We start from the raw sequence: 57671 nt of genomic DNA on the forward strand, positions 1-57671 counted from the left end.
AAAAGCATATCCTAAAGGCGCTAATTCACTACGTCTTGCAGAGAAGAAGACTGCCAAGAAACTTGTACCAATAGAAACGGTACTCATGATTAAATTATCAGTATTAAAGAATGCTAAAATAGGATAGAAAATAAAAGATACGATAATGGCCGTGATTGTCGTCCAAAAGATTTCTTTTCCACTAATTTTATTTACTTTTACCTCTACAGCACCTTTCTCAAACGGATTTCGTATCCAAGAAATAAAAGCAAATAACTCCATCGGTAATGTCATTCCTAAATATGTAATCATTTCACCGTAATATTGAGTTGTCCAAGAAACGTACCCATAAATGATACTAAAAATGACCATTAATAGTTTCCCGTATGGATTACCTTTTGCACCGAGAATAATACTCGTCGCACCAATTAATGAAGCAATTGTTGCTACAGGGGATTGCATATCAAATACAATAGCCGAAAGAACAATAGCAAAAATTGAGACCGACCATAATCCAAGCTCCCATGGTGTAAAATAATGAATAAATTTTTGCATATGTCCACTGACCTTCCTTCTATTTAATTATATATGTTGTATGCATAGCCGGAATAGTTTAACACAAATGATTCATCGGGTTAAACCATATTCGTTAATTTTTTCGAGAAATTTTGCCATTTTATGATTACTTTAATGAATTAACTGTATCCCATTCCAAACATTCTGTAAAATAATTCCAATGGTGACTAATTGATAAATGATTTTCGCATGATGAATGCTCATCTGTTTTTTTAATAAACTTCCAACAAATCCTCCTAAAATGGCTGCTGGTATAATGAATAAAATAAATGAGAAATCTACTGTTAACCATGCCCCACTAATAATAGCAACTAAGACTTTAATTGCTTGCGAAAACAAAATAGTCATTAATGAATATATTCCTGCTTCCTTAGTGTTTAAACCAAAGACTAACATAAAGACAAAAACATTAATTGGACCTCCACCAATACTTAATAAAGCACTTAAGCCACCAAGAATAAAGGTTAAACCAAATAATATAATAGGCTGAGGTCTCCAGTTAAGTGTTAGGTGTCGGAAATATTCAGTATAAACGACAGCCGTACTTAGTAAAATAATCATCGTAATAATTTGGATGAGGTTAACAACTTGTTCATTAGCAAAATAAGTCAACAATGAATCAAAAAGATGATTACCAAAAAATCCTCCTATTATTCCCCCAGTCCCTAAAGATAAGAAATGAGTCGTAGTTAAAAATACCGATTCTTTTTGGTTTAATTGTTTATAGAGAGAAACCATTGACATCGTAAATAAGGCGCTTGCTGGATACAACCCAATAGTAGATAGAGAATGAACATTTAGTGCATCTAATGCGGGTTTGATAATAACTCCTCCACCAATTCCGCATAGAAAGCCAATACATGTCGCTAAAAAAAATAATGATAAAATATATCAATTGTAGCAAACTGTCAACTTCCTTCTATATATTGTTAGTTACTTCTTATTATACGAATTTTTAATTGGAAGCGCTATAAATATCTCGATAAGCAAACAAAAAAGGAAAGTTCGATTTGAACTTTCCTTTTTAAACGATTTATATAATGCTAAAAACAGCATGAATCCCATAATGATCACTAACAATTGGCGGATGGTTAGGACTAAATACGACTTCATGGCTATCGAAATGAATAGTTTCATTACCAAAAATAAAGTCGATTCGCTTACCTTCTGCTTGGCCAATCCAACCGTCAATTTCTCCCCCCATAGTGATGTCACCACTCGTTTGTTTTGCACTATGCCAGGAATCATGTAAGGTTGGCATTGTTTTTTGAATATAATCGTAGCCCATGTCTTTTTCATTCGCCGGGTTGTTAAAATCACCTGCAATTAGACTTGGCTTATCTGTTTTTAAATAAGGCATGACTTGTTGCCATTCATGAGCAAAAGCAAGGTCTTCCTTATCATCGTACCACCATGAAAAGTGAGTCGAAATAAGAATCAAGTGATCAAATTCAGCTAACAAGGCATGACGCGTCCGATAATTATTGAAATCTTGTATTTCAGAAAGTGCAAGATCATGTGGCTGAAATGGCTTTTTAGCTAAGATTCCGACGCCTTCATCATATTGATCAAAGGCAATATTAATTGGTACCCAAGACCAATAATAAGTTGAGCCAGCTGCTAGCAATTTTTCAGCAATTATTTTGATGAAATTATCTTTTTTAACAGGAACATTAAATTGTTTCTCGACTTCCAGATAACCAGGAAGTTCCGTGGCTACTTCAGCATCATGTCGTTGATTGGCCTCTTGAAAGCAAATATAGTCGCTATCCCAATTGAGGATAGCGGCTACGATAGATTCCATTTTTTCTTCTTGGTTTTCTTCTTGCCAAGAATGTGTATTCAATGTTAAGAGTTGCATATTAACCCTCGAATTCTCCTAATTTTTGTCCTTTTGAGACTTTTCCGGTTGTTTCAAGAGCAATGGCATCTTTATTGTCATTGTTCGTTAAAGCAACAACAATTGTTGCTTCTTTACCAGCTGCATTAACAGCATCGATATCCATAACAGCTAGTGGTGATCCACCATCAACGATATCCCCTTGTTTTACGGATACTTCAAATGGTTTACCTTCTAGTTCAACGGTGTCTAATCCCATATGAACTAAAATATCACTACCGTTGTCGGTTTTGATACCAATCGCATGTTTTGTATGGAAAACTTGAATGACTTCACCTTTAACTGGTGCTACAATTTCACCTGAAGTTGGTTCAACAGCAAAGCCATCACCCATCATTTTTTGAGAGAAAACATCATCGGCAACATTTTCAATTGACATCGCTGTTCCTTCAGCAGGACTATAAAATTCTTCAATGGCTGTTGTTTCTGATGCGGAAGTTGTTTCAACAGAGGCCGTATCATTATCTAAATCTAATGGTGGAATTGCTTGGCCAGAGTCAAGGACATCATTAATATCATTCATTAAGATATCAGCTTTTGGACCATAAACAGCCTGTACCCCACTATTTTTAACCAGTAAGTTTTTAGCGCCAGCTTTTTGCCAGTCTTCTTTACCGTGAACTAATGATGAATCTTTAACATCAACACGTAAACGCGTCATACAAGCATCAACCGATTCGATGTTGTCTTTACCACCTAATAAATGAATGATATTTGTTACTTGTTTATCAGCATCAACGGTTTCGCCTGAGTGCTTATCATCTTTTGTTTGCATATTAAAGTCTTCATAGTTACCTTTACGTCCAGGTGTTCCGTAATCGAAACGACGAATCATAAAGTTAGCAATGAAATAAGTCACGATTCCGAAAGCAATAGTTACTAGAACAAAGTTAATTAAATCTTGTCCTAATCCAGCACTTAATGATAACGGAATACGAGATAAGAATTCAATGGCTCCGAATGAGTGAACACGAATTGGAATTAAATCGACAATAGCAAATGCCAATCCTTGGATAACAGCATAAACTAAGTAAAGTGGCATTGCGACAAACATGAACATAAATTCAATTGGTTCTGAAACCCCAGTTAAAATAACTGCTGCCCCTGTTGATAGGAACATTGATTTATACGCGTGTTTTTTATCTTCGTCTACATTACGGTACATTGCATAAGCAATACCAATTAAAATACCTGTCGTACCAATCATTTGTCCTACTTTGAAACGAGCAGGTGTTACCGTAGAAATTAATTCATTATAAGCTGACATATTGCCTGAGCCACGGAAGCTTGCTAAGTCTTGAACCCAAGCTAACCATAATGGGTCTTGTCCATAAACAGTTGTTCCCATGTCGGCACCTGTTTGGATGACATAAGTGGCTCCCATAGAAGTATAGTTAACAGGAATAGTTAGCATATGGTGTAATCCGAATGGAAGCAATAGACGTTCTAAGAATCCATATAAGAATGGTGCTAAGAAAGGTGCTTGGTCTTGAGAGTTTGCTAACCAAATACCAAATGAGTTAATTCCTCCTTGGATAAATGGCCAAACAATTGATAAGATTCCGGCAGCGATAATTGACCATAAAATAACCACAAATGGCACAAATCGTTTTCCGTTGAAGAATGCCAATACTTCAGGCAATTTCCGGTAATTATAATATTTGTTATAAGCTAATGCTCCAAGGAAACCAGCAATAATACCAACGAATACCCCCATATTAAGAGCAGGTGCTTCTAATACAGAAACAAAGTAAGTTGATACGTTTAATTCTTGTCCGAATAAACTAGTAACCGTAGCAGCTTCATCAGCTAACATATCAGCGCTAACACCGAAAAATGCTCCAGTTAGACGGTTAATTAAAATAAATGCAATTAAAGCGGCAAAAGCCCCACCAGCACGTTCTTTTGCCCATGAACCACCAATGGCAACAGCAAATAAGATATGTAAGTTACCAATAATTGCCCAACCAATTTGAGAAATGATATCCCCAATTTGCGCTAGAAGCGCTGCATCAGGTGCAATTAATGGAATGGCAGATCCTAAACTAATCATAATACCCGCGGCCGGCATAACCGCAATAACACTCATTAAGGCTTTACCGAATTTTTGCCAAAATTCGAAGCTAAAAATTTTCTTCATCATAATCCTCCACCTATTAATCTAAGTGCCAAATTTGTTCGTTATATTCTTTGATTACACGATCTGAGCTGAAGAAACCAGCATTTGCGATATTCATCAATGCTTTTTGGCGCCAAGCTTTTTGATTCGTGTAGTCTGCATACATTTTTTCTTTGACATCGATAAAGGCTTCTAAGTCAATTAAGGCCATGAAGTAGTCTTTATTGATGATGTCATTATAAAGACGACGTAATTTTTCTTCATCACCGATAGCTAACATTTCATCGCTAACAATAAAGTCAACTAATGGTTTAATAGTGTCATGTTCATAATATTCAGCTGCATTATATCCATCGGTATCGTATAATTTAACGATTTCTTGAGCTTCACGACCAAAACTATAAACATTATCTAAACCAGCATGTTCAGCGATTTCAATATTCGCACCATCCCAAGTCATTAATGTAACCGCACCATTCACCATAAATTTCATATTACCGGTTCCTGAAGCTTCTTTAGATGCTAATGAAATTTGCTCAGAAATATCAGCAGCCGTAAATAGATAAGTACCAGCTGTTACATTGTAATTTTCTACGAATACAACTTGTAAGTACGGGCTAACTTCTGGGTCATTCGCAATTAATTCGCTTAAGTTTAAAATTAAATGAATAATATCTTGAGCAATTGTGTAAGCGGGAGCGGCTTTTCCACCAAAAATTATTGTAATTGGTGTTTCTGGTTTTTGGCCGCCTTTAATTGCAAAGTATTTATAGATAATATATAGAGCTAGCATTTGTTGACGTTTATATTCATGAATTCGTTTCACTTGAACATCAACAATACTATTGGTGTTAATTGTCACATCTTGATTAGCTTGTAAGAATTGATTTAAAGCCTCTTTATTCACTTGTTTAACATCTGCTAATTTAGCTAAGAAAGCATCATCATCTTTAAACTGTTCTAATGCACTTAAATCACTATCTTTGCGCCAATCTTTTCCAATCGTTTCATCAAGGAGTGTTGATAGGCCTGGGTTAGCCATCATTAACCAACGACGGAATGTGATACCATTTGTTAATCCATGGAATTGGTCTGGATATAATTCATAGAAGTCTTTTAATGTTGACTCTTTCAAAATATCTGTATGTAATTGTGATACCCCATTAGTAGAGAAACCATAATTAATGGCTAATGATGCCATATGCACCGTATCATTATCATCAATAATTTGAATAGAAGCTGGTTGTGGATGTTCAGCTTTAAATCGTTCATCTAATTGACGGATAATGGCTGCAACATCTGAAGTTACTGCTTCGATATATGACATAGGCCATGTTTCCAATGCTTCAGCTAAAATTGTATGGTTGGTAAATGCCACGACATTTTGAGTAATTTCAACTGCTTCATCGAACGAAATCTCATGCTCTGTTGTTAATAAGCGAACTAACTCAGGAATAATTAATGTTGGATGTGTATCATTAATTTGAACGACTGCGTAATCAGCTAAGTCATGAACATTACTTCCGCGTTCAATCGCTTCTTGAATTAATAATTGTGCCGCATTTGATACCATGAAATATTGTTGGAAAACGCGTAATTTTTCCCCTTCAGCATCTGAATCATCAGGATATAAGAATAGGGTTAAGTTTTCAGCAATTTTTTCTTTATCAAAAGAAATGGTTCCTGGTTCAATAATTTCTGGGTCAACAGAATCTAAGTCAAATAAACGTAGGCGATTACGACCAGATTGTTGATAACCTAAAACCTCAATATCGTATAACGTAGAGGTTAAGGTAAAGTCAGTAAATGGTACTTCAAATTGAAGAGATGATTTCGTTAAGAAATTCGTTCCTGGTAACCATTCATCTGGTTTATAAAATTGTGAATTATGTTTAAAATATTGTTGGAATAAACCAAAATGATAATTTAAACCAACACCATCTCCAGGTAATCCTAAAGAAGCAATTGAGTCAATAAAGCAAGCAGCTAAACGCCCAAGTCCTCCGTTACCTAATGATGGTTCATTTTCTTCAGCTTCAATTTCTTCTAAAGTAAAATCAGCATCTTCTAATTCGGCTTTCACTTCATCAAAAATTCCTAGGTTAAGTAAATTATTTGATAAAAGCTTTCCAATTAAAAATTCTGCTGAAACGTAATAAACTTTTTTCTTACCTTCAAAAAGTGGTAAATCTTTTGCGCGCTCTTGAATTAATTGAACTAATAACTGATAGACTTCTTGATTTGATAATTCATCAAGCGAACGATTAAAGTGTTGCTGGGCTAATGGTTGTAAGATTGTCATATGTCCTCCTTTTAATTCATTTTATTATTCATTCGATAATAAGTTTCGGTTAGATAAAGCAATTCATTCTTTATAAAAGGTGTGATAGCATCTGTACGCATTCGCCATTTCCAATTATTTCCAATCGTAGATGGAATATTCATGCGAGCGCGATTGTCTAGATGTAACAAGTCTTGCATTTGATAAATCGCTAAATGACTAACGGATTCAGCAATTCCACGATTCATCGCGTATGAAATACTTTCGCCAGGATGACGATGTAAATAGTTGTCCGCTTGTTTTTGCTGATTACTGTCGGCACTATCCATATACCATCCTTCAGCTGTTTCGTTATCATGCGTACCAACATAGGCAATCGTATTTTCAGTATAATAATGTGGTAAATCCGTATTTTCCGGATCATTTGAGAAACCAAACTGTAAAATTTTCATTCCTGGGAAGCCGGTTTTCTCTCTCAATTCGATAACTTCATCAGTCATAAAGCCTAAATCTTCTGCAATGATATTAACGTCTCCTAAAGCTTTATGGATGGCTTCAAATAAAGCATAATCTGGACCTTTTTCCCAACGACCATATGCAGCGGTTGGCGAACCAAATGGAATTGCCCAATAAGATTCAAAGCCGCGGAAATGATCGATTCGAACCACATCATATAAGTTTAAACTTGCTTTAATTCGCTTAATCCACCAGCTATAGTTATTCTCTGCCATATACTCCCAATCATAAATAGGATTGCCCCAATATTGACCCTCTGAGGTAAAGGCATCTGGTGGACATCCAGAGACATCAATCGGATTGAGATTTTCATCTACTTTAAACATTTCTGGTGTTCGCCACATTTCGACACTATCTGCTGAAACATAAATAGGCATATCACCAATAATTTGAATATGATGATCATTCGCATATTGTTTCAACCGTAACCATTGCTTATAAAATAAAAATTGCGTGATACGATGATAATCAGCTAGGAATGGATGATCAGCTAAATAAGCATTAACAATGTCTGTATTATAAAACTTGTACTCATCTGGCCATTCGTACCACGCTTTTAAAGCAAAGTTCTCTTTTATACTCATGTATTCGACAAATGGTTGTAACCATTCATTCTCTGTCGTTAAAAAATCTTGGTAATCTTTCGATTGTTTTTTACCTTGGTCAATGAACGCTTTGACCGCTTTTTCTAAAACAGGTCGCCTTTCGCGGAATACTTTCGCGTAGTCGATTGTATCTAAATTATTCCCTTCCGCTAAACTCTCAACATCGTCTTCTACTAATAATCCATCAGCAATCAATTGGTCTAAATCGATTAAATGAGTATTACCAGCAAATGCTGAGAAAGATTGGTAAGGTGAATCTCCATAACTTGTCGTCGTTAATGGTAAAATTTGCCAATAAGTTTGCTTCGTTTCCGTTAAGAAATCAACAAATTTGTAAGCGATTTCACCAAATGAACCAATCCCATAGCGATTAGGAAGTGATGTGATGTGCATTAATACACCACTTGCTCTCTCCATTTGTGAAAAACCTCCTTTATTCTTTGGTAACGCTATTATACATAACGCAAGTACTTTCCGCAATTGGTTTGCTTATATTTCTTTCTTTTTTATCAAAAAAACCCAGATTTACTATCTGGGTAGCAGGAGTTTGTTCAGTTATTTCACAATATTTATACTTTATTGATTATTTTCTTGACGTGAATATGAAATTAAATCATCAAAGGCATGTTTAATTTCAATTTGATCCATATCTTTTCCAATCAAGACTAGCTGAGTTCCTTCTTTCTCTAAACCACCTGTGGGCTCAATTTGATAGTGCTCTCCTACTCCTTGGAGAATAAAAGGATTCTCCGTATCATTTAAATGGAAGAAACCTTTATATCGATAAAGCGATTGCATATTATTCATTAGTAACCACTGTAAGAAAATTAAGAAATAACGACGGCTTAACGGAACATCTGTTGCTAAATATTGAGTGCTAATTCCATGATGATTATGATGGTGGTGGTCATGATGATGATGTTCGCTTGTTAATTCTTCAATTTCTTCATCTGTTAATGGTTTAATTTTGTCTGTTTGACGATATAAGTGTTGATCAAAAAAGTCTTTAGGTTGAATCCGATCATCTAGATTAAAATAGGTAAATTCTGCAAACGGATTGATCGTTTTAATCGATTGAATTAAGTCGTTTTCTTTGCCACTGTTACTTTTCGACAAATAAATTCGGTTAGCAAAAACAATTTGCTGTTCGACTTCAGCATATTGTTGACTAATTGATGGATAATTCACACTATCAATAACACTATAAATGGCATCAACATAGTAGAAACCATAAGGACCAGCCATAGCATTGATAGATTGAACGATTGGTCTAGGATCAGCAATTCCGGTTGTTTCTATAATAATATGTTTTAAATTCCAGACTTCTTCTTTTTGAAGCTTACGGATTTTTTGTAGAATAGCTAATAAATCAGAGCGAAGATTGCAACAAATGCATCCTTGGTTTAATTCGTAAACTTCTTCAACTGATTCTATTAATAGTTCATGATCAACACTAATATCACCAATTTCATTTTCAATAACGATAACTTCTTCTTTATTAATAGAGTCGTCACTTAAAACGGAATTAATAAGCGTTGTTTTACCAGCTCCTAAAAACCCACTAACGATTGTAATTGGAATTCGCATAAATGATAATATCCTTTCATTAAATCGTAATGATTTTGAATTGCTCGTTTAGTATAACGATATTATCTTTATCGGTCAATACTAAAAGAAAAAAAGGTTGGGCATTTACCCAACCTTCATTAATTAATTTTCTTCTTTGTTGATTACTTGACGGCCTTTGTAAGTTCCGTCAGCAGCAACGTGATGACGACGACGGTATTCACCAGTTTCTGGATCTTTATAAATAGGTGCGTTACCTAATTTATAATGTGTCATACGTTTTCTTTTTCTTGATTTAGATGTTTTTCTTTTTGGTACTGCCATCTTTGAATTTCCTCCTTAAATTATCGCGTTTATCACGATTTGTCCATTATCTAATATAACTTTTGGTTATTCGTTTGTCAACAATAATTTGATTATCAGTAATGGATTCATCGCACGCATCTCAGGTTACTAATGTAATACTAATAGCATAAGATAAATTTAGTAAATTCGCAATTCTCACTCGTCATTATGGCATAAGTTATTAATTTTTGAAATTAATTGTAAATTGAAACATCAGCAACAAAAGCAGGCATAGAATCTTATCATCTATCGTCCGCTTTTATCGTCAATTAGATTAAGAGATGTAACCTTCTATTTGCAAATAAAAAGCATCTGAAGTGTCTTCAGATGCTTAGATAGTATTATTAAAAATTATCATGATGACGCATAAATTCCTGTTCTTCATTAGTTGAAGGCCGATTTAAGGCGTCATTGCGGAAAGGGTAGCGTCCAAATTGTTTTAATTGTTGGTAATGTGCTTCTTCAATTGACATAATATCTGGTAGATGCTTTTGATAAATCGGAATCGTCCATTGCTCGTGAACTGTTAATGATTCACTATGCATAAAAGGTAAACAAGTAAATTGTTTCTCTTCTTTAGTTAATTGATTAAATTGCGGATTATTATATAATTCCTGAGCAAGAACTAAAGCTAATGCATCTTGTTGAAATGCCTTTGCTTGATTTCGATACATATTTCGTGAAAATTGATCAAGAACAATAATCTCTGCTAAGCGCCCTGTTGTGCTTTGACGCCATGACCAAAGTTCGCCGTTCTTTGCTGCTTGCCATAATGGTTCAAAACGATCTTTAATTTTTGTATCTAATGACGGATTTTTAGTGAAGTGGTCTTGTGCTTCAAGCTCATTAAACCAAAAATCATAAACGTCTGTAACTGAAGGTAAGTTCATCATTATCATCCCTCTTATCATTGGCAATATTTTATTTATTATAAATACTCTTGTTGAAATTTATCTAATAACTCGCGAGCTTCATCACTCGTTTCAGCTTGCATTAAAGCTTGACGCAATTGAGACGCATGTTTGATATTGCGAATATAAATTTTAAATGATCGACGCAAACTTTTGAATGGCCGTTGAATATCGGCTTCGTATTGATCAAATAAATCGAGATGTAATCTGAATAGGTCAAGTAATTCTTCGGGGCCATGCTCTCTTGGCTCTTTTTCAAAAGCGAATGGGTTATGAAAAATTCCGCGTCCAATCATAATACCATCTACGCCATATTTATCTGCTAATTCAAGGCCGACTTGACGGTTGGGAATATCACCATTAATGGTTAATAACGTATTTGGAGCGATATCATCACGCATCTTAACAATCTCAGGAATCAAATCCCAATGCGCATCATAATTACTCATTTCTTTGCGTGTTCTTAAATGAATCGATAAATTTTCAATATTTTGTTCCAAAACGAGTGGGAGCCATGTCTTCATATCTTCTAATTTATTAAAGCCAAGACGCGTTTTGACACTAACTGGTAACGGAGCTTCTTTGGTTGCTTGGATAAGTTTTACTGCTGTATCACGATGATTAATCAAACCTGACCCACGACCGTGACGAACAACATTTTGAACGGGGCATCCCATATTTAAATCCATGCCACTAAAGCCTCGATCCGCCATATCCATTGCCATATTTTTAAAATGTTCAGGTTGGTCTCCCCAAATATGTGCAACAAGTGGTTTTTCATCTTCTGTAAAAGCTAATCTACCACGTACACTGATTTGGCCATCGGGATGATTATAACTTTCAGCATTTGTAAATTCTGTAAAAAAAACGTCAGGTGCAGCGGCTGCTTTTACGACATGTCGGAAAGCAACATCCGTAACATCTTCCATAGGTGCTAAAACAAAAAAAGGTTTCGGTAATTCTCGCCAAAAACTGTGTTCCATGTTGGCACGCCTCCTTATTGCATCATTAACCTGTCTATCCTATCAAAATTTTATATTTCCTGCAATATTTACCATCAAAAAAGGCAGAGAACGCTCTCTGCCCAATTAATTATTTGCTTTTTGAATGAAACTTTTTAAGTCGCAATGCATTTAAGACGACAGATACTGAACTAAGACTCATGGCAGCGGCAGCAAACATTGGATTCATTAAAGGTCCGCCAAATAAATATAAAATTCCCATTGCAACCGGAATTCCTATTGTATTATAAGCAAATGCCCAGAATAGATTTTCGCGAATATTTTTTAGTGTCGCACGACTTAAAGCAATCGCATGGGAAACATCCTCTAAATCATCATTCATTAAGACAATATTTGCGGATTCAATTGCAACATCGGTTCCTGAACCTATTGCCATTCCAATGTCAGCTGTGGCTAAGGCTGGCGCATCATTAATACCATCCCCTACCATGGCAACAGTGAGTCCTTCTTCGCGAATGGCCTGTACTTCCGTCGCCTTATCTTCTGGAAGAACTTCACTACGTACATGATCAATACCCACTTGCTTAGCAATTGCTTGAGCAGTCTGAGTATTATCTCCTGTTATCATTGTTACTGGAATTTTTTGTTGATGTAATTGTTCAATAGCCTGTTTACTTGATGGTTTAATAGGATCAGCTACTGCGATAATCCCTAGAATTATTTCTTCATTCGCTAAATACATTGGTGTTTTCCCCTCATTAGCTAGTGAAGCCACTGTTTCTTCCCAGTCATTAATTTGAAGATGTTGACTGGTCATTAAATACTCATTACCAAAATAATACATATTGTCATCAATTTTTGCCATAATCCCTTTTCCAGTAATCGCTTCAAAATAATCGAGCGCTTTTTGTTGAATATGATGTGCTTCTCCGTATGTTGTAATAGCATTCGCTAAAGGATGTTCAGAGCCTTGTTCGGCAGAAACCGCTATTTCAATGAGTTCATCTTTGGAAATAGAAGGACTAGCAATCACATTAGTGACACTTGGTTCTCCTTGGGTAATTGTTCCCGTCTTATCTAAGATGACATGATCGATTTTTCCTGTTATTTCTAGAGCTTCGGCACTTTTAATCAGTATGCCATTTTCAGCACCTTTTCCAGTACCTACCATAATTGCCATTGGCGTAGCTAATCCTAAAGCACATGGACAGGCAATAACTAAAACCGCAATCGCTATTGTTAGTGAAAAGGCTATTGATTGATTACCAATAAAATACCATGCGAGAGAAGATAAAATTGATAACACAATAACAGTTGGTACAAAAATCCCTGAAATTTTATCAGCAAGCTTAGCAATAGGTGCCTTAGAACCTTGCGCTTCTTCAACTAAATGAACAATTTGTGCTAAAGCTGTATCATCTCCTACTTTAGTCGCTTGATAGTCAAATGTACCATTCTGATTGATGCTGGCTCCTACCACATTATCACCGACTGATTTTTTAACGGGTAAACTTTCACCAGTCAGCATTGATTCATCGACACTTGAAGTTCCGGATACAATACGACCATCAACCGGTATTTTTTCACCGGGTTTTACTCGTATCGTCTCACCGACGGATACACTTGACACTTCACGTTCTTCAACCCCATGATCAGTTACCACTAATGCGGTATCAGGTGCTAAATCAAGCAATTTTTTAATAGCTTCTGATGATCGACCTTTTGAGATAGCTTCGAAATAATTTCCTAAGGTTATTAAGGTTAAAATGACACCAGCTGATTCAAAATATAGTTGATGAAGAAAATGAAGATCACCCTGATATAAATTCCATAAACTAAAAATGCTCCAGCCATAAGCTGCACTTGATCCTAAGGCAACTAATGTATCCATATTAGGATGTCCTTTAAATAATGTTTTAAAACCGACACTGAAGTAATCATGATTAATTATCATGATGGGTGTGGTCAATAATAACTGAATTAGAGCAAAAACAGCTGGATGCGTATTTGGATGAATAATTGATGGAATTGGTAAATGAATCATTGGTCCCATAGCAATATATAATAACGGAATGGCAAAGATAGCTGACCAAATCACACGTTTTTTATATTGGTTTATTTCTTTTTGTTTGTAATCAGATTGGTCGTTAGTTAATTGCGGATTCGTTTCTTTTTCTTTTGCCTCATAGCCACTATCGGCTACAATATCTTTAATCGTCTTATTGGTGACTAGCTCCGGTTGGTACGTCACTTTCATATTTTCGGAAGCTAAATTCACCACGACTGATTGTACGCCAGTAAGTTTGGTAACTGCTTGTTCGATAGTTTGGGCACATGAGGCACAATGCATACCGTAAATATTAAACCATTGGGTCATTGTGGGTATGACCAATTCATATCCCGCTTGTTCGACAGCTTGGCTAACCATTTCGTCTGTAACGGAATCATCTTTGTATTCTACCGTTAATTTTTCATTAGCAAGATTAACCGCTGCTCCTTCAACACCAGCAAGCTTATTCACTTCTTTTTCTATAGATTGGGCACATGAGGCGCAATGCATGCCCATCACATCGAATGATTTAGTCATTATTTAACGTCTCCTTTCTAATGATGTCGACATGTACATTGACCAGGTAAACACTGACAAGTAATTTCTTCGGGTGCTTCATCTATATCTTTTTTCAATTGGTCAATTAAGAATCGAAGATCTAATTTTGATAATTTAGCGTGTTTGATCATCGATTGTACAAGATAGGCTTCATCTTTATCACACACTCTTGATAATAATTCTTCGATATTGTCATCGATAATATTTTTTTCAAGATAATTGGCGTGATATAAATAACCTCTGCCGTTTTTTTCTGTCATTAAAAATTGTTTATCCACTAAACGTTTAAGTAATGTTTTAACAGTGGAAGGTTTCCAAGTCAACTTTTCATCTAGAATGGTAATAATCGTTTTACTATCAACAGGCTGATTAGCCCAGACAACACGCATGACTTCCCATTCTGCTTCAGAAATATGCTCTTTTGGTGATTTTCTCATACGTAGCATCTCCTTCGTCTACAAATGTAATTATATCTAATTAAAGTTTACATTTGTAGTTTAAAATTGTCAAGAAAAAAGAAGGATTTTTCATCCTTCTTTTTCACTGTTTATAAATATTCAATCACGTAGCCATTTGGTGTCCAATTAACTTGCCAGTTGCTGGCTTGTTTATCTTGTAGGGTTCGTTTGGCTTGGTCTATCGCTTGATTTAAATCACTAAAATATTGATGAGACGGAACATTTTCGTTTGGTTTGTTTATAGTGTCTGATTGTAAGCTTTTTCTAATTTCAGCTACTGATTTAGGAATATAGCAAACTTTATAGCCTTGTTCGGTCCAATCAACCCGCCAATTTTTATATTGAGTGGCATCAAAGTTACGTTTGGCTTCAGAAATGGCTTGGTATAAATCATTAAAATAATTGACATTAAAAACCTCAGGACGTTCTGGCTCATCAATTGATGTATTGTTATTATCATTTCCTAGGTTATTGTTAGAAGCTTTAGGAAGATATGTGATGAAATACCCATTTTTTGTCCAATCTACTTGCCAATTATCATAGCTTTTAGCATCGAAAGTTTGTTTAGCTACCTCGATTGCCTCATCTAAAGTGTCATAGTAAACACTATCTTCTGTAGATTGTGATTCCGTTTTGTTCCAAGCTTCAACTGCTGGTTGGTGGTTTTCAGTTGCCACTTTTGGAATAAATTCAGTCACATAGCCTTTTTCTGTCCAGTCAACTTTCCAGTTAGCATATTTTTTTGAATCGAATTCTGTTTTGGCTGCATTAATGGCTTCATCTAGTGTCGCATAGTAAGTTTGATTATCTTCAGGTTGAGACTGTTCAGAAGGTGAATCAGCCGCTTCGCTAGTTGTTTCCTCTTTAGGCACTAAGGTAACGATATAACCTTTTTCTGTCCAATCTACTTTCCAAGTTTCATGGATATTATAATCATAAGATGCTTTGGCTACTTTAATAGCCTCATCAAGTGTTGGATAGTAAGTGATATTATCTTGATTAGTGGCATCAGTTTCAGTTTTTGGCAATGGATTTTCAGCTTTTGGCTCAGTTTCGTAACCGATAATCAATTCATCGCCAATTTGTAAATCATCGGATGTTAAGCTATTTAATGTTTTTAATTGATCAAGTGTTAATCCATGATTAATCGCTAACCGGTATAGATTATCACCAGTTTTAACGGTATAAATAATCGGTTGACGTGTCTCGGTATCAGTAGTTGACACTTCAGTTGCATTAACTTGAGGTGCAACAGTTGCTAGAGCAGCTGTAGATAATAATCCTGTCATTAAACTTAAGTAAACGAATTGATGATTTTTTTGGACAGTCATCTAAACCCCTCCATTTTTGAAAGCCTTATCTTTACTTTTATTGTACTATGGTCACTAAATATTACAATTACTTTGCATTAACCTTTAACATTTCTTAAATATTTCTTTAATGTTACAGAAACATTTCATTTAGCTGTTATAAAACAACTTTTCTTTAAACGGATGAATTTGTTCGTGTATAATGACAGTAAACACTATAAAAGGGAATGACGACAGAATGAGTCAAAAACCGACTTTATTAATTACCGAAAGCACGGTCAAAGATTTAATGACGATGGCCGATTATATTCGCTTGACAGATAATGTTTACAAAGGACTAAATGATGGCACCGTTATTAATCCAACTAAACTGACTTTAGATCTTGGCGAAACAGGAAACTATCCTAATTATGAAGGTTTCGCTAATGCTATGCCTGCCTATATTGGATGGCAAGATATGGCTGGTTTAAAATGGGTAAGTGGATTTGCTGGTAAACGTAAAGAAGCAGGCTTACCATTTATTAATGGTTTGATTACCCTTCTTGATGCTCAAATGGGTGATTTTTTAGCTGTAATGGATGGCACTGAAATTACGAATATGCGGACAGGTTCACAAACTGCAACTGCTCTTTCATACTTGGTAAAAGATTCTGCTATTACTGTTGGGATTTATGGTGCAGGTATGCAAGCACATAAAAATACTGAAGCAATCAATGAAATTTTTGATATTGAAAAATTAGTGATTTGGAATCGAACCAGAGAACATGCTGAGAAGTTCAAAGCCGAAATGGAATCAGAAATTAAAGGTGAAATTATTGTTGCTGACGATCAAAGTGAACCCGCTAGTTGTGATGTGGTGATTACTGTGACATCTGCTAATGAGCCTTTGATTGAAACAGAATGGATTAAACCAGGAACCATTATTTTCCCATTAGGTTCATTCCAAGAAATTCCTGATGAAGTCGCTTTAAAAGCAGATAAAATTATTGTTGATCACCCTGGCCAAGCTTTACACCGTGGTGCTTTAAAACATTTAAACGCTGAAGGCAAAATGAATGAAGAAGATATTTTTGCTACTCTTGGTGAATTAGCCAATGAGAAGAAATCAATTGGTGATATTTCTGACGAAATCACCTTATGTATTCCAATTGGTATCGGTGCTGTTGATATTGCCGTTGCTAATGAAGTATACCAACGAGCATTAGAAAAAGGATTAGGCGAAAGTTTTGATTTTAAAGCTTAATGCAATGAAAAAGACCTAAGAGTATCTCATTATCTCTTAGGTCCTTTTTATTATTGAAAACTTTCTTGTCGCCATTTTTTGACACTATCAATTTCTCGATTAGATAGATAATTGTTATCTTCGGCAACTTCTAGTAACTCACTGAAGTTTGTTAAAATATGTAATGAAGTCTTAGCTGCTTCAAAGTTAGACCGCGCTTTTTGCAATTCATAGGTAAAAATAGCGACAACCCCTACCACAGAAGCAACTTCTTCAACCACTTCAGCAGCTTTCAAAACGCTACCACCAGTGGAAATTAAATCATCAATTAAAACAACATTATCAGTTGATTCTAATTTTCCTTCAATCTGTGTTTTTCGACCGTGATCTTTCGCTTTACCACGCACATAAATCATTGGTAAATCCAGGATATCAGCAACTAGTGCAGCATGTGGTATACCTGCTGTTGCAGTTCCAGCAATGACTGTTGTATTGGGATAGTATTTTTTGATTTTCATTGCTAAGGCTTGGGCAACATATTTACGTTCATTAGGATAACTTAATAATTGACGATTATCACAATAAATAGGACTTTTTATACCACTTGCCCACGTAAATGGATCATCTGGACTTAAAATTACTGCTTTTTTATCAATTAAAATTTTTGCTACTTTATTTGAAATTGTTAATTCATTTGTATCTGAAAATGTTTGTGTCATGATTACTCTCCTTGCCATTGTTTTAGAAATTCTTGATAAGCTGCAACGGGATTATTTGCTTGCGTAATTGGTCGACCAACTACAATATAATCAGCACCATTTAGTCGTGCTTGTTCGGGAGTTGCTACTCTGGTTTGATCGCCTGATTGTTCTAATGTCATTCGAATGCCAGGCGTTAACGATAATAATTGGTGATTTGTTGCCTGTTTAATAGCTGGCGTTTCAAGTGCAGAGGATACGACACCATCTAATCCACTTTTTTGAGCCAATTGGGCCAAATGAATCACTGAATCTTCAATGCTTCCTTTGATTTGCATTTGTTGATTCAACATCTCTTGATCTGATGATGTTAATTGTGTAATTCCTAATACTTTAGGAGAATAAGGCCCAGCTGCTACCCCTTCCATGGCAGCTTCTAACATTTTTTGACCACCTAAAGTGTGAACCGTTACTAATTCTACCGGTAATTTACTTAATTGTTGAGTGGCCAACTTCACCGTATTCGGAATATCATGACATTTTAAATCTAAAAAAATCTTATGCCCCATATCGTGCAATTGGTTGACGATATCAGGTCCTGACATATAAAATTGAGACATTCCAATTTTAAAGGCTGCTGGCTGATTTTTGAATTTATCTATGAAATACCATAAATCAGTCTCGTTGTGAAAATCTAAAGCAATAAATAATTCGTTCATTTTTCTTCCTTTCCTGAACTTGGGGATAACCAATTCATCAAAAGTTATATTATTCTTAATTAAAATAATATAACTTTCTTGCCTCTCGGGACAGAATTAAAGGATAATATAGGTTTACAAACATCCTAATATTAGGGTAAAATACTTTTTTTGTCAACTCATAGCTTATCTTATTAAAATAAAGGAGTCACTTTTATGGGGTTAATGTCTTTTCATCGATCAAATATAACCGTCAAACAGTCTGCAGAAGAAATCGAGGCTTTCGATACTATCTATCAAGACTATCCTAATCGTCCCTTTCTATCTCCACATCGTGATTTAAAAAAGTGGTTAGATACAGTTGAGACCGACCGTCAGTATATTGTCCCTAAAAAAATGATGGAAACATTTAATGATGGGTTATTTCCTGGAGATATTATTTTATTATGGCGGGTTGGATTTAATACTCTACATACGGATTCAATTCTTCCTCAATATTTTGAATATCATTATGGAATCGATGGTTATGAACGATTGAACGTGTTGGAGAAACGAACATTTATCCGTCGATTAAACCCAGATGAAAATTTATCTTGGCATACTTTACCACAGCTCAAATCAATATTAAAAAAACATCAGATTAAAGGTTATTCTAAATTAAATAAACAAGAGATGATAGCTAAAATTATCAAATTGATTCCTAAAAAAGATTATGCTCAAGAATTAAGTATTTGCGGTTACAAATTAACTGCAAAAGGTGAAGAAGCTCTAAAAGAGCATAACGATATCGTTGAAAAACACCCCAAAAAAGGATAGAAAATAACCCACGTTACTTATAACGTGGGTTATTTATTACGTATGAGTTAAGGACCAGAAAGTTAAGTCAGCTGGTCTTTGACTTTTGAATTGAATACTATCTTCGCCTTTTTCTGGGTATAGTCTAGACGACATGACCGCTTCCCATCATTAATAAATATTTCTAGTGAAGAATAATCAGAAAAAATTTGTAATTGAGATAAATCGGATATCGCAACATATCTTTCTTTTCGTCCATACCCACTTTTTCCATGGGATAATTTTAAAAATTCTCCATCATAGCTAATGACCGTGTCCTCTCGTAAATGAAGTGTCATTGACGATAGCGATTGATAAGACTCCCTGTTTTCTTAATTGTCCGACAGCGTAATCTGTTTCGTCTACGCCTATATAAGTGATTTTTTGATGTCCCTTTTCTGCGATTGCCTCAGTAAGTTGGGCTCCCGACTGATAGTCATCAAATGCGACATAAGACAGTTCCTGATAAGGTTGCCCCATGATAATTTGAGGGATATCCAGTTTTAGTTGCTTTTGAAGTAAAGTATCTGCTTGATTTTGGGTTAAATTAACAATCCCATCTACTCGTTGGCTAGCTAGTGTATCTAAAGCTTGTAACTCGCGTTTAACATCTTGATTGGTATTAATAATTAATAATTGCTGGTGATATTGCGTGGCGATTTTGTCGATGCCTTTTAACATTTGTCCGACAGCTGGAGATTCAAATCGCGGAATAATCACACCAATAAGATGGCTAGAGGTCGCTTTTAAACTTCTTGCCATCATATTGGGTTGATACCCTGTTTGTTTAATAGCGGCTTCTATCTTATTTCTTGCTTGCTCACTCACTTGACCATTATTAAAATACCTTGAAACTGTACTTTTAGAAACGCCTGCTTGGTTCGCTACTTCAATTAAAGTTGCCATTAGTTTTCACATCCATTAAATAATAACTTTAATTTAACAAAAAAAGCAGCATTGGCAAAGAGCCAAAACTGCTTTCACTATTATTTTTTCTCGCGAACTAAGATATTAAGTAAGATAGCACCAACAACGCCCCCAATAATCCAAGCAAGAGCATACATCATTGGATGAGAGACTCCACCAGCGAGCATTGCGAAAACACCCCCATGTGGAACATAACTTACGGAGCCAAATAACATCGAAAGTGCTCCAGCTACACCTGATCCGATAGCTAATGAAGGAATAACTTTTAACGGATTCGTTGCTGCAAATGGAATGGCTCCTTCTGTAATAAAGGCTGCTCCCATAACATAGTTAATAAGTGCACTATTACGTTGAGCTTTTGGCCATAAGTTTTTATTGATAGTTGCTGATAAGGCAATAGCAAGTGGTGGAACCATCCCACCAATCATAACAGCTGCCATAACATTAGAACCATCTCCAGCAGCTTGAGTGACTAAGGCTGTACCAGTGACATAAGCGGCCTTATTAATTGGACCACCCATATCAATTGACATCATAGCAGCGGCAACAAATCCTAAGACGATATTCCATTCAGTTGGAATGCCAGCTAAAAATTCTGTTAGAGCAACAGTGACTGAACCTAATGGCTTGTTAATAACAAGCATCATTACTAGTCCCATAATTAACACACCGAGAACAGGATAAATAAAAATTGGTTTCATACCCTCTAGTGATTTTGGCAACCAAGCAAATGCGCGTTTCAATAACCAAACAATACCACCGGCAAGGAATCCAGCGACTAATGCGCCTAAGAATCCTGAAGCTGTGGCATCAGCAAATATCCCTTCTTGACTAAAAGCGGATAGTTTCGTTGGATCAGCAAATACGCCTCCCATCATACCAATGACTAGCCCAGGAGTATCAGCAATTGAACGACCGATAAATCCTGCCAAAACAGGTAACATCATAGCGAACGATAAATCCCCTAACGTTTTAATCATATGAGCAGCTTCACTATATGTTGGGTCAGTAGGATCGGCTGAATTGATTCCCCAGAAGAATGAAACAGCAATTAATAATCCTCCAGCAACAACGAACGGCAACATATGTGAAACACCATTCATTAAATGTTTATAGATTTGACGCCCTAGTGATTCATTTTCATTATCGTCATCATTCACTTCTTCATGTTGTTCTGCATGGAACGTTTTTGTTTGTCCATTAATTGCTTTTTCTATCAATTGGTCGGCTTTATTAATACCATCAGCTACTGGCACAATAATAATTTGCTTACCGTCAAAACGAGTCATCTCTACTTTACGATCAGCTGCAACAATGACAGCATCTGCTTTTTCAATATCAGTTTTACTTAGCCGATTACCAACTCCCGTTTGTCCATTAGTTTCGACTTTAATAGTGACATGCTGGTTTTCAGCTGCTTGTTTTAATTTTTCTTCTGCCATATAGGTATGTGCGATACCAGTTGGACAAGCTGTAACTGCCACTAAATAAGGTTGGTCATCTTCTTCTGTTGAAGTTATTACTGCTTCCTCTTCATTTGATTCAGCTTCTGGCTCATCATGGGATTGGATGAGGGCTAAAACTTCTTCTGTTGATTTAGCAGTGAGTAGTTGTGCTTTTACTTCCGGATTCATTAATACTGATGACAATTTCGCCAGTGCCGTTAAATGTTCGTTAGATCCACCTTCAGGGGCAGCAATCATAAAAATAAGTTTAGCTGGTTGACCATCAAAGGAATCCCATTCAATCCCCTCTTGGCTTCGACCAAAAATAATTGCTGGTTCCTTAATAGATGCCTCTTGGGCGTGTGGAATCGCAATTTCATCTCCGACACCAGTTGTTGATTGCGATTCTCTATTCTCTAGAGCATCATTAAAGGCCTGAACATTAGTTACTCCGCCATATTCTTTAAATTGATTAGCTAAATAAGTTAATGTTTCAGATTTCTCATGAGTTGGTAAATCGAGAATCATTAATTCATGGTGAAATAATTCTGATAGTTGCATAATTAGTCTCCTTTTTTAGTAATTTTAATTTGGTCAATTAATGAATTAATAAGCGAACGACTTGCAATACCCGTACTAAAAGCTGTCGCACTACCACATGCTGCAGCTAATTGTAAACTCGTTTGGTAATCTTCGGTTTCAATATATTTAGCCATAAATCCTGCCAACATTGAATCGCCTGCACCAGTTGGATTAATAACTTCTCCCTCTGGAACTGATGCTTTATACACCTCATTATTGACGGTTAATAATAATGATCCTTCACCACCCATTGATACGAGAACATTACGAGCGCCCATTTGTTGAAGCTCCTTAGCATAATGAATAACATCATGGTCTGTTTTAATTTCAACACCAAAAATATCGCTTAGTTCATCTTTATTAGGTTTAACCATGAATGGCTGATGAGTTAAACAAGAGGTTAATAAATCGGTATTAGAGTCAATAATTAGTTTGGCTCCATTACGATTTGCAAGTTTAGATACTGCAATATAATCATCTGCAGACATTCCATTACCCTTATTTCCTGCTAAGAAAATCGTATCGGCATCCGTTAAATGAGTATTTAAATACGTTAATAATGACTGCATATTATCTGGAGTAATTGCTGGTCCAGAACCATTGACTTCTGTCATTTCATTATCATTAATTTTTGCATTAATTCGGGTAATTCCATCTACCGAAATAAAATGAGTGGGTATTTGTCGGTTTTCTAAGACATTAATAATATATTGTCCAGTAAAACCACCAACAAAACCAGTTGCTGTGCTCTTAATTCCAAGTTTATGTAGTAATACGGAAATGTTTATTCCTTTTCCACCTGCAACAACTTGTTCAGATTGTGAACGATTTAATTCTCCAGGTTGTAGTTGATTGTCTAATTGATAAACCAAATCAATGGCTGGATTAAACGTTATTGTATATATCACTTAATTCACCACTTTCATTTGAGCTCCAAATTGGGCATAATTATTTTTTTGATCAGTAATGATTGTTCCACTATCAATTTGATCAATTTGTGCAAAAGTGACTTGATCAAATTTTGTATGATCAGCAAGTATATAGACATTCACACCTTGCTGAATGGCTGTTTTTTTAATAGCGGCTTCTTCTACATCAGGAGTTGTTAACCCAAATGTGGCGTCAATTCCGTTAATTCCAAGAAAAACATGTTTAAATTGATATTGACGTAATTGTTCCAAGACACATGCTCCAATAATAGCATCTGTTTGATGTTTAATTCGGCCACCTAAAATAATCGTTTCAATTTTTCGATGATCCAATAATGTCGCTAATGAAAGGCTGTTAGTTACCACCAATATATCCGTTGGTAAATAGGCAATCATTTCTCGTGTTGTCGTTCCTGCATCTAGAAAAATAGTATCTCCAGATTGAACAATCTGACTGGCAAATTGCCCAATTCTCTTTTTGGCGTCAGTATTTTGGGTCAATTTGTCACCGATGATTGCTTCAACGGCATAAGTTGGCTTATTAATTGCTCCTCCATGAACACGAGTCAAGACACCACGATCTTCTAAATGTTTTAAATCTCGGCGGATTGTCGCTTCTGAACTATTCAACTCATCAACTAAATCTTTAACAGAAATGGAGTCTTTCTGATCTAATAGGGAGCGAATCGCTGCCCGTCTCTCCTCCGTAAGCACTTCCATCACCTCTTACACGATTCTATCATGATTTCATGATTAAAACAATCATAAATAATTAAATTCAATCATTTTTGCATAGAAAAAGACCACTACCATTCAAATACAGAATAGTAATGGTCTTTTAGTTCTATGTATTAAGGTTTAAAATTGACGAATCAATTCTTTTACTACTAAACGGAATTTTTGATTGGCTTTTTTAGTCACTTCAACAACTTCTTCATGGTTTAAGGATTCTTGCATCCCTGCTGCCATATTAGTAATACATGATAATCCGGCAACTTCCATACCACAATGTTTTGCGACAATGGTTTCTGGTGCTGTTGACATTCCTGCAGCGTCTCCCCCAATAGTTCGAGCAAAGCGAATTTCTGCAGGTGTTTCATAGGTTGGACCACTAAACCAAGTATAAACTCCTTCTTGTAATGGAATACCTTGTGACTGACTAATGTCATGTAAAATATTTTGCGCACGTTTACTATACGCATCACTCATATCAACAAATCGTGGACCATGTTCATCAATATTCGGTCCCATTAAAGGATTGGCACCTGATAAATTAATATGATCAGTTATTATCATCAAGTCTCCCACATTAAAGTCTGGATTAATTCCGCCAGCAGCGTTCGTAACGATTAATTTTTCTACCCCTAATTCTTTAAATACACGAACAGGATAAGTAACCGTTTGTAAATCATAGCCTTCATAATAATGGAACCGTCCTTGCAAAGCGATAACTTGTCGGTTGGCTAACTTCCCATATACTAACTGACCAGCATGCCCTGCAACAGTTGAAACAGGAAAATCAGGAATGTCTTGATAAGGAACCGCAATCGGATTTTCAAATTCTTCTACTAAGTCCCCTAATCCGGATCCTAAAATAAGTCCTATTTCAGGTTTAATAATGCCTTGCTCATTTAAATAATTAACAGTTTCTTGATTCATGACTTTTCTCTCCTTATATTGTATTAATTTAAATATAGCTTAAATAATCAGCAAAATAAACCGATAATTAAAAAGGCAGACTTTCATTCAATCATCGTCTGCCTTTCAATTTTTATCGTTGCCAAATTTGTTCAATTAATTGAGCCGTTTCTTCAATCGAGCGATTTTCGACATTAATGACCGTTGCTCCGAGTCTAGCATATAACTCCTCAGCATATGATAATTCTTCGCATATCCGTTCATAATCACTATATTGAGAAGTAGTGTCTAGACCCATCATTCGTAAACGTTCCTGACGAATATTAAAAATATAATCTGGACTGGCAGTCAAGCCAAAAATACGGTGTCGCTCAACTTGGAATAATTGTTCAGGTAAAGCAACATCAGGTATCAATGGTAAATTAGCAACCTTATAAGCTTTATTAGCTAAATACATACTTAAAGGTGTTTTAGAAGTTCGCGAAACGCCAAGGATTACGATATCTGCTTTAGTGAAGCCAGCCGCTGATTTCCCATCATCATATTTAACTGCAAATTCAATAGCCGCTACTCGTTCAAAATATTCTTTATCTAATTCGTGCATTGCGCCACTTTGGTAAACAGGCTCATAGCCCGTTTTTTGACTAATAAGTTGTAGCATATTTGACATATAGTCTATATAAGGAATTTGGTATTTTTGGCTATAGTCATTAACTAATTGATTCAAATCACTATTAACGATGGTTGTTACAACAATAGCTTGTTCCTTTTTGGCATCAGATAGGATGCCTCTTATTTCATCAGCAGAATCAATAAATGGGTACCGCTTGATTTCAGGATGTTCAATCATCGGAAATTGCGCTAAGGTTGCTTGTACGACTCGCTGCCCAGTCTCACCAACGGCATCTGATAAAATAAAAATTTTTAATGCTGTCAAAACGTTTGCCCCTCCTTTTACGATTGTTCTTTTAATGTGTCGATAAAGAATTCAAGTAAATTCGTTTTAGAAATTTTACCAATGACTTCTAAACTATTTTTATCTTTCATCACTGGAAGAGAATCGACTTGATGTAATTGAAGCAATTGTGCCGCTTCAAAAGCACTCGTCTCCCTTACCGTTCGATAAACATTAGGCATGCGTGTCATAATAATAGCAACGGGTGATTCCCCTTGATTTCCAATTACCGCACTTCTTAATAAATCTTTTCTAGATATAATCCCAATGAGTTCTTGTGTTTCCTTATCGACCACATATAAAGATCCAGAATCATACATAAAAAGATGGGTAATGGCATCTTTAATTTTTAAGTCTTGGTGAACAACCACTGGAGGAATCATTACTTCGCCAACAGTTGTTTCAAATAGCGTTTGATTGGTAAACGGCTCAGCTTCCAACCCTGAATAATAATAGCCCACTTTTGGCTTGGCTTCTAAAATTCCTGTCATGGTCAAAACAGCTAAGTCACTACGTAAGGTGGATTTGGTTAAAGCTAATTTTTCAGCAATGTGTTGTCCGCTAATTGGTTCATTATTTTTTACAATCTGAATAATTTGCTCTTGGCGTTCGCTCAGTTCCATATTTCCACCTCCTATATTTAAGTTGTTTGTTGAATAGTACTTTGAGCAGCTGCTAATTGAGCCACTGGTACACGGAATGGTGAACATGAGACGTAATCTAATCCAACTTCAGTAAAGAAAGCAATAGAATCTGGGTCTCCGCCTAATTCACCACACACCCCAATTTTAATATTAGGATTTGTTTGACGAGCTTTTTTAACAGCAATTTTAACTAACTCTCCCACACCATCTCGGTCAATCGTTTGGAAAGGATCAAAAGGTAAGATATTTTGACTTAAATAATGATTAATAAATTTTCCAGCATCGTCTCGTGAAAAACCATAAACCATTTGTGTTAAATCATTTGTTCCGAAACTAAAGAAATCAGCCTGTTCGCTTAATTCATCAGCAATAAAACAAGCTCTAGGTACTTCTAACATCGTACCAACACTATACGCAATATAAGTTTTATTTTCAATTAAAATATTTTCTATATGTGCCATGATGTCTTCTTTAATTCGCGTAAGTTCTTCTTTCATACCCACTAAAGGAATCATTATCTCTGGTTTCACACGAACACCTGATTGTTTCATCTTAATCGCGGCACGAATAATAGCTTCCACTTGCATTTTATATAAATCAGGATATGAAATGGCTAAACGACAGCCACGATGTCCTAACATTGGATTAACTTCGGTGAGTTCTTCAATTCGTGCTTGTAGTTGGTTAATTGTTAAATTCATTTGGTTAGCAACCATCTGCATATCACGATTACCAGCAGGAAGAAATTCATGGAATGGCGGATCTAATAAACGAATGACCACCGGATGACTTTGCATTTCTTGATAGATGGCTTTAAAGTCTTCAATTTGGTACCGTAAAATCTTATCCAAGGCAGCTTTTTGATCATAAGCATGCTGAGACAAAATAAATCGACGCATTTCTCTCAAACGTTCAGGAGCAAAAAACATATGCTCGGTCCGAACTAATCCAATCCCATCAGGATTAAAGTTTAATCCCATACGAATATCATTAATCGTTTCAGCATTCATTCGCACATCTAAACGAGAAATTTCTTTTGCCCAAGCCATTAATTTTTGGAAAGCGTCATCTGAAGTTGAAGGTACTGTTGGAATTTTACCTCGATAGATAACCCCTTTTGTTCCATCAACAGACACTTCATCCCCTTCAATTAACACTTCGTCAAAAATAGTCACCTGTTTATTTTTTTCATCAATGTCAAGCTCCTGACAACCAACGACACAGCAACATCCCATTCCACGCGCAACGACGGCCGCATGAGACGTCATACCACCACGACTTGTGACGATAGCTTCACTAACCACCATCCCGTTGATATCTTCTGGAGAGGTTTCTTGACGGAATAGAATCACTTTTTCACCAGCTTCAGCACGTTCCTTAGCCATTTCAGCATCGAAATAAATTCGACCGCTAGCAGCACCTGGACTAGCAGGTAATCCGACATTCGTAAGAATTTCGGCACTATCTATAGCCTCTTGATCGAATGATGGATGCAATAATTTATCAACTGACTTTGGCTCGATTTGCATGACAGCTTCTTCTTTAGAGATAATACCTTCTTCAACTAAATCGACAGCAATTTGAAAAGCTGCTTTAGCTGTTCGTTTTCCATTACGCGTTTGTAGAAAGAATAGTTTCTCATTTTCGATAGTAAATTCAATATCTTGCATATCTTTATAATGCTTTTCAAGTTTTTCAGCTAGAGAAACAAATTGTTGATAGATTTCTGGCATTGCTTGAGCTAAGTCACTAACGGGTTTTGGTGTTCGAATGCCAGCCACAACATCTTCCCCTTGGGCATTTATTAGATATTCACCAAAAATACCTGGTTTTCCCGTAGCCGGATGACGAGTAAAGGCGACACCTGTTCCTGATTGATTTCCACTATTTCCATAGACCATTTCTTGAATGTTTACGGCTGTTCCTAAGTCATTAGGGATATTATTCAACTGGCGGTAAACTTTGGCACGCTCATTATTCCAAGAACTAAACACCGCTTCAATAGCTCCATATAACTGTTCTTTTGGGTTTTGGGGAAAATCACGTTCTGTTTGTTGGTGATAAAGATCCTTATAAATCGCAATGACCAGCTGCCAATCGGATGCTTTCATGTCTGTGTCATTTTGAATACCTTGTTGCTTTTTGACTTGGCTTAATTCATCTTCAAATAAATAACTTGGAATCCCATTAACAACATTCCCATACATTTGGATGAGCCGACGATAACAGTCATAGGCAAAAGTTGGATTATTCGTTTCGGTAGCTAAACTCTCTACCGTCTTGTCATTTAAACCAAGATTTAAAATCGTATCCATCATTCCAGGCATGGATTGTTTTGCCCCACTACGAACAGAGACTAATAATAAGTGATGTGGTGAATTGAATGACTTTCCGGTTTCATTCTCTAATTGCTCAATATGTTGATCGATTTCAGCTTGTAATTCAGCGTCCCATTTTTTATGGTTAGTTAAGTAAGCCATACATGCTTCAGTTGTAATGGTAAATCCCGCTGGAATTGGCAAACCAAGTCGCGTCATTTCAGCTAAATTTGCTCCTTTGCCTCCTAGTAATTCCCGCATATCTTGATTACCTTCATGAAAACTATACACTTGTTTTCCCATGTTGCGTCTACTCCTTTTATGACGTCTTTTTTCGAACTATCGACATTATATAATGCGTATTATTATAAATCAATAGCGTGCATTATATTAATAAATCCTTAACTTTTTCTAACCTAGAAGTGACGATACGAAAAAAATTCGCTATACTTAAGAAAAAACGAGGTGTGCACGATGCGAAAAATTTATTATAACCATGATGGTGGTGTTGACGACTTAGTTGGACTATTTTTACTTTTGCAAGATCCAAACATTGAACTTGTTGGGGTCGGCGTCGTCAATGGTGATTGCTATGTTGAACCTGCACTATCTGCTAGTTTAAAAATCATTGAACAATTTGGCCATCATCAAATGATTCCTGTGGCTGAATCAACATCTAGACCAAGAAATCCATTCCCACAAGCTTGGCGAGAACATGCCTTTACGATTGACGCACTTCCCATTTTAAATAATCATTATACCCATCAATCATCGATGATTGAACTTCCAGCACATGAACATCTAACTCATCTGTTGAAAGATTCTGATGAGCCAATTGATTTAGTTTTTGTTGGACCGTTGACCGACCTTGCGTCCGTTTTAAAGACGAATCCATCGTTACAAGATAAGGTAAACCACCTGTATTGGATGGGTGGAACTTTTTTAGCTGAGGGGAATGTCCAAGAACCTCATCATGATGGAACAGCAGAATGGAATGCTTTTTGGGATCCAGAGGCAGTTGCTATTGTTTGGCAAAGTAATATTGATATTACGATGGTTGGATTAGAGAGCACGAATAAAGTCCCATTAACGAACACCATTAGATTTGATTGGGCACAAGACCGAGAGTTCCCTGGTATAGACTTTCTTGGTCAAGCATATTCACTCGTTCCACCTATGGCCTTTATTCAAACCAATTCCACCTATTTCTTATGGGATGTTTTAACCGTTGCTTATGCTTTAAATTCCAACTTAGCGATGCATCAAACAGTGAACGGAAAAGTGGTGACTCATGGCGTTTCACAAGGTCGTACTTATCAAGATATAAGCGGACGCCCTATCCAATTAGTTTACGATGTTCATCACGACGACTTTTTTGAATTCATCACTTCTCTAGCCAAAAATGTCAAAAGGAGTTCTTACGATAATGACTGATTCCCAAGCCGTCACAACTTTTTTAGCAGATTTCAATCATTTACATCGTTTACTAAAAAAACTTTTAAATGATCAGGATGTTGCCTTCGCGAGTGCCGTACAACAATTAGCGAAAAAGCATCCTATTATCTCTGCTCATCAGTTGGACCTGGATGCGATTCGTTCCTTACGAAATCTTATTGTCCATGAAAAAATAGCGTCACATGAAGAAGTTGCCATTCCTAGTTCGTCAACAATAGCATTATTAAAATCGATTATCGAAAAACTGAACGGGCCACAAACAGCTGATTATTTTACTAAATCAGTGACTTATTTTAATCACGATTTGTCATTGCAAGAAGCATTAAATCGAATTGCTAGTGAACGCTATTCCCAATATCCAGTGTTCCGTCATCAGCAATTAATAGGAATATTATCTGCACAAACGATTACCCATTGGTTAGCTCAAGTCGACTTAGAAACAGTAAATCTTGAAAACATTTCATGTGAAGAGATACTAAAACATAATAAATCCAAACCGTTAACAAAACAAAATATCATTTCCCCAGATTTTCCAATTTTTAAAATTGATGATCGCTTACTTGAATTATTACAGCACAACGACTTACCTGTATTATTAATGAGTAATCAACCAAATGATATTCAACCAGATAATTTAATGGGAATCATTACCCCATGGGATTTACCAACGATTTTCCAACATCAATAAAAAAGTCCACCCTTTCTTTTCTGATAAGGGTGGACTTTTTATTAGATATTAAATTGACTATTATATAATTTAGCATAATCTCCTTGACGAGCAAGTAATTCTTGGTGAGTCCCTTGTTCTTTTACTGCTCCATCAGCCATATAGAGAATCATATCCGCTGATTGTATCGTTGCTAGTCGATGAGCAACGATAAATGATGTTCGATTTTCCATCAATTGGTCGAAATTCTCTTGGATTGCTGCTTCTGTTTTTACATCAATTGCACTGGTTGCTTCATCGAGAATAAGCATCTCAGGATGAGTTAACATAATACGAGCAATACATATTAGCTGTTTCTGACCATTGGATAAATTAGCCCCATCTTCATCTAACCAAGTATCATATTGGTCATCCATTTGTTGAATCATTGGATCTAATTGAGCTTGCTTAGCAACTGCCACAACTTCTTCACGAGTGGCTTTTGGGTTACCATAGGCGATGTTGTCATGAACGGTGCCAGCAAAAATCCATGGGTCTTGTAACACCATTCCAAAGGCTTGCCGAGTTGTTGATAGACTTAGCTGTTGGCTAGGAAGGTGATCATAGAAAATTTCCCCTCGATCAACTGAATAAAATCGCATTAATAAATTAATCAGTGTTGACTTTCCTGCGCCAGTGGGACCGACAATAGCAACTGTTTCTCCCGCAGAAACTTCTAAATTAAATTCACGAATTAACGGCTTATTAGGTTGATAAGAAAAGGCAACATTATCAAAAACAATCTCTCCATTAAAAGTTATTGACGAATTTGTTGCTTCCTCTTTCTCGCTTATTTCAGCTGATAAAAAGTGTTCAATTCGCTGTGAAGCAGCTAGAGCTGTTTGTAATTCATTAATAATTGACGAAATATCATCAAATGGTTTAGAAAATTGTTTGGCATAGTTTAAAACACTCGTAAAGATTCCGACCGACAAGTGACCATTCATCACTTCAAAAGCTCCAAATAAGCCAATCCCCGCATAAATTAAAGCATTAATGATACGAGAAGTAGGATTTATGAGGGCACCATAAAATTGTGACACCACGCCACTTTTATGTAGCTCTTGATTCATTTGATCTAACTGTGCTTGGGTATCGCTTTGATAATTAAATCCGCGTACTTCAGACTGCATAATAGTCATTTCCTCCACGTAGGCATTTAAATCACCACGGAGATTCATTTGCTTTTGAAAATATTTATATGTCCGATTAGCTATAATGGATGAAACTAAGACAGAAATAGGTGTAAAAATAAGAATGATTAACGCAACTTTAATATTTAATAATAACATCATTACCAAAATTCCGACCACTAATGAAATAGCAGTAAACAGGTTTTTAAAACTTTGAATAAATCCCGTCCCAATTAAATCCACATCGTTAACTAAACGACTCACTAAGTCCCCATGTGAATGGCTATCTAAATAACTTAAAGGTAGTTGATGAATCTTTTGAAACATTTCTTGACGAAGATCATACATTAACTGATATGCAATGTTATTGGCTAAACGCTCTAATAAATATTGGGCTAACATATACATTATGGCTAGGATAATTAGCCATATAATCGTTTGAATTAACTGTGTCCATTGAATCGCTTGAGGATCAAAAAGTTGGTCCGTTGCAATCCCAATAACTAAAGGAATAAAGATTTGGCAAACAACGGCGAATAATGAACTTACTAACAATGCCAACAGCAATAGTGATTTACTTTTTAAATAGCGCCATAGAAAGGTTAAAGTTTGCTTATTCATTATTACCCTCCTTATTCTGTAACGCATAGATTTCTTGGTAAACTGTGCTAGAATCAAGCAAATCTTGATGTTGACCTAGACCAACTTGCTTTCCATGATCAAGAACTAAAATACGATCAGCATTTCGAATACTATTTACTCTTTGAGTAATTAATATCATCGTTATTGGCATTTCCTTTAATTCCTGCAGCAGTTGTTTTTCAGTCGCAAAATCCAAAGCACTTGTCGCATCATCTAAGATAAGAACATCAGGTTCAGCAATTAATGCTCGAGCGATTGTTAAGCGTTGCTTTTGACCTCCTGAAAAATTTCGTCCTAGCGCTAAAACCGGTTGATCTAAGCCACGTTCATCTTGAACAATGAAATCTTTTGCCTGCGCTACTTCTAAACAATGCCAAATAAAGTCGTCAGAGCAATTTTCATTTCCCATTACTAAATTTTCTCTTAGTGTTCCTTGAAATAACCGATTTTCTTGAGGAACAAATGCTAATTTATCACGTAACGTTTCTCTATCATAGCTAGTGATTGAGGAATCATTGATAGATAACATGCCTTCTGTTGGAGAAACAAAACCCATCAATAATTGAACCAATGTCGATTTCCCTGCACCTGTTCCCCCGATAATGGCAAAAAAATCGTATGGGTTAATCGTAAAATTTAAATCAGATAACGCTAAGTACTGACCATAAGCAAATCCTAAATCTTTCGCTTCTATGGTTATTGGAGACGACAATGACTCTATCCGTTTTTCGGTCAAATGGGTGGGTTGAATCGCCAGAATTTCGTCTAAACGACCAATTGCCGTAATTCCTTTTGTAAAAGCCATCAGTATATTAACTAGTACATTTAATGCTAACAGGATAATATTCATATAATTAACTAAAGCAACCACATCTCCTTGTAATAAATAGCCACTACTAATTTGTTGCGCGCCTAGATATAGGATTAAACTGATACTCAAATTAATTAATAATAATGAAATGGGATTAGCGATTGACTGAAGACTTCCCATTTTAATTTGTTGATAAAATGTTTGTTGGTTATGACTAGTAAATGCTTTTATCTCTGCTTGTTGATTGGAAAAGGCTCGAATATCGCGAACACCATTTAAATTTTCCCGACTTTTTTGGGCAATCCGCTCTGTATTCGTTTGAACGGATTTATTTTGCTGATTCGTTTTTAACGTAACGAAAACCAATAAACCGCCAATCACTAACCCCGTAATAATAAAAATGGGAGCCATTTTAGGACTCACATTGAAAGCCATGACAATCGATCCGATTAATAAGATAGGCAACCTTGATCCTAAACGTAAAATTAAGGCAATTGCTAATTGCAAATTTTGCGTATCGTTAGTGATTCGATGAATAATAGACCCTTTTCCAAATTGGTCAAGTTGACTCATATCCACTGACTGTACTTTATGGAATAGTGCTGAACGTAATTCAGTACCAACTTGTTGTGAAGCATTAGACGCTTGCCATTGACAATACAGCGCACTGACGTAACCAATTAACGGGAGAAGAATCAATAACCCGCCATTTCGCCATACTTCAGTCATATTGTTAGCATTTAATCCATCATTAATTAAACGTGCAACGACTAAAGGGATAAGTAATTCAAGTAATGCTTCAAATATTTTTGCTAAGAATGCCAATAAACTTTTCCATTTGTTTTTTAATAAATAATCTTTAACTCGCATACTAACCTCCCTCATATGCTCCCCAATATCTTAGCATACATTACCTGACTTTCTCTTATCTTAAAATAAAAAAGGCTGAGCCAGACTCAACCTTTAATTCTAGTCAAGTAATTGATTCATTAATTTGGGGAGATAATCACTGACTTCAGTCGGTTTTACTACGTAATGTGTTTCATAAATTTTATCGGCAGCTAAACTATGCAATCCTACCGCCAACGGAATCGCACTGCTCAAATGAGTGATTTGAGCAGTTACACCTCCTAATATTCCTGCTAAAGTATCGCCCATTCCACCAATACTCATTCCGGGATTACCAAAAGTATTTATCAAAATAGTATCCGTCTGAGGAATAAAAATTCGTGTTTGATGTGATTTTAAAACAAGATGGAAGTCATATTTTTCTACCCAATGTTGAATATTACGGTCATCATAGTCAGCTATTTGTTGTTGTGATAATTTCTGCCATTCTCCTAAATGTGGAGTCAAGATAACCTGATGCTTTTCAAGTTGTTTAGCATATTTATCGACATCTTTAGCTAATTGAGTTAGCGCATCTGCATCAATAACTACGATTTTAGATTCCTTTGTTTCTTCCAAATACATCATATATTGATCAAATCGAGTGGGATTTAATCCAAACCCAGGACCAATTACAATCACTGTGGCTTTATTTAAATGGGGAACTAACGTATCAAAGTATAAATTCCAATCCATAAACATCGCTTCTGGTAAAACTGTATGAATGGCTGTTTTGTTACTTTTATCGGATAAGATGGTGGTTAATCCCGCACCAGCATTTACACTTCCTCGTGCTGCCATTTGAATGGCGCCCCCCATTTGTTCATTACCACCTACCAAAACCACATGTCCAAATTGATTTTTATAAGAATCCTGGTCACGTTCAGGAATAAGTTGAGTGAGAAAGGCTCGGGTAATTAATTGTGTTTTCATGATGACGCCTCTTTTTAAACAATTCCTTGCATTACCATAGCATCAGCAATTTTTATAAAGGCTGCAATATTAGCCCCTTTGATTAAATTATCTCCATAACCATATTTTTGAGCGGCATTAGAGGCTGCTTGATAAATATCCACCATAATCTCATGCAATTGCGTATCAACAGCATCAAAATCCCATGATAATCGTTGAGAGTTTTGAGACATTTCTAACGCGGAAACGGCAACACCACCCGCATTGGCTGCTTTGGCTGGTCCAATATAAACATCATGGGCTAATAAATATTCAGTTGCTTCTGCAGTTAACGGCATATTTGCTCCTTCTGAAATAAACCGTACCCCATTAGCGACTAGCTGCTCAGCACCATTTTCATCGACTTCATTTTGAGTAGCACAAGGTAAGGCTAAATCTGCTTGAATATCATGATTCCAAACAGATCCTTCAAAATATTTTGCACTTGCTTTTTCATTTGCATATACTGTTAAACGTTCACGACGATTTTCTTTCACGTCTTTTAATAAGGCAACATCAATGCCATTTTCATCAATAATGAATCCGTTTGAATCAGAAACTGAAACTACTATTGCACCTAATTCTTGTAGTTTTTCAACAGCATAAGTTGCAACATTACCAGCACCTGAAACAAGAACACGCTTATCAGCCAATTCTTCATCTTTCGTTTGTAGCATTTCTTGAATAAAATATACAGCGCCATAGCCTGTTGCTTGTGTACGAGCTAAACTACCACCAAATCCTAATGGTTTTCCAGTAATTGTTCCGTTTTCGAAGCCTCTTAAACGTTTATATTGTCCAAATAAGTAACCAACTTCACGGCCACCAACACCAATATCGCCAGCTGGAATATCCATATTGGGACCAATATATTTTTGTAATTCCGTCATAAAACTTTGACAGAAGCGCATAATTTCGTGGTCTGATTTCCCTTTTGGATCAAAATCGCTACCACCTTTACCACCACCAATTGGTAAACTGGTAAGGGCATTTTTAAAAATTTGTTCAAAACCTAAAAATTTCAAAATACTTTGATTTACCGTTGGGTGAAACCGTAATCCACCTTTATATGGACCTAATGTTGAATTAAATTGTACCCGATAACCGGTATTAACATGGACGCGGTGATTATCATCCACCCATGGTACGCGGAAAGTAATAATACGCTCTGGAATAGCAAGTAATTGTAAAATATTATTTTCAATATATTCTGGGTGCTCTTCTAAAACCGGGGCAATAGAATCGACAAATTCCGTCAATGCTTGTAAAAATTCTGGCTCATTCGCATATTTTTCTTGCCAAAGTTCTTTTGTTTCTTTAATATAAGTCATTGTGTCCATAATTGTCCTTCTCTCTTTTGGATTATTAAGATTATAGCAAAAAAATGTGAAACATAAAATAAAACAAAACAACCGGTTTCAAAAAAGTAATCAATTTTCTCACTTGACATTTACTTAAAACCGCTATATATTGTGTTTATCACTTTTTTATCCACCCAATATATAGATAGATTAACTTCAAGGAGGAAAATAAATGGTAACTGTTTATTCAAAACCAAATTGCACACAATGTAACTTCACAAAACGTTTTTTAAATGATAAAGATATTCCATACCAAGAAAAAGACGTTACTGCTTCAGATGAAGCATTAAATGAAGTTCGTGACTTAGGATTTCAATCATTACCTGTTGTCATGGCTGATGGTTTAGAACCGTTTAATGGTTTTCGTCCTGATAAATTGAAACAACTCGTATAAAAATTAAATGACTAATGTCATCATAACTTTCATAGAAAACAGGGGATATAAATACTCTTATCCCCTGCTTTTTTATTTAAAAATCTACTCTTTAGCCTCTTTCTAAGATTGAACTTCTTCTAAATAAGTGTACAAGTCGGTTGGTGTTAAGGCTTTTTTTTCTGCTCCAGAAAATTCACGAACAAGTTGCCCTTGATGTAAGACTAGCATGCGATTTCCATAATCAATGGCATCTTGTAAATTATGCGTAATCATAATGCCTGTTAAATTCTGTTCACGAATAATTTGGTCACTAAGAGATAAAATTTGCTTATCTGTTCGTGGATCCAAAGCGGCAGTATGTTCATCTAATAGTAAAAGTTCAGGCTGTTTTAAAGTTGCCATTAATAATGAAATGGCTTGACGTTGCCCGCCGGAAAGTAAGCCAATTTCTGCATCTAAACGATTTTCTAAGTCAAGATTGAACGTTTCTAATGCTTCAGAAAACTTTTGGCGATCAGTTGCTGTTATGGAGCGTCTAAACCGACGTTTTTCTCCCCGATGTTGGGCTAATGCTAAGTTCTCTGCTACTGTCATTCGTGGAGCAGTCCCTTGGCGAGGTTCTTGAAAAACACGTGCAATATGAGATGCTCGACTCGTCTCATCTAAGTAAGTAATGTCTTCATTATGTAAATAGATAATCCCCTCGTCAACAGTAAAAGTTCCAGCTATTGCATTTAATAATGTGGATTTTCCTGCACCATTCCCACCAACCAAGGTGATAAAATCTCCTGCTTCAACAGTTAACGATAAATGGTTTAATGCCTGATGAGCATCTGGCGTATGAGCATGGAATGTTTTAACAATATTTTCAATTTTTAATAGACTCATGGTAATCCCCCTATTTTTTCACTGAAACTAACGTTCGAAGTCTCGGTAATGCTAAACATAAGGCAACAATTAGTGCTGAGAAAAATTTAAAATCATTGGGATCAAAATTAAGCAACAACACGACGGTTAACAATAAGCGATAAGTAATTGATCCGACAACAATGGTAACTAAACGTTTAAGCATCGTAACATTGCGAATTAACACTTCCCCAATAATAATTGAAGCCAATGCAATAACAGTAGATCCTATCCCCATGCTAATATCCGTAAATCCATTATCGGTAGCGACTAAATAACCAGAAACAGCTATCAATCCGTTGGCCATCATGTACCCTAGCATGAGCATCTCGTTCGTATCGATTCCTAATGACCTAGCCATTTTAGGATTATCTCCAGTTGCAATCATACTTTGGCCAACTTCAGTTTGTAAAAAGAAATATAAGCCCAATACAATGATTAAACAAATAAGAATACCAATAATAATTGTATCGATATTTCGTGGTAAATTTAAATTTGAAAATAATGTTTTTAACGACGTCACATTCGATAAATTTAAATTAGCGGTTCCCATAATTTTTAAATTAATCGAATAAAGTCCCGTCATGGTAATAATACCAGCTAGTAATGAATCAATTTTTAATTTTGTCACTAATAACCCAGTTAACGATCCAGCAGCCATACCACCGATAAAACTAAGGAATAATGCGAGTACTGGATGAATATTAAAAGATAGTAATTGCGCTCCGATAGCCGCCCCTAAGGTAAATGTCCCTTCAGCCGTTAAATCGGCTCGATTCAAAATCCTAAAACTAATAAAAATACCTAATCCCATAACCGCCCAAACAAGTCCCTGAGCGATAGCACTAATCATTAAATCCATTTAATTACCTCCTTCAACGGTCTTCGCATTTTCGCTAACTTCTTTCGGTAAATCCAAATTCAAACGTTCAGCCTGGTTGGGATTTATAATCATATCGGTTTTTTCTGTATTGACAATGGCATACTGTGACAAATCTGCTCCTTCAATAGCATCTGCAATGATATTAGCTGTATCACGTCCAATTTGATACTGATTAACCCCTACTGTAGCCAGTCCTCCAGCACTAACCATGGTATCGACGGCTGGAAATACAGGCACTTGTTTTTCATCAGTGATGCCAATTAGTGTTGGCATGGCACTAGCAATGGTATTGTCATTCGGAACATAAATCGCTTCTACATTAGCTGCTAACTTTTCCCCAACTTGAGCCAAATCATTTGTTTGTGAAATAGTTGCTTCTTTAATTGTAATTCCTCGTTTTTCAGCCTCTGCTTTAACAGCACGTACAGATACTTCAGCGTTGGTTTCTGAGCTATTATATAAAATACCTAACGTTTTAATATCTGGTAGGATTTTTTGAATCAAATCTAATTGCTCACTGACTGGAGATAAGTCAGAGGTCCCTGACACGTTGCGGCCAGGTTGATCTAGTGATTTCACTAATCCAGCATCAACTGGGTCTGTTACGCCAGCCATTACTAAAGGGAGACGGTTATTACTTGCTTGGTTTAAGGCTTGGGCAGCTGGTGTCGCCAAGCCGACCAGTAATTGATTATTTGCATTCATCATATCTTCAGCTAACATCTTCAGATTACTTTGATCACCTTGACCATTTTGGTAATCGATTTTTATATTCTCATCATCTACATAACCACGTTCCCCTAATCCATCATATATTCCTTGTCTAATATCATCTAAGGCTGGATGAGCTATAAACTGCAATAATCCAATATGAATCGTTTCATTTACAGCTTTCACATGATAATCTTCTGTTGCGATTTGAGTATCCCGTGATACTAAAATTTTTGGCATTCCGAGAAATATAGCAAATAAACAAATAGTCAATAGATATCCGAGTGTTGTCCATTTTTTCATAATGTTTCCTCCTACTAAAAAAGCTTCCCAATGCTGAGCTGATGGGAAGCTTAACTATAAAAAAAGCCCCCATAGTTACTTTTGTAAGTAATCTATGCGGACGATATCATGCGAATTTTCCACATAGATACAGCTCAGAAAAAACTGATGTTGTATCTATGGGTTAACATAAACACAACTACTCTATGTGGCTTTGCCAGTATACAGTGGATTGTGTGAAATGTATCATATGATTCGCTCCTAACTCTTTGTATTTAACAGAAGTGTATCATGATAATCTTTTTTTGACAACCAATATTCAGACAATTAACACTTTTTGCCTGAATTCTGTTAATTTGTTATAATAGCCGCTTAGAAAGGTGGCGTTATCATGTCTCTAGATGGTTTATTTACACATGCTTTAGTTCAAGAATTGAATCGTCAATTTCAAGATAGCCGAATTCATAAAATTCAACAACCTTATGATGAAGAAGTGATTTTAACAATTCGCGCCAATCGTAAAAATTATAAGTTATTGTTATCCGTTCATTCTCAATTTGCTCGGGTACAAATTACTAACGAAAATTATGTTAATCCCGACACCCCACCTAATTTCTGTATGGTCTTAAGAAAATTTGTCGAAGGAAATCGCATCTTATCTATTCAACAATATGAAAATGACCGTATTATTTGTTTTAATTTAGAACGAAAAAATGAAATTGGAGACTTTGAAGAACAACAAATCATTATTGAATTGATGGGAAGACATAGTAATATCTTTTTATTATCAGCTGATAATAGCATTATTGATTGTATTAAACACGTTCCTATTTATCAAAACTCTTTTAGAACGTTATTACCTGGTGCTCAGTATCAACTTCCACCTCAAGGTAATCAAGTCAATCCATGGAAAGCATCCTTTTTACCTAATGCTCTGCCCAGTTTAGATGACTTATCTGCAAAAGATCTACAAAAATATTATATGGGCATTGGCCGTGACAGTGCTAAGGAAATTTTATCTATGATGAAAGGTGAGAATGACCGGTTACGTGGTTTAGAAGCTTTTTTAACTCGATTTGATCATCTTCAACCAACTCTTACCATTAACGATGAGGGTAAAACATTCTTTACGCCATTTCCATTCCAAACACTTTCTGGAGATAAATCAACCTTTCCTTCATTAAGTGATTTATTACAAGCTTACTTTGAAACAAAAGCAAAACAAGATCATATTAAGCAAGTAGGAAGTCAGCTAGTAACCGTTGTTTCAAGAGAAATCAAAAAAAATAAACATAAGTTAAATCGGCTTCAAGACGACTTGAATAAATCTCAACAAGCAGATGCTTATCAATTACGTGGTGAATTATTAACAACTTATCTTTATCAAATGACTAAAGGGCAATCAGAGATTACCGTTAATAACTACTACGATGACGATAAACCTTTAACCATTGCATTGGACCCGACTTTAACACCGTCTCAAAATGCCCAACATTACTTCCATAAATATAATAAACTAACGGATTCTATTACTCATATTCATGAGCAAATGGCTAAAACCAAAGCCGAATTAAGTTATTTGGAGTCTGTTGACACTCAAATTCAGTTAGCTGAACCCCAAGAGTTAAATGAAATTAAAGATGAACTGATTCATGAAGGTTATTTAAAAAAACAAAAGCAAAAACGTAGTCATAAAAATAAACGGTTAAAACCTCGTCATTTTACAACACAATCTGGTACATCAATCTTGGTTGGACGAAACAATCGTCAAAATGATGAATTAACCATGCGTAAAGCGAATAAAAATCATTATTGGTTCCATACAAAAGACATTCCGGGTAGTCATGTGATTTTAATGACTGATAATCCTAGTGACGAAGACATTGTTGAAGCCGCTCAACTTGCCGCTAAATATTCAAAATATGCCCAATCCACTAATGTACCCGTTGATTACACTCAAGTAAAAGATGTGAAAAAACCTAATGGTGCGAAACCTGGTTTTGTTAATTATTTTAATCAACAAACAGTATTTGTAACCCCTAATCGTTAGTAGCGAACATGCGTTTGTACTTTGCAAACATAAGTGCTATAATAAAAAAAACGAGAAGGAGCGATTCATATGAAAGCTCGTCAACAAGAGATTTTACAATTCATCTACGAAAGTGTGACAGAACAAGGTTATCCCCCAACAGTTCGTGAAATATGCCAAGAAGTTCATTTATCTTCTCCATCGACTGTACATGGACATATTAGTCGATTAGAGGCAAATGGTTATTTATTTAAAGATCCAACGAAACCTCGGGCGATGGAAATTACTCAAAAAGGATTAGCTGCATTAAATGTTAAACCTGAAGGCATTCCAATTGTCGGAACTGTTACGGCTGGTGAACCAATTACTGCTGTACAAAATATTGAAGATACCTTCCCTATTCCCCCGTCCTTAGCTAATACTGACGCTGAATTATTTATGTTAAAAATTCGTGGGGAATCAATGATTAATGCAGGTATTTTTGATGGTGACTATGTCATTGTTCGTCAGCAAACAAGTGCTAATAATGGTGAAATCGTCATTGCAATGACTGATGAAGAAGAAGCAACATGTAAAACCTTTTATCGAGAAGACAATCATTATCGTCTACAACCTGAAAATGATACCATGGAACCTATTATTTTAAATCATGTCCATATTTTGGGTAAAGTTGTCAGCTTATTTAGAGAAAATATTCTATAAACTAAAAAACGCTACATTTATTTGTAGCGTTTTTTTATCGTTTATTTAAAAAGTTCTTCGCACAACTACTAATGAGTTTTTATGTCACTGCTTACACAGCAATTAATATTTTAAAATCGTAAAAACATCATAGTCACTTATTTTATCACGCGCTGCAAATTCTTCTAATTCAATTAGAAAAGCTGCTCCTACCACTTCTGCACCGAATGATTCCACTAAATCAATGGTTGCTTTAATGGTTCCACCAGTTGCTAGTAGGTCATCTACAATTAATACCCGTTGACCAGGTTTAATAGCATCTTCATGAATTTGTAGGGTTGATTTTCCATACTCTAAACCGTAGTCAATTGTTTTAGTCGGACGTGGTAGTTTTCCTTTTTTACGTGCTGGGACAAAGCCTATCTCCAGTTCATACGCAACTGGACATCCGACAATAAATCCACGAGCTTCTGGACCGACAATAACATCAACTTCTTTGTCACGCGCAAAATCAGCAATGTCTTTAAGTGCGGAACGAAATGCTGGTCCATCTGCCATTAATGGAGTGATATCACGAAATGTTACCCCCTCTTCTGGAAAGTTGGGAACATCGGCAATATAGTCTTCATAGTTCATGATTTTTCCTCCTGAAAAAAATACTCTTTTATTTCTTCACTATCATTATACAATAAAAAACGCTCAGCTGTTATTTGGGAATGAAATTTTTTCATTGTATCACTAGCTAATAAATCTTTCTTTTCACTGATAGGTTGAATCAAGCAATGGTTATTTTCCCATTTTACAATACCTAGCTCAACAAATGTTTGCATCATTTTTTGGAAACGATAAGGTGGAAGATTTAAAAATTTAGCTAGTTTCGCTTCTTGACCTTTCAACGGAATATCGGGATGCGAATTTAAATATTTGAATAACTTCGCAAAATCCTCTCTTGTTGGCATACCAGAAAGATAAGCTGAATGAGCAGTATAGGCAAATAGATAAATATTTGCTACCGCTGAATTTTTAATAACTTGCTTAATTTTATCAATAGCTAAAATACAATCAAAAATTACAAGATTTTCTTTTGTTGCTGCTACAGATTCCAATTCAGCATCACTCGTTAAGCGCCATTCACTGGAACTAGGAATTTCTCGCGTATAAGCCTCTAGATACTGGGGATTATCGCAGACATATAAAGCATTCTCTATTGAAAATATTCGTTGACGACTGGTCGACTGACGCAAATCATATAATGCTGGTGCCACTTGTAAAATATCTTGAATGATGACTTGTGGCGTATCGACGCCATTCCAATGATTAATTGATAATTCAACGACCAAATCAATTGGTGCATCAGTTGACAGTTGATCCATCCATTCCCCTTTTTTAAACCCAATGGCTGCTACTGAATCCTCTTGGTTGTTCGTTAACATCAATTTCAAGGTTTGTTTATCTTTTCCTAATCGACGAGCTGACTGGATATCGATATTTTTTAATAGAAAACGGGGTTTGGCCCAATCTGTTCCAAAAGGTTGTAAGGTTTTTAATGCTTTAATCTGAGTTAATGATACTTGATCAAGATTAATTTCAGTTGTTACCTCTAAAGGCTCCTTAGCATTAATTATTGACTCATAAGAAGACATTGCGTTTAGTAGGTGATCAGCCCACTGTGAATATTGATCCTCTGTTATTGTCATACCAGCAGCCATTTCATGACCACCAAAAGCTTTCGCATACTGTTTGACATCTGTCAGCAAGGCAAACATATCAATACCAGTTATTGAACGAGCAGATCCTTTGTAGACTGACTCTGCTTCTAATTTCGCTAATAAAATGGTTGGCCGATGATATTTTTCTACCACCCGAGAAGCTACAATGCCTAAGACACCTTGATGCCAGTTCGAATCACTTAAAACGATGATTGGAGGTATATCTTGAAGTGACTGTAATTTTTGGTCAACATCATTACTTATACGTTCAACTTCAGCTTTACGTAAATTATTGGTTTCCTCAATTAATTCAAGATAGTTCATAATCTCATCGCTATCAAAACTAGTTAACAATTTAACACCAGGTGTAGGATCTCCCATTCGGCCCAGTGCATTTAATCGAGGAGCGATAACAAAACCAATTGTTTCCTCATTAATTGATGTCGTATCTACATGTTCTTTTTCAAAAAACATTTGTAAGCCAAGACGTTCGGTATGCTGTAACTGTTGCAATCCAGCGGTGACTAATTGCCGGTTCTCACCTGTTAGACTCACCAAATCAGCAACCGTTCCAATAGCTGCTAAGTCAAGAAATTCAATCGGCACTTCTCCTAGTAACGCTTGAACAACTTTAAAGGCAACGCCTGCTCCAGCTAACTCGCCAAAAGGATAATTGCCTTCAGGGTGTCTAGGATGCACAATACTATATGCTTTTGGTAGCGTTTCTTGAATTTCATGATGGTCAGTGACAAGGACATCTACCCCTTCATCCATTGCATATTCAATCGCTTCAAATCCAGCGACACCATTATCAACTGTGACAATTAACTGGATTCCCTGATTAATAAAATATTTATAAATATCAAGATTAGGGCCGTAACCATCTTCAAAACGATTAGGAACATAATACGTCACTTGAGCACCTATCATCTCTAATGCTTCATACATAATGCTTGTACTAGTAATCCCATCAGCATCATAATCTCCATATACTAATATGTGCTCATTATTTTCAACCGCTGTTTGTAAACGATTAATCATTTTTTTCATATCATGCATTAAAAATGGGTCATTTAATTCTGATTGTTCAGAAAACAATGCATTTAATTTGTCTAGCGTACTATATCCTCTGAGATATAGGATTTTAATAACCAACTGATTTTGTTCTAATTCATCAGCAAAATGTGAGATGTTTGCTAAATCCTCATCCGTTAGATTGGTTACTTGCCAATCATAAGTTGATTTAAACATTTGAAATCCTTTCTACCGATAATTTCCTAAAGCATAAAAGGAATGAATAACCTTTGCCCCAGTTTCAGGGAATAACTGTATTAAACGATAAATTCCCTCATAATAGGCAGGAACCGTGATTTCCGTTCGCCCTTTTGCTAATGCTTTATGCATTTTTTTCGCTACCTTTTCAGGTGTCGTCGCAAACTGTTTGACGTGCTCAAAATAAGCTTGACCATTCGCTTCATGGTTAAAGAAAGCCGTATCCGTTGGGCCAGGCAAAATCGAGGTTACTGTAATTGGTGTATCCCATAAATCTTGGGCTAATGCTTTACAGAATCCATGTAATCCTGCTTTACTAGCTGCATAAAATCCTGATTTTGGTGTGAAAATTTTTCCTGCTACTGATGTAATGACACCAATCTCCCCATGATCTAAATTTTGATTTAACATTAGTAACGCCATCTCTTTAACGGTTAACATCGTTGCTATGAGATTAACTTGTAGCATTTTTTGCATATGTGCATTATCATGCTCTAATACATTCGCAAAGCGACCAAAGCCTGCACAGGAAACGAATCGCTCAATAGGCCCTACTTCTTGATGAAACTGTATAAATTTTTCGATATCGTCCAAATTACTATAATCGCAAATGATTGTTTTAACATCAGATGCTCCAGCAGTTAAACAAGCTAATTTTGTTTCTTGTAATCTATCTTCATCGCGTCCAGACAACACTAAACGTCTTCCTTCTTCAGCTGCTAATAACGCATATGATTTACCGATACCGCTACTTGCTCCTGTTATACTTGTCCAATTCATGTTATCACCTACTCAATTTCAAACTCATCAAAGTCGTAAACAATATCTGTTGATTTAAAAATTAGACGAGCATCTTTCTGCAATTGCTTCGCTTTATTTCCTACGTAGCGAGCTGAAATATGATTTAAGTATAGCTGTTTTACATGAGCTTTATGGGCCAATTGAGCCGCTTGAGCAGCAGTTGAATGGTAATAATTACGCGCCATTTTCTCTTCTCCAGCTTCAAAAGTGGCTTCATGGACTAACACATCAACATCTTGAGCTAAATTGACAGCCTGTGTGCAGTATCTCGTATCTCCTAAAATCGTTACTCGTCTACCAGGTTTGTCTTCTCCGATAAAATCATTACCGTCCAAAACAGTGCCGTCTTCAAGAGTTATCGTTTCTCGATTCTTTAATCGACCTAATAATGGCCCATTAGGAACGCCAGCTTCATGTGCTTTATCGACTAAAAGTTCTCCCGGATGATCACTTTCTTCAATACGAAAACCGTACGTGGGAACGGCATGCACTAATGTATCATACGTTACTCGATATTGTTTATTCTCAAAAGCAACCCCTTTTTTATCAAGTTCAATAATTTCTAGGGGGTAGCCTAAGGTTGTTCCCGTAATTTTTAAACTTGTTTCAATATAGTTTTTTATACCTTTTGGTCCGTAAATAGTGAGTTTTTCATCTCCACCTTGAAAACTTCGACTACTTAAAAAACCAGGTAAGCCATAAACATGATCGCCATGCAAATGTGTAATAAAAATTTTACTGACTTTTCGCGGTTTTAAAGTTGTTCGCAAAATTTGTTGTTGAGTTGCTTCTCCACAATCAAACATCCACATTTCATTGCTTTCATCAAGAAGCTTCAACATTAAGCTTGAGACGTTTCGTGGTTTACTAGGTACACCCGCACCTGTTCCTAAAAAGTGTAACTTCATGACCTACCATCCTTCTTACTCTATAAAGCGAAAGGGGCTGGGATATCCACTCCCGGCCTCTTTCGCTCAATTACTTATTCAACACCTTTTTATTATCTATATTTTAAATTCAAATTCATAGTCTAAAATACGGACAATATCTCCATCTTCAGCTCCATTTGCTAATAAGGCTTCATCAACCCCTAGTCGACGTAATTGCCGAGCAAATCTTAAGGCTGATTCATCGTATTCTAAATTAGCCATTTTAAACATTTTTTCAATTTTTTGTCCGCTTAGAACATACATACCATCTGGATCCTTAGACACAGTAAATGCAGGCTCTTCATCCGTTTCAGGCAAGTCATAAACCACTTCTTTATCAGCCTCTTCTTCAGCTAATAATGCACGACGAGCTTCTTCTTCACGGATTAATTCCCCAGTTTTAGTCATTAAATCGTCTAATCCTACTTTAGTGTAAGCGGAAATCGGATAAATTAGAGGTAATTCTAATGATGGATAATTTTCAGCAAAATAAGTAGCTAATTTTGTTTTGAATTCTTCGATATAAAGTTCTGCCTCTGGAATATCCATCTTATTGGCAACTATGATGGTTGGCCGTTCCATCAGCGTTTCGTCATATTTCATTAATTCTTCATTAATTTTGACGTAGTCGTCAAATGGATCACGATTTTCAAAACCACCCATGTCAACAACATGTAAGATAACTTTAGTTCGTTCAACATGACGTAAAAATTGGAATCCTAGACCGACACCATCAGCAGCCCCCTCGATTAGCCCAGGTAAATCAGCTAAAACGAAAGACTCATTATTTCTCGTATCAACAACACCTAAATTAGGCGTAATTGTTGTAAAGTGATAATCACCGATTTTAGGACGAGCGGCTGTTACCGTTGACAATAGTGTTGATTTCCCAACTGAAGGAAATCCCACTAAACCGGCATCCGCAATTAGTTTTAATTCCAACTGTAACGTCCGCTCTTCGCCAGGTTCCCCATTTTCAGCAATTTCAGGTGCCGGATTGCGGTGAGTTGCAAATTTAATATTTCCTCGGCCGCCTCTACCACCTTTAGCCACGACGACCTCGTCACCTTCTTCAGTTAAATCGCCAATCAATTGTCCGGTATCAAAATCTCTAACGACTGTTCCAGGTGGAATGGCAACAATCATGTCGTCAGCGCCTTTACCATATTTTCCTTTTGGCATCCCATTTTCGCCTGGTTTTGCTTTAAAATGGCGATTATATCGGAAGTCCATTAAAGTTCTTAAACCTTCATCTACGCGAAAAACAACACTACCGCCTTGACCACCATCACCACCAGCTGGACCGCCATCTGGACGATATTTTTCACGTAAGAAGGCAACCATGCCATCGCCACCTTTTCCGGCTTTTACCCAGATTTTGGCGTAATCAAAAAATGTTTGCATCGTTCCCCTCCTTATCTCATCTATTTAATTTGCAATTTATTTGTATCAGCAATTGTTAAAACAGACTGTGCAATTTGATTCAACATCGCTAAGCGATTATTTCTCATCATTTCATCATCTGTAAATACCATATTTTCGTCAAAGAATTTAGCAATTGGCGTTGCTAATTGTACTAATTCTTCTAAATCATGTGCGGGTTGTCCATTTAAGTTTAATTCGGTAATTGCCCGATATAATGTTTGTTCACTAGTTGATGATAACATATTTTCATCCACTTGAATATTCGCAACCCCTAGCTCATCCGCTTTTTTACCTAAATTCAAGACACGATTCCATGCTTCAACACTTTCTTTAAAATGAGCTTGTTGACTCATTTCATTTAAAGCCTCAGCTGAATTAATCGTATGGTTGACATCGTGATTATTGGCATTTAAAACGGCGTCAATAACATCGTATGGGAAGTGATTATTTTGTAAAACTTGTTTCAAACGGTCGTTTAGGAATTGTTGTAAGTCAGCAATCAATGATGGATTATTCCCTTGGTTGTAGACGGTATCTAAAATCATTGTTAAATCATCTTGCCAATCAAATGGAAGTTGATAATCCTTAATAATAGCCACAATACCAATCATTTGACGGCGTAAAGCAAACGGATCATTAGATCCAGATGGTACGCGACCAATATTAAAGAAAGAAATAATGGTATCAAGTTTGTCAGCAACGGCAAATAAGATTCCCAATGATGATGTTGGTAATTCGGAATCTTGACCAACTGGAAGATAGTGCTCTCTAATGGCTTGAGCAACATCTTGATTTTCGCCAGCTGCAACTGCATATTTTTCTCCCATAATTCCTTGTAATTCACTAAATTCGTCAACGATACCAGTCACTAAGTCAAATTTATAAATTTCAGCTGTACGCTTAATTTTATCATCCGCTTTTGATAATCCATTCATTGGTGATATTTCTTGCCATTTTTGATATAAAATCGTTGCAATCTCACCCACACGCTGCATTTTTTCAGCCATGGTTCCAATTTCAGCATGGAATTTCACATTTTCTAATCGTTTGGCATATTCATCGATTGAATGTTTTTTATCTTCATTAACGAAGAATAGTCCATCCTCTAAACGTGCAGTTAACACTTTTTGGTTTCCTCTACGGACATTGTCTAATTGTCGGTCATTCCCATTACGAACAGCTACAAATTTTGCGACTAATTGATTATTAGTATCTTTTACATAGAAGTAGCGTTGGTGGTTTTTCATTGACGTGATTAACACTTCATCTGGCAATTCTAGGTATTTTTCATCAAAATCACCGATAAACGCTGTTGGATATTCAACAATTTGGGTCACTTCTTCTAATAATTCATTATCAATAGCAATTTGATAATTATTAGAAGATGCAAGTGTTTCGATTTGATCTTTAATGACATTTTTACGTTCCGTTTGGTCTACTAACACATATTCATCCCGTAACGCATCAACGTATTCGCTAGCTGTAGCTAATTCTATCGCTTGTTTTCCTAAATAGCGATGACCTCTCGTCATACGACCAGCAGTAATCCCTAAAAAAGTAAATTCAAGTACATCATTATTAAATAACGATACAAACCAATGAATTGGGCGAATAAATTTAAAATCACTATCTCCCCAATGCATGGATACAGGGAAATGCATTTTAGAAATCACTTGATGTAAATTAACTAATACTTTTTCGGCTGATTTTCCTGGTGTTTCTACTTTTAAATGAACATAAGGTTCCCCTTTAACTTCTTCAAAGTAAATATCATCAACAGACATTCCTTTACCACGAGCAAAACCTTGAGCTGCTTTAGTCCACTCACCGTTTTCATCAACGGCTATACGCTTAGCGGGACCTTTGGCAACTTCTGTTAAATCCTCTTGTTGGTCTGCGACACCATTAATTTCAATAGCAAAACGACGAGGAGTCGCATAAACCGTTACTGTTTCATAAGCTAAACGATTTTCTTGTAGATAGTCTTCAACTAAGTTTTCTAATTGTTGACTGGCTTGCTGAACATATTTGGCTGGTACTTCTTCAAGTCCAATCTCTAATAAATACATGTTTTTTGTCATTATGCTTCCTCCTCTAATAATTGATTGGCTTGTTCTCTTGATAATAATGGGTATTTGAGCTCTTTTCGTTTAGCAACAAACATTTTGGCTACTTTACGCGCCATGTTACGAATACGAGCCAAGTATGCTGCTCGGTCAGTTACTGAGATAACCCCACGTGCATCAAGTAAGTTAAAACTGTGTGAACATTTTAAAATATAATCATAAGCTGGATGAACTAAACCGGCATCAATTTGAGCAAGCGCTTCTGCTTCATATTGGTCAAAAGCTTCAAATAGCATGTCAGTATTAGAGTTTTCAAACGCATAAACAGAATGTTCATATTCTGGTTGATTAAAAATTTCACCATATTTAACGCCTTCAACCCATTCTAAATCATAAACAGAGTCTACTTCTTGTAGGTAAGAAGCTAACCGTTCAATACCATATGTCAATTCAGAAGTGACTGGATGACAATCTAAACCACCAACTTGTTGGAAATAGGTAAATTGAGTGATTTCCATTCCATCTAACCAAACTTCCCAACCTAGTCCAGCACATCCTAGGGAAGGATTTTCCCAGTTATCTTCGACAAAGCGAATGTCATGCGCTAATGGATCAATTCCTAATTCTTTTAGACTTTCAATATATAATTCTTGAATATTATCAGGATTTGGTTTCATAACTACTTGAAATTGATGATGTTGGTATAAACGATTCGGATTTTGTCCATAACGTCCGTCTGCTGGACGTCTTGACGGTTCAACATAACAAGCATTCCATGGTTCTGGGCCAATAGCGCGAAGGAAGGTATACGGACTCATCGTTCCCGCACCTTTTTCAGTATCATAAGCATTAAGTACTAAACACCCTTGCTTAGCCCAAAAATTTTGCAACGTCATAATCATATCTTGTAATGTTTTATGTGCATTCGCCATTATATTCACTCCTTAAAAAAATAAAAAAGTCCCTATGTGTACTTTAAATACACATAGGGACGATTTAATTCGCGGTTCCACCCTACTTCTAGATGATTCTAGCACTTCATTCATTGCTCAAGCATGCCTTCAATAGGTACATTATAGCTGCTTTCACCATTCAGCCTCGCTTAAATAATACTTCCTATTTACTACTTACTGTCAACACAAATATCAATGATTACTATACTGATTTTCTTCTTTATCGTCAAGCGGATTTTCTAAATTTTCTAATTGGCTAATAAACGACCGACTACGTAACCGAATTCCTACATACTCTTCATATAACGAATCAATAGCTTCACGAATCATACATTTCGTTTCTTTAGACATATGAATGGTTTTTACTTTATCCAGAACAATGGATTGAAAGAGTTGTATAAAATAAGCGGCACGAGGATGCCAGTGCATCCGATGTTCATCACGATAATAATGCTGGTCACAAATTAATCCAGAAAAACTAACCGAGAAATCCATCGGTCGATTCACTTGACCACAAATAGCACAATGTTGAAGTTGTAAGCTAATTCCAAATTTAGGTAAAATTTGAATTTCAAAGATATTGCTAATAATCACAGGGTCATACCCTGCTTCCAATCTACCTAGAGCGGTTTGAAGCAATGTAAATAAATGATCATCAACTTCTCTATCTTCCATACTTGCATCAACCAATGCACATAAATGAGTCGCATAGGCATTTGCTTCAATATCAGCCATCGCCCGTTTAGGAAATTGAGCATTTCCGTAATCGTTCAAAAATGACAACCCATCTTGATTTATTTTTCCTATAAATTGAGCTTGTAAGAATGGAAAACTAATTTGACGTAGTTTATTATTCGGCTTATTTCCTTGGCGAACAAAAAACATTAGTTTTCCATATTCACGTGTAAAAATCTTTATTAAGCGATCATTCTCTTTATATTTACGTATAGATAGGATGATGCCATCAAATTGTTGATAATAAGTGTTATCAGACATACAACCCCTCAAATCTAATAATCGTCTTCTCGGTAACCAAAATTTTGCAACATACGTTGTTTATCTCGCCAATCACGTTCAATTTTTACCCATAATTCTAAATAAACTTTAGAACCTAATAACTTCTCAATTTCTTTCCGGGCATCCGTTCCGATAGCTTTTAACATTTTTCCGCCTTTACCAATAATAATGCCTTTCTGACTCTTACGCTCAACAATAATATTAGCGTAAACGTGAATTTTATCGTGTTCATCGACTTGCATTTTATCAATCGTTACAGCAATCGAATGGGGAACCTCCTCCCGTGTTCGATGAAGAATTTGTTCCCGAATTAACTCAGATACGACAAAATATTCAGGATGATCACTAATTTGGTCACTTGGATAATATTGTGGTCCTTCTGGCATAGCAGCAGATAATCGTGACAATAAATTAGACACATTATTGCCTTGTAAAGCTGAAATAGGATAAATCTCCTCAAATAATTCTTGATTTGGAATGGTTTGAAGATAATCCATCAAAGCATCAGGCGTTACTTTATCTATTTTGTTAACGCCTAAATATTTTGGTGTGTCATATTGACTAATTTTATCCATCACAAATCGGTCCCCAGGGCCAATGGGTTCTTCGACATTAACTAACATCACGATTGCCTCTACTTCTGCTAATGCTTGAAAAGCACTTTTAACCATAAATTCTCCTAATTCATGATGTGGTTTATGAATTCCTGGAGTATCTATAAAGACAATTTGCACTTCTTCTGTTGTATATACCGCTTGAATTTTGTTACGAGTCGTTTGTGCTTTATCACTCATAATGGCCACTTTTTGCCCGACCATCTGATTCAATAAAGTAGATTTCCCAACATTTGGTCTTCCTACAATCGCTACAAAACCTGATTTAAATTTTTCTTCTTGCACGTTATGCCTCTCTCTATAACCATTCTAATATTTTAGGAATAAATATAATTGCACCAATAATCACAGCGAAAATCGTTGCAATTAATACCGCTCCAGCAGCCACATCTTTTACATATTTTGCGATAATATGATATTGGTGATTCGTGATTAAATCAATTGTCCATTCTGCAATGGTATTTGCCATCTCCATTAATATGACCAGGGCAAAGGTTAAAATCAACACTAGCCATTCCATTCGACTAATTGAAAAAAACCACCCAGCCAGTGAAATAATGATTAAGGTAAAAAAATGAAAACGTAAATTTCGTTCTTGTTTAAAAGCAAATCGAATACCTTCAAACGCAAATTGAAATGACTCAAGATAAGACCGATTCTTATCAGTTTTTTGTTTATTCTCTGGTAAGACCATAAGCATCTAAAATCGCTTTCTGTAAGCCAAACATCTCAGCTTCATCTTCATCTGTCATATGGTCGTAGCCGTTTAGGTGAAGGAACCCGTGCAGAGCTAAAAAGCCAAGTTCTCGATTGACACTATGTCCATACTCTTTGGCTTGACGCTTAGCGGTATCCAATGAAATAAAGATATCTCCTAACTCTAGAGGCATATCTTCAAACCCATGAATCGGCAATTCTTCTGGTACTTCATCTTGAATAGCAAAACTTAAAACATCAGTGGATTGATTCTTATCACGGTAATCACGATTTAGTTGTTGAATTTTTTGATCATCAATAATCGATACAGAAACTGTTACAATTCGATCTAGTTCTAAATAATCTGTAGCAAACGCCAATAAGCGTTCGATTAGTTGTTGATTGTCATCATCTAGATGAGATGTTTCATCAATAAAAGTTAAATCAAGCATTAGCTACCTCTCTTCTTCATCGTAAGCATTGATAATGGCGGAAACGACAGGATGTCGAACGACATCATCAGCATCAAATTTAATCATCGCAATATCAGAGATATCTCGCAATTTGTTCATGGCATCCATCAATCCAGATTTAGCTCCACGAGGTAAATCAATCTGTGTCACGTCCCCATTAACAATCATTTTAGACCCAAATCCTAAACGAGTGAGAAACATTTTCATTTGAGCATTTGTTGTATTTTGAGCTTCATCAAGAATAACAAATGCGTCTTCTAACGTCCGACCTCGCATATAAGCTAAAGGAGCAATTTCAATAACACCACGTTCAATTAAGCGCTCAGTATGTTCTTTACCATAAATCGTATATAAGGCATCATAAATTGGACGTAAATAAGGATCCACTTTTTCCTTTAAGTCCCCTGGTAGAAAGCCTAAACTCTCGCCAGCTTCTACAGCTGGTCTCGTTAAAATAATACGACTTACTTGTCCTCGTTTTAACGCTTGAATTGCCATGACCACTGCTAAAAAAGTTTTCCCAGTTCCTGCAGGTCCAACCCCAAATGTTACAGAATGACTGCGAACAGCATTTAAATATTGCTTTTGACCAAAATTTTTTGCCCGAATAGGTTTTCCTTCATAAGTTCGACCAATTTCTTCTTCATATAAGTTTAGAAAATAGTCTAAGGTACCATTTTTAGCCATTTTTATAGCCGTTACAATATCTCGTTGCTCAATGTTAATTCCTGTAGTTAATAAGGCTTCTAATTCTTGATAAAGATGAATGACCTGGGAAGTACTTTCTTCAGTTCCTGAAACGGACAATCCGACACTACGCGTGTGAATGGTCACATTAAAGGCTTTCTCCAATAAAGCAATATTTTTATCTTGCGTTCCATATAGAGCCATTGCATGTTCAGGATTTGAAAATTGATAATCTTTAGTTACAGTCGATTCGGTCAAATGTAAATGCCTCCTTTATATTCTATGGTAAGTATAGCAAACCTTAAGATAAAAAACGAGAGGTTGGCTGTCAAAGACAACATAAGTTCAAAAATATAAAAAAGGCGCAGACACCATGGCATCCGCACCTTTCGTATAATATTTAGTAGGTAATAACTTCACCACTTCAAAGTTGTTCATTATTACCTAAAATGCACACTAAACTAGAATTTACGTTTACGTGCTGCTTCAGATTTTTTCTTACGTCTTACTGAAGGCTTTTCGTAGAATTCACGTTTACGTGCTTCTTGGATAGTACCTGATTTAGAAACTGAACGTTTGAAGCGACGAAGAGCATCATCTAACGATTCGTTTTTACGAACTACTGTTTTAGACATGAATTTCCCTCCCCTCGTTACTACAAATCATTCTTCCATTGCTGAAAAAATGTTCTCTACCATTATATAGATAATAAACTTTATCGTCAATAATTATTTTATGCCTTTTTTGCACAACGGTCACACAACCCTTGTAACTCAAATTTATGATCTTTAATCTCAAAACCTGGCAATTGAGCTTCAAAATAATCTAATGGACACATATCTAATGAAACGGTACGACCACAATTTGTACAAATAAAGTGGTGGTGATGCCCTATTTGCGGATCACAATGTTTACGAAATACCATTTCGCCATTAACTTCACTAGATTCTAATAAATGATAGTCTTCGAAAAGTTTTAAGTTTCGATAAATGGTATCAAAACTCATTCCTGGGTAACATTGATTTAACCGCTGTTGAACAACTTTTGCTGTTAAAAAATGTTCTTGATCCTCATCAAAGACAGACAACATATCTGCCCGACGTCGCGTATATTTATAACCATGATCGTTTAATGTTTTCATTGATTCTTCAACAAAATTCATATTGTATCCCCCACAATCACCTCCATTTTAACAAATTTTTACCTGAAATAGAAAAAACTTGTCTCTAACATGCTAAAATAAACAAAAGGAGGAGAAAATATGTCAGAATCACACCATAAAACCACATCAGATATCGATTACATACTCATTTCCGACGCTGTAGGTTCTCTAGTACAAGATGTTTATCACAGTGCAAATGTTCAATTTCCTAATGCTCCATTGCATTCCGAACTATATCCATTTATTCAAGATAAAGATAGTTTAATCGAAGCCTTACACGATGCCGAAGATTATCATAGTGGGGTTATTGCGACCTTAATTAATCAAGAAATGCATCAATATGCTAAAGATTTTTGTGCAGATAAGGGGTTATTCTATCAAAATATTTTGGCGGATATTCTATTCGATATGGAAAAACGTTTAGATAAAGCACCTAGTCAGAAGCCAGGAATTAGGCATCAATTAGATGACCATTATTATCAACGAATTGAAGCGCTTGAATTCGCTGTTTTAAATGATGATGGGCAACATCCTAATCGCTTTGAAGAAGCAGATATCGTTTTATTAGGTGTTTCACGTACAAGTAAAACACCATTAAGTATGTATTTAGCAAACTTAGGATATAAGGTGGCAAACTTGCCGTTACTTCCCGAGTCAACCTTACCTGACGTTATTTATGACATCAATCCAGATAAAATTATTGGCTTAACAAATGACGTTAATGTTCTGAATAAGTTTCGGCGTGAACGGTTACGGAGCTATGGAATTGAAGACCCTAATATCTACTCTGATGATTCTAGAATTCATGAGGAACTTGACTATGCGAATGACATTTACGCCAAATTGAATTGTCCAATTATTAACGTTGCTGATCGTAGTATTGAAGAAACCGCTACACTGGTTCTTATGTTTTTACAAAAAAATAATCAACTATAAAAAAATAGGGAGTCTTCAAACTCCCTATTTTCTATTGATTGATAATATCTTCAATTAAATTTGGGTTATAGTTTTCTTTTCTAAACATGT

General features: G+C 35.9%; 53 protein-coding genes (2 of these 53 running past the window's edge). 8 read left to right on the forward strand and 45 right to left on the reverse strand.

What is annotated here, in order from left to right; genetic code table 11:
* The 13 genes from pnuC to B8955_RS02570 all read right to left on the reverse strand — a co-directional run.
* Nucleotides 1-534, reverse strand: partial view of a nicotinamide riboside transporter PnuC gene (gene pnuC / locus B8955_RS02510; RefSeq protein ID WP_084098204.1) — the 5' portion only. It extends 186 nt beyond the left edge of the window; only the first 534 of its 720 coding nucleotides appear in the window; its start codon is at nt 532-534; the stop codon falls past the left edge of the window.
* A 132-nt stretch (nt 535-666) separates the two neighbouring features.
* Complete coding sequence (locus B8955_RS02515) at nt 667-1443, reverse strand: sulfite exporter TauE/SafE family protein (protein WP_084098206.1); 777 nt, start codon at nt 1441-1443, stop codon at nt 667-669.
* A gap of 145 nt (nt 1444-1588) precedes the next feature.
* The gene (locus tag B8955_RS02520; protein WP_084098208.1) at nt 1589-2416 is read right to left on the reverse strand and encodes an endonuclease/exonuclease/phosphatase family protein; all 828 of its coding nucleotides are present in this window, start codon (nt 2414-2416) and stop codon (nt 1589-1591) included.
* 1 nt (nt 2417) lies between these two features.
* The gene (locus B8955_RS02525) at nt 2418-4595 is read right to left on the reverse strand and encodes a PTS transporter subunit IIBC (protein WP_084098210.1); all 2178 of its coding nucleotides are present in this window, start codon (nt 4593-4595) and stop codon (nt 2418-2420) included.
* A gap of 16 nt (nt 4596-4611) precedes the next feature.
* Complete coding sequence (gene glgP, locus B8955_RS02530; RefSeq protein WP_084098212.1) at nt 4612-6876, reverse strand: glycogen/starch/alpha-glucan family phosphorylase; 2265 nt, start codon at nt 6874-6876, stop codon at nt 4612-4614.
* An 11-nt stretch (nt 6877-6887) separates the two neighbouring features.
* On the reverse strand, nt 6888-8393 hold the full coding sequence (gene malQ / locus B8955_RS02535; protein ID WP_084098214.1) for a 4-alpha-glucanotransferase: 1506 nt from the start codon (nt 8391-8393) through the stop codon (nt 6888-6890).
* Between the two features lie 159 nt (nt 8394-8552).
* The gene (locus tag B8955_RS02540; RefSeq protein WP_084098216.1) at nt 8553-9563 is read right to left on the reverse strand and encodes a CobW family GTP-binding protein; all 1011 of its coding nucleotides are present in this window, start codon (nt 9561-9563) and stop codon (nt 8553-8555) included.
* 123 nt (nt 9564-9686) lie between these two features.
* The gene (gene rpmF, locus B8955_RS02545) at nt 9687-9866 is read right to left on the reverse strand and encodes a 50S ribosomal protein L32 (RefSeq protein WP_084098218.1); all 180 of its coding nucleotides are present in this window, start codon (nt 9864-9866) and stop codon (nt 9687-9689) included.
* A 365-nt stretch (nt 9867-10231) separates the two neighbouring features.
* Nucleotides 10232-10780: a DUF924 family protein gene (locus B8955_RS02550; protein WP_234983507.1), complete on the reverse strand. Its 549-nt coding sequence runs from the start codon at nt 10778-10780 to the stop codon at nt 10232-10234.
* Between the two features lie 35 nt (nt 10781-10815).
* On the reverse strand, nt 10816-11781 hold the full coding sequence (locus B8955_RS02555; RefSeq protein WP_084098220.1) for a tRNA dihydrouridine synthase: 966 nt from the start codon (nt 11779-11781) through the stop codon (nt 10816-10818).
* 109 nt (nt 11782-11890) lie between these two features.
* Nucleotides 11891-14350, reverse strand: coding sequence for a heavy metal translocating P-type ATPase (locus B8955_RS02560; protein ID WP_143238348.1), 2460 nt, complete (start codon nt 14348-14350; stop codon nt 11891-11893).
* A gap of 14 nt (nt 14351-14364) precedes the next feature.
* The gene (locus tag B8955_RS02565; protein WP_159444418.1) at nt 14365-14805 is read right to left on the reverse strand and encodes a CopY/TcrY family copper transport repressor; all 441 of its coding nucleotides are present in this window, start codon (nt 14803-14805) and stop codon (nt 14365-14367) included.
* A 110-nt stretch (nt 14806-14915) separates the two neighbouring features.
* Entirely contained in the window at nt 14916-16157 is a 1242-nt protein-coding gene (locus B8955_RS02570) for a muramidase family protein (RefSeq protein WP_084098226.1), read from the reverse strand.
* A 217-nt stretch (nt 16158-16374) separates the two neighbouring features.
* Here B8955_RS02570 and B8955_RS02575 point away from each other — a divergent pair, with 217 nt between their 5' ends.
* Nucleotides 16375-17379 carry an ornithine cyclodeaminase family protein gene (locus tag B8955_RS02575; RefSeq protein WP_084098228.1) on the forward strand — a complete coding sequence of 335 codons (1005 nt, stop codon included), beginning with the start codon at nt 16375-16377 and terminating at the stop codon, nt 17377-17379.
* Nucleotides 17380-17429: 50 nt separating this feature from the next.
* Here the strand turns inward: B8955_RS02575 and pyrE are convergent, their stop codons facing one another.
* Nucleotides 17430-18077, reverse strand: coding sequence for an orotate phosphoribosyltransferase (gene pyrE, locus B8955_RS02580; RefSeq protein WP_084098230.1), 648 nt, complete (start codon nt 18075-18077; stop codon nt 17430-17432).
* A gap of 2 nt (nt 18078-18079) precedes the next feature.
* Nucleotides 18080-18775, reverse strand: a complete 696-nt coding sequence (gene pyrF / locus B8955_RS02585) for an orotidine-5'-phosphate decarboxylase (protein ID WP_084098232.1) — start codon at nt 18773-18775, stop codon at nt 18080-18082.
* Nucleotides 18776-18970: 195 nt separating this feature from the next.
* On the opposite strand from pyrF, the gene B8955_RS02590 reads away from it, so the two are divergent.
* Complete coding sequence (locus B8955_RS02590) at nt 18971-19570, forward strand: Rho termination factor N-terminal domain-containing protein (RefSeq protein WP_084098235.1); 600 nt, start codon at nt 18971-18973, stop codon at nt 19568-19570.
* Nucleotides 19571-19852: 282 nt separating this feature from the next.
* Here the strand turns inward: B8955_RS02590 and B8955_RS02595 are convergent, their stop codons facing one another.
* The 8 genes from B8955_RS02595 to ppdK form a co-directional block, all read right to left on the reverse strand.
* Nucleotides 19853-20494, reverse strand: a complete 642-nt coding sequence (locus B8955_RS02595) for a LacI family DNA-binding transcriptional regulator (protein WP_084098237.1) — start codon at nt 20492-20494, stop codon at nt 19853-19855.
* Nucleotides 20495-20574: 80 nt separating this feature from the next.
* Complete coding sequence (locus tag B8955_RS02600; protein ID WP_084098239.1) at nt 20575-22521, reverse strand: PTS fructose transporter subunit IIABC; 1947 nt, start codon at nt 22519-22521, stop codon at nt 20575-20577.
* A 2-nt stretch (nt 22522-22523) separates the two neighbouring features.
* Entirely contained in the window at nt 22524-23450 is a 927-nt protein-coding gene (gene pfkB, locus B8955_RS02605) for a 1-phosphofructokinase (protein WP_084098241.1), read from the reverse strand.
* Nucleotides 23451-24191: a DeoR/GlpR family DNA-binding transcription regulator gene (locus B8955_RS02610; protein ID WP_084098243.1), complete on the reverse strand. Its 741-nt coding sequence runs from the start codon at nt 24189-24191 to the stop codon at nt 23451-23453. It abuts the gene before it with no gap.
* A gap of 138 nt (nt 24192-24329) precedes the next feature.
* Complete coding sequence (locus B8955_RS02615) at nt 24330-25130, reverse strand: purine-nucleoside phosphorylase (protein ID WP_084098245.1); 801 nt, start codon at nt 25128-25130, stop codon at nt 24330-24332.
* 112 nt (nt 25131-25242) lie between these two features.
* Entirely contained in the window at nt 25243-26046 is an 804-nt protein-coding gene (locus tag B8955_RS02620; RefSeq protein ID WP_084098247.1) for a pyruvate, water dikinase regulatory protein, read from the reverse strand.
* 17 nt (nt 26047-26063) lie between these two features.
* On the reverse strand, nt 26064-26687 hold the full coding sequence (locus B8955_RS02625) for a helix-turn-helix transcriptional regulator (protein ID WP_084098249.1): 624 nt from the start codon (nt 26685-26687) through the stop codon (nt 26064-26066).
* A 17-nt stretch (nt 26688-26704) separates the two neighbouring features.
* Nucleotides 26705-29329: a pyruvate, phosphate dikinase gene (gene ppdK / locus B8955_RS02630; protein WP_084098251.1), complete on the reverse strand. Its 2625-nt coding sequence runs from the start codon at nt 29327-29329 to the stop codon at nt 26705-26707.
* Between the two features lie 171 nt (nt 29330-29500).
* Between ppdK and B8955_RS02635 the strand changes: the two genes are divergently transcribed.
* The gene (locus tag B8955_RS02635; RefSeq protein WP_084098253.1) at nt 29501-30460 is read left to right on the forward strand and encodes a nucleoside hydrolase; all 960 of its coding nucleotides are present in this window, start codon (nt 29501-29503) and stop codon (nt 30458-30460) included.
* Nucleotides 30453-31169 carry a CBS domain-containing protein gene (locus B8955_RS02640; protein ID WP_159444419.1) on the forward strand — a complete coding sequence of 239 codons (717 nt, stop codon included), beginning with the start codon at nt 30453-30455 and terminating at the stop codon, nt 31167-31169. Before B8955_RS02635 ends, B8955_RS02640 begins: the two co-directional genes overlap by 8 nt.
* Nucleotides 31170-31210: 41 nt before the next feature.
* Here the strand turns inward: B8955_RS02640 and B8955_RS02645 are convergent, their stop codons facing one another.
* The 4 genes from B8955_RS02645 to gdhA form a co-directional block, all read right to left on the reverse strand.
* On the reverse strand, nt 31211-32941 hold the full coding sequence (locus B8955_RS02645) for an ABC transporter ATP-binding protein (RefSeq protein ID WP_084098257.1): 1731 nt from the start codon (nt 32939-32941) through the stop codon (nt 31211-31213).
* Complete coding sequence (locus B8955_RS02650; protein ID WP_084098259.1) at nt 32934-34643, reverse strand: ABC transporter ATP-binding protein; 1710 nt, start codon at nt 34641-34643, stop codon at nt 32934-32936. Before B8955_RS02650 ends, B8955_RS02645 begins: the two co-directional genes overlap by 8 nt.
* Before the next feature lie 99 nt (nt 34644-34742).
* The gene (locus B8955_RS02655; protein WP_084098261.1) at nt 34743-35594 is read right to left on the reverse strand and encodes an NAD(P)H-hydrate dehydratase; all 852 of its coding nucleotides are present in this window, start codon (nt 35592-35594) and stop codon (nt 34743-34745) included.
* 14 nt (nt 35595-35608) lie between these two features.
* Nucleotides 35609-36955, reverse strand: coding sequence for an NADP-specific glutamate dehydrogenase (gdhA, locus tag B8955_RS02660; protein WP_407639090.1), 1347 nt, complete (start codon nt 36953-36955; stop codon nt 35609-35611).
* Nucleotides 36956-37145: 190 nt separating this feature from the next.
* On the opposite strand from gdhA, the gene nrdH reads away from it, so the two are divergent.
* A complete protein-coding gene (gene nrdH / locus B8955_RS02665) occupies nt 37146-37367 on the forward strand; it encodes a glutaredoxin-like protein NrdH (protein WP_084098265.1) in 222 nt (73 codons plus the stop codon).
* A 102-nt stretch (nt 37368-37469) separates the two neighbouring features.
* Here the strand turns inward: nrdH and B8955_RS02670 are convergent, their stop codons facing one another.
* The 3 genes from B8955_RS02670 to trpX are packed head-to-tail and all read right to left on the reverse strand — an operon-like array spanning nt 37470 to nt 40152.
* On the reverse strand, nt 37470-38237 hold the full coding sequence (locus B8955_RS02670) for an ABC transporter ATP-binding protein (RefSeq protein ID WP_084098267.1): 768 nt from the start codon (nt 38235-38237) through the stop codon (nt 37470-37472).
* Between the two features lie 10 nt (nt 38238-38247).
* Nucleotides 38248-39117, reverse strand: a complete 870-nt coding sequence (locus B8955_RS02675; protein WP_084098268.1) for an ABC transporter permease — start codon at nt 39115-39117, stop codon at nt 38248-38250.
* A complete protein-coding gene (gene trpX, locus B8955_RS02680) occupies nt 39118-40152 on the reverse strand; it encodes a tryptophan ABC transporter substrate-binding protein (RefSeq protein ID WP_084098270.1) in 1035 nt (344 codons plus the stop codon).
* A gap of 370 nt (nt 40153-40522) precedes the next feature.
* On the opposite strand from trpX, the gene B8955_RS02685 reads away from it, so the two are divergent.
* Nucleotides 40523-42181: an Rqc2 family fibronectin-binding protein gene (locus B8955_RS02685; protein WP_084098272.1), complete on the forward strand. Its 1659-nt coding sequence runs from the start codon at nt 40523-40525 to the stop codon at nt 42179-42181.
* A gap of 69 nt (nt 42182-42250) precedes the next feature.
* The gene (gene lexA / locus B8955_RS02690; RefSeq protein WP_084098274.1) at nt 42251-42862 is read left to right on the forward strand and encodes a transcriptional repressor LexA; all 612 of its coding nucleotides are present in this window, start codon (nt 42251-42253) and stop codon (nt 42860-42862) included.
* A gap of 102 nt (nt 42863-42964) precedes the next feature.
* Here lexA and B8955_RS02695 read toward each other — a convergent pair whose 3' ends face one another.
* The 14 genes from B8955_RS02695 to B8955_RS02760 all read right to left on the reverse strand — a co-directional run bounded on the left by B8955_RS02695 (nt 42965) and on the right by B8955_RS02760 (nt 56645).
* Nucleotides 42965-43477 (reverse strand): adenine phosphoribosyltransferase, encoded by a 513-nt coding sequence (locus B8955_RS02695; protein ID WP_084098276.1) that lies wholly within the window; start codon nt 43475-43477, stop codon nt 42965-42967.
* Nucleotides 43474-45801, reverse strand: coding sequence for a single-stranded-DNA-specific exonuclease RecJ (recJ, locus tag B8955_RS02700; protein ID WP_084098278.1), 2328 nt, complete (start codon nt 45799-45801; stop codon nt 43474-43476). Before recJ ends, B8955_RS02695 begins: the two co-directional genes overlap by 4 nt.
* A gap of 12 nt (nt 45802-45813) precedes the next feature.
* Complete coding sequence (locus tag B8955_RS02705) at nt 45814-46602, reverse strand: SDR family NAD(P)-dependent oxidoreductase (RefSeq protein WP_084098280.1); 789 nt, start codon at nt 46600-46602, stop codon at nt 45814-45816.
* Between the two features lie 8 nt (nt 46603-46610).
* A complete protein-coding gene (rnz, locus tag B8955_RS02710) occupies nt 46611-47531 on the reverse strand; it encodes a ribonuclease Z (RefSeq protein ID WP_084098282.1) in 921 nt (306 codons plus the stop codon).
* Between the two features lie 96 nt (nt 47532-47627).
* Nucleotides 47628-48956, reverse strand: coding sequence for a GTPase ObgE (obgE, locus tag B8955_RS02715; protein WP_084098284.1), 1329 nt, complete (start codon nt 48954-48956; stop codon nt 47628-47630).
* Nucleotides 48957-48976: 20 nt separating this feature from the next.
* A complete protein-coding gene (glyS, locus tag B8955_RS02720; protein ID WP_084098286.1) occupies nt 48977-51058 on the reverse strand; it encodes a glycine--tRNA ligase subunit beta in 2082 nt (693 codons plus the stop codon).
* A complete protein-coding gene (gene glyQ, locus B8955_RS02725) occupies nt 51058-51975 on the reverse strand; it encodes a glycine--tRNA ligase subunit alpha (RefSeq protein WP_084098288.1) in 918 nt (305 codons plus the stop codon). Before glyQ ends, glyS begins: the two co-directional genes overlap by 1 nt.
* A 213-nt stretch (nt 51976-52188) precedes the next feature.
* On the reverse strand, nt 52189-52992 hold the full coding sequence (gene recO, locus B8955_RS02730; protein WP_084098290.1) for a DNA repair protein RecO: 804 nt from the start codon (nt 52990-52992) through the stop codon (nt 52189-52191).
* 14 nt (nt 52993-53006) lie between these two features.
* On the reverse strand, nt 53007-53912 hold the full coding sequence (era, locus tag B8955_RS02735) for a GTPase Era (RefSeq protein ID WP_084098292.1): 906 nt from the start codon (nt 53910-53912) through the stop codon (nt 53007-53009).
* Between the two features lie 13 nt (nt 53913-53925).
* Nucleotides 53926-54327 (reverse strand): diacylglycerol kinase family protein, encoded by a 402-nt coding sequence (locus tag B8955_RS02740; protein ID WP_084098294.1) that lies wholly within the window; start codon nt 54325-54327, stop codon nt 53926-53928.
* Nucleotides 54302-54775 carry an rRNA maturation RNase YbeY gene (gene ybeY, locus B8955_RS02745; protein ID WP_084098296.1) on the reverse strand — a complete coding sequence of 158 codons (474 nt, stop codon included), beginning with the start codon at nt 54773-54775 and terminating at the stop codon, nt 54302-54304. Before ybeY ends, B8955_RS02740 begins: the two co-directional genes overlap by 26 nt.
* Before the next feature lie 3 nt (nt 54776-54778).
* Complete coding sequence (locus tag B8955_RS02750) at nt 54779-55741, reverse strand: PhoH family protein (protein ID WP_084098298.1); 963 nt, start codon at nt 55739-55741, stop codon at nt 54779-54781.
* A 203-nt stretch (nt 55742-55944) separates the two neighbouring features.
* Entirely contained in the window at nt 55945-56118 is a 174-nt protein-coding gene (gene rpsU / locus B8955_RS02755) for a 30S ribosomal protein S21 (protein WP_084098300.1), read from the reverse strand.
* A 98-nt stretch (nt 56119-56216) separates the two neighbouring features.
* The gene (locus B8955_RS02760; RefSeq protein ID WP_084098303.1) at nt 56217-56645 is read right to left on the reverse strand and encodes a Fur family transcriptional regulator; all 429 of its coding nucleotides are present in this window, start codon (nt 56643-56645) and stop codon (nt 56217-56219) included.
* 99 nt (nt 56646-56744) lie between these two features.
* Here B8955_RS02760 and B8955_RS02765 point away from each other — a divergent pair, with 99 nt between their 5' ends.
* Nucleotides 56745-57581: a pyruvate, water dikinase regulatory protein gene (locus B8955_RS02765; RefSeq protein ID WP_084098305.1), complete on the forward strand. Its 837-nt coding sequence runs from the start codon at nt 56745-56747 to the stop codon at nt 57579-57581.
* A gap of 31 nt (nt 57582-57612) precedes the next feature.
* Here B8955_RS02765 and B8955_RS02770 read toward each other — a convergent pair whose 3' ends face one another.
* On the reverse strand, nt 57613-57671 hold the 3' end of the coding sequence (locus B8955_RS02770; protein WP_084098307.1) for a deoxyribonuclease IV. The gene runs 838 nt beyond the window's last position; 59 of the gene's 897 nt are visible here — the last part of the coding sequence; its start codon lies beyond the right edge, outside the window; the stop codon is at nt 57613-57615.

This window comes from Aerococcus suis (assembly GCF_900176325.1).
Classification (GTDB): domain Bacteria; phylum Bacillota; class Bacilli; order Lactobacillales; family Aerococcaceae; genus Aerococcus; species Aerococcus suis.

What these genes read in the sequence shown, in the direction of transcription:
- B8955_RS02520 (WP_084098208.1), bottom strand. Translation starts at nt 2,416, where the DNA reads ATGCAACTCTTAACATTGAATACACATTCTTGGCAAGAAGAAAACCAA.
- B8955_RS02525 (WP_084098210.1), bottom strand. Translation starts at nt 4,595, where the DNA reads ATGAAGAAAATTTTTAGCTTCGAATTTTGGCAAAAATTCGGTAAAGCC.
- glgP (WP_084098212.1), bottom strand. Translation starts at nt 6,876, where the DNA reads ATGACAATCTTACAACCATTAGCCCAGCAACACTTTAATCGTTCGCTT.
- malQ (WP_084098214.1), bottom strand. Translation starts at nt 8,393, where the DNA reads ATGGAGAGAGCAAGTGGTGTATTAATGCACATCACATCACTTCCTAAT.
- B8955_RS02540 (WP_084098216.1), bottom strand. Translation starts at nt 9,563, where the DNA reads ATGCGAATTCCAATTACAATCGTTAGTGGGTTTTTAGGAGCTGGTAAA.
- rpmF (WP_084098218.1), bottom strand. Translation starts at nt 9,866, where the DNA reads ATGGCAGTACCAAAAAGAAAAACATCTAAATCAAGAAAAAGAAAACGT.
- B8955_RS02550 (WP_234983507.1), bottom strand. Translation starts at nt 10,780, where the DNA reads ATGATGAACTTACCTTCAGTTACAGACGTTTATGATTTTTGGTTTAAT.
- B8955_RS02555 (WP_084098220.1), bottom strand. Translation starts at nt 11,781, where the DNA reads ATGGAACACAGTTTTTGGCGAGAATTACCGAAACCTTTTTTTGTTTTA.
- B8955_RS02565 (WP_159444418.1), bottom strand. Translation starts at nt 14,805, where the DNA reads ATGAGAAAATCACCAAAAGAGCATATTTCTGAAGCAGAATGGGAAGTC.
- B8955_RS02570 (WP_084098226.1), bottom strand. Translation starts at nt 16,157, where the DNA reads ATGACTGTCCAAAAAAATCATCAATTCGTTTACTTAAGTTTAATGACA.
- B8955_RS02575 (WP_084098228.1), top strand. Translation starts at nt 16,375, where the DNA reads ATGAGTCAAAAACCGACTTTATTAATTACCGAAAGCACGGTCAAAGAT.
- pyrE (WP_084098230.1), bottom strand. Translation starts at nt 18,077, where the DNA reads ATGACACAAACATTTTCAGATACAAATGAATTAACAATTTCAAATAAA.
- pyrF (WP_084098232.1), bottom strand. Translation starts at nt 18,775, where the DNA reads ATGAACGAATTATTTATTGCTTTAGATTTTCACAACGAGACTGATTTA.
- B8955_RS02590 (WP_084098235.1), top strand. Translation starts at nt 18,971, where the DNA reads ATGGGGTTAATGTCTTTTCATCGATCAAATATAACCGTCAAACAGTCT.
- B8955_RS02595 (WP_084098237.1), bottom strand. Translation starts at nt 20,494, where the DNA reads ATGGCAACTTTAATTGAAGTAGCGAACCAAGCAGGCGTTTCTAAAAGT.
- B8955_RS02600 (WP_084098239.1), bottom strand. Translation starts at nt 22,521, where the DNA reads ATGCAACTATCAGAATTATTTCACCATGAATTAATGATTCTCGATTTA.
- B8955_RS02610 (WP_084098243.1), bottom strand. Translation starts at nt 24,191, where the DNA reads ATGGAAGTGCTTACGGAGGAGAGACGGGCAGCGATTCGCTCCCTATTA.
- B8955_RS02615 (WP_084098245.1), bottom strand. Translation starts at nt 25,130, where the DNA reads ATGAATCAAGAAACTGTTAATTATTTAAATGAGCAAGGCATTATTAAA.
- B8955_RS02625 (WP_084098249.1), bottom strand. Translation starts at nt 26,687, where the DNA reads ATGGAACTGAGCGAACGCCAAGAGCAAATTATTCAGATTGTAAAAAAT.
- ppdK (WP_084098251.1), bottom strand. Translation starts at nt 29,329, where the DNA reads ATGGGAAAACAAGTGTATAGTTTTCATGAAGGTAATCAAGATATGCGG.
- B8955_RS02635 (WP_084098253.1), top strand. Translation starts at nt 29,501, where the DNA reads ATGCGAAAAATTTATTATAACCATGATGGTGGTGTTGACGACTTAGTT.
- B8955_RS02640 (WP_159444419.1), top strand. Translation starts at nt 30,453, where the DNA reads ATGACTGATTCCCAAGCCGTCACAACTTTTTTAGCAGATTTCAATCAT.
- B8955_RS02645 (WP_084098257.1), bottom strand. Translation starts at nt 32,941, where the DNA reads ATGAATAAGCAAACTTTAACCTTTCTATGGCGCTATTTAAAAAGTAAA.
- B8955_RS02650 (WP_084098259.1), bottom strand. Translation starts at nt 34,643, where the DNA reads ATGCGAGTTAAAGATTATTTATTAAAAAACAAATGGAAAAGTTTATTG.
- B8955_RS02655 (WP_084098261.1), bottom strand. Translation starts at nt 35,594, where the DNA reads ATGAAAACACAATTAATTACCCGAGCCTTTCTCACTCAACTTATTCCT.
- nrdH (WP_084098265.1), top strand. Translation starts at nt 37,146, where the DNA reads ATGGTAACTGTTTATTCAAAACCAAATTGCACACAATGTAACTTCACA.
- B8955_RS02670 (WP_084098267.1), bottom strand. Translation starts at nt 38,237, where the DNA reads ATGAGTCTATTAAAAATTGAAAATATTGTTAAAACATTCCATGCTCAT.
- B8955_RS02675 (WP_084098268.1), bottom strand. Translation starts at nt 39,117, where the DNA reads ATGGATTTAATGATTAGTGCTATCGCTCAGGGACTTGTTTGGGCGGTT.
- trpX (WP_084098270.1), bottom strand. Translation starts at nt 40,152, where the DNA reads ATGAAAAAATGGACAACACTCGGATATCTATTGACTATTTGTTTATTT.
- B8955_RS02685 (WP_084098272.1), top strand. Translation starts at nt 40,523, where the DNA reads ATGTCTCTAGATGGTTTATTTACACATGCTTTAGTTCAAGAATTGAAT.
- lexA (WP_084098274.1), top strand. Translation starts at nt 42,251, where the DNA reads ATGAAAGCTCGTCAACAAGAGATTTTACAATTCATCTACGAAAGTGTG.
- B8955_RS02695 (WP_084098276.1), bottom strand. Translation starts at nt 43,477, where the DNA reads ATGAACTATGAAGACTATATTGCCGATGTTCCCAACTTTCCAGAAGAG.
- recJ (WP_084098278.1), bottom strand. Translation starts at nt 45,801, where the DNA reads ATGTTTAAATCAACTTATGATTGGCAAGTAACCAATCTAACGGATGAG.
- B8955_RS02705 (WP_084098280.1), bottom strand. Translation starts at nt 46,602, where the DNA reads ATGAATTGGACAAGTATAACAGGAGCAAGTAGCGGTATCGGTAAATCA.
- rnz (WP_084098282.1), bottom strand. Translation starts at nt 47,531, where the DNA reads ATGAAGTTACACTTTTTAGGAACAGGTGCGGGTGTACCTAGTAAACCA.
- obgE (WP_084098284.1), bottom strand. Translation starts at nt 48,956, where the DNA reads ATGCAAACATTTTTTGATTACGCCAAAATCTGGGTAAAAGCCGGAAAA.
- glyS (WP_084098286.1), bottom strand. Translation starts at nt 51,058, where the DNA reads ATGACAAAAAACATGTATTTATTAGAGATTGGACTTGAAGAAGTACCA.
- glyQ (WP_084098288.1), bottom strand. Translation starts at nt 51,975, where the DNA reads ATGGCGAATGCACATAAAACATTACAAGATATGATTATGACGTTGCAA.
- recO (WP_084098290.1), bottom strand. Translation starts at nt 52,992, where the DNA reads ATGTCTGATAACACTTATTATCAACAATTTGATGGCATCATCCTATCT.
- B8955_RS02740 (WP_084098294.1), bottom strand. Translation starts at nt 54,327, where the DNA reads ATGCTTATGGTCTTACCAGAGAATAAACAAAAAACTGATAAGAATCGG.
- ybeY (WP_084098296.1), bottom strand. Translation starts at nt 54,775, where the DNA reads ATGCTTGATTTAACTTTTATTGATGAAACATCTCATCTAGATGATGAC.
- rpsU (WP_084098300.1), bottom strand. Translation starts at nt 56,118, where the DNA reads ATGTCTAAAACAGTAGTTCGTAAAAACGAATCGTTAGATGATGCTCTT.
- B8955_RS02760 (WP_084098303.1), bottom strand. Translation starts at nt 56,645, where the DNA reads ATGAATTTTGTTGAAGAATCAATGAAAACATTAAACGATCATGGTTAT.
- B8955_RS02765 (WP_084098305.1), top strand. Translation starts at nt 56,745, where the DNA reads ATGTCAGAATCACACCATAAAACCACATCAGATATCGATTACATACTC.